This window comes from Modestobacter sp. I12A-02662 (genome assembly GCF_041028325.1).
Classification (GTDB): domain Bacteria; phylum Actinomycetota; class Actinomycetes; order Mycobacteriales; family Geodermatophilaceae; genus Modestobacter.
Genome location: NZ_JABGDE010000004.1, coordinates 1 through 57671, shown reverse-complemented (window position 1 = coordinate 57671; position 57671 = coordinate 1). Strand labels below are relative to the sequence as shown.

Genomic DNA, 57671 nt, shown 5'->3' with positions numbered 1-57671 from the left:
TGGCGGAACTCGTGGATCCGCGTGAAGGGGACGTCCTCGTCGGCGTAGTTCATCACCGAGGTGCCCTGGAAGTCCCCGATCGGCAGGACCTCGGTCTCGAAGTCCAGCGTCCGCCAGCCCAGCTCACCGGCGGAGTAGTCGAAGTACTTGTCGATCGGCCCGGTGAACACCGTCGGCACGTCCTGCGGGAGCTCGTCCCGGACGTCGAAGTAGTCGGTGGACAGCCGCACCTCGATGTTCGGGTGGTCGGCCATCCGGGACAGCCAGGCGGTGTACCCGTCGACCGGCAGGCCCTCGTAGGCGTCGTTGAAGTACCGGTTGTCGAACGTGTACCGCACGGGGAGGCGGGCGATGACCGCGGCGGGCAGGTCGGTCGGGTCGGTCTGCCACTGCTTCTTGGTGTACCCGCGGATGAACGCCTCGTAGAGCGGGCGGCCGATCAGCGAGATCGCCTTCTCCTCGAGGTTGGCCGCCGAGGAGGTGTCGATCTCGCCGGCCTGCTCGGCGACGAGCGCCCGCGCCTCGGTGGGGGAGAAGCTCTTGTCGAAGTACTGGCAGATCGTGGCCAGGTTGATCGGCAGCGAGTAGGTCTTGCCCGCGTAGATGCTGAAGACCCGGTGCTGGTAGTTCGTGAACTCGGTGAACTGGTTGACGTACTCCCAGACCCGCTGGTTCGAGGTGTGGAACAGGTGGGCGCCGTAGACGTGCACCTCGATGCCGGTCTCGGGCTCGGGCGCGGAGTACGCGTTGCCGCCGATGTGGTCCCGCCGGTCGATCACCAGGACCTTCTTGTCGAGCTGGGTGGCCACCCGCTCGGCGACGGTGAGTCCGAAGAACCCTGAGCCCACGATGACGATGTCGGGACGTGCGTCAGTCACGGAGCCCGACGTTACCCGGCGGCGGGGGGAAAGGCCGTCCGGAGGCGGGGGCGGGGGGCGTGTGCCGACCCGTTCCGTCACATCGGCACCACCGGCCACGGGGTCGGCGCGGCGCACGGGCGTCGGGTGCACGGTGCCCGGAGCGGTGTGCCAGTGTCGGCACGTGCCCGGCTCCCCGCAGACGACCCCTTTGCGCGTGGTCGCGGTGACCTACTCGCCGGGCGAGGCGCTCGACGGGTTCATCGAGTCCCTGGCCGAGGCGACGACGCTGCCGACCGACGTCGTCCTGGCCGACAACGGCTCCACCGACGGCGTGCCCGAGCGGACCGCGGCCGCCTGCTCGAACGTCCGGCTGCTGCGCACCGGCGGCAACGTCGGCTACGGCGCGGCGGTCAACGCCGGCCTCGCCGACCTGACCGACGGCTGGGCGCTGGTCGCCAACCCCGACGTCCGCTTCGAGCCCGGCTCCATCGACGAGCTGCTGGCCGCCACCGCGCGCTGGCCGCGGGCGGCGACGCTCGGCCCGGCGATCCGGACGCCGGAGGGCGAGCTCTACCCGTCCGCGCGGGACCTGCCCTCGCTGTCCACCGGCATCGGGCACGCGGCGTTCGGCTGGTTCTGGCCGGCCAACCCGTGGACGGCGCGCTACCGCCGGGAGCGGGAGGCGCCGCGGGAGCGCCCGGCCGGCTGGCTGTCCGGCTCCTGCCTGCTGGTCGACCTGGCCGCGTTCCACTCGGTCGGCGGCTTCGACCCGGGCTACTTCATGTACTTCGAGGACGTCGACCTGGCCGCGCGCCTGGGCCGGCGGGGATGGCTCAACGTCTACGTCCCCTCGGCGGTCGTCGTCCACGAGGGTGGTCACGCGACCCGCCGTCAGCCGCACCGGATGGCCCGGGTGCACCACACCAGCGCGCTGCGCTACCTCTCCGCCGAGCACCCCGGCTGGCGCAACGCGCCGCTGCGCGCCGGGCTCCGGGCCGGGCTCGGTGCCCGGATGCTGCTCTCGTACGTCAGCGGCCGGGTGGCCGCCGGGGCCCGCTTCCAGCGCGGCGCCGACGAACTGGACTGAGGAGGACGCGCGTGCGCCACGCGGTCGTCATGGCCGGCGGCTCGGGGACTCGGCTGTGGCCGCTGTCGCGGGCGAGCCGGCCCAAGCAGCTGCTCGACGTGGTCGCCGAGGAGGGCGGCGGGGCGCACAGCCTGCTCGCCGAGGCCTTCGCCCGGCTGCGCACGCTGCTGCCCGCGGACCAGATCTGGGTGTGCACCGCCGCCCGGTACGCCGACGCGGTGCGCGCCGCGCTGCCCGAGCTGCACCCGGACCGGCTGGTGCTCGAGCCGGTCCCGCGGGACACCGCGAACGCGGTCGGGCTCGCCGCCGCGCTCGTCGCGGACGTCGACCCGGACGCGGAGCTCGCCGTGGTGAGCGCCGACCACGTCATCCGGCCGGTCGACCGGTTCATCGCCGCGCTGGGCACCGCCTACGACGTGCTCGCCGTCCGCCCCCGCGCGCTGGTCACCCTGGGGGTCACGCCGACGTCCCCGGCGACCGGCTTCGGGTACGTGCAGAAGGGCGCGCCGACCGAGGTGCGCGGCGCGGCCGAGGCCGCCTCGTTCCGCGAGAAGCCGGACCTGGCGACCGCCGAGGCCTACCTCGCGTCGGGGAAGTACGTCTGGAACTCCGGGATGTTCGTGTGGCGGGCGCAGACCGTGCTCGACGCGCTCCGGGAGCACCTGCCGGAGTCCGCGGCGGGGCTGGCCCGGATCGTCGCCGCCCCGGCCGGTCCGGAGCGGGACGCCGTCCTGGCCGAGGTGTTCCCGACGCTGCCGAAGATCAGCGTCGACTACGCGGTGCTGGAGCCGGCGGCCACCGAGCCGGGCCGGGTCGCCGTCGTCGACCTGGACGTCGCGTGGCTGGACGTCGGCTCCTGGCCGGCGCTGGCAGACACGCTGGCCACCGACGCCGCGGGCAACGCCACCCGCGGGCTGACCGTGCTCGTGGACAGCGCCGGCAACGTGGTGCTCTCCGACGACCCCGAGCACCTGGTGGCGCTGGTGGGCGTGCGGGACAGCGTGGTGGTGCACACCGCCGACGTCACGATGGTCTGCCCGGTGGCCGACGCCGAGCGGGTCAAGCAGCTGCTCGCCGCGGTCGAGGAGGCGCACGGAGCCCGCTTCTCCTGAGCTGGGACGGGTGTGACGGGTGGGGCAGCAGTCACACCCCGTGTTCGTGACGTAACGGTCCGGCCGGGGTGTCGGTGTCCGGAGTGCGCCGGTTCGGGCATGGTTGAGCGTGCCGGGCGGTTGCAGTCGCCAGCGGCGGCGGTTCTGTCGCCTGCCGGGCGGTTGCCGGGGACGGTCGGCCCGCACCCATCGAGGAGGACCTGCAGATGAGCGCCCACGCACTCGAGGACGCCCGGCCGTGGACGGCGAGCGAGCTAGCATCGGTCGCGATGGACGGGATGACCGCGAGGCCTCCGCGGCCGGTCGAGGTCCCCAACCGGCCCGCTGAGTCCTGGGACGACACCGTCGTCATCGTGCGGGTGTACAACGAGGCGCCCGTCGTCGGCGGGGTCATCGCCGAGCTGGTCGCGGCCGGGCTGTCGGTCATCGCCGTCGACGACGCCAGCACCGACACCTCCGCCACCGAGATCGACAAGGCCGGAGCGTTCCGGGTGTCGCACCCGATCAACATGGGTGCCGGCGGGGCGCTGCAGACCGGCTTCGAGGCCGCGCTGCTGCTCACCGACGCGCGCTACATCGCCTGCTTCGACGCCGACGGCCAGCACCAGGTCCACGACCTGGTGGGCATGATCGCGAAGATCCGCGAGGGCTACGACGTCGTCATGGGCTCCCGCTTCCTGGAGGGCGACGGCCCGACCCAGATGAGCCCGCTGCGCCGGGTGATCCTCCGGACGGCGGCGAAGCTGCTCAACCGCGGCGGCGGGGTCAAGCTCACCGACGCGCACAACGGGCTGCGGATCGTGGCCCGGCACGTGGCCGCCGACGTCCAGCTCACCTACGCCGGCATGGCGTACGCCTCGCAGCTGGAGCAGCACCTGACCCGTCCGGAGTACCGGGTCGTGGAGCACCCCGTGCACATCCTGTACACCGAGTACTCGAAGTCCAAGGGCCAGCCGCTGCTCAACAGCATCAACATCCTCACCGAGGTGGCCGCCCACCGAGTGACCCACTGGGGCCGCAAGTGATCATCCAGCTCCTCCTCGTGCCGGCGCTGGTGCTGGCCGTCGTCCTCTCCCTGCGCTCGCGCTCGTCGCTGCGCGGGCAGGCCCGGCGGAAGATCCTCGCCGTGCTGACCATGGTGGCCGGCGTCCTGGCCGTGCTGTTCCCGGACGCGCTGCAGGCCCTCGCCGAGGCCGTGGGCGTCACCCGCGGCACCGACCTGCTGGTCTACGTGCTGGCCCTGGTGATCATCTACCTGGTCGGCAGCACCAGCGTCCGGTTCCGCGAGCAGGAGGCGCGCCTGGTCCAGCTCGCCCGCCAGGTCGCGCTGTCCGACGCGGCGCTCCGGCACGTGGAGGCGATGGCCGCGCGGTCACAGGAGACGGCGGACCAGGCTCCAGTACGCGGCCATGGTGCCGTTGAGGAACGCGCTCCCGCGCGGTAGCGGCAGCACGCTCTGCTCCAGGCGGGCGACGAGCATCCGGGACAGGAACCGGTCGTCGCGCCGCCGCGCCTGCTGGACCGCCCGGCGGTGGGCCAGCAGCCACCTCCGCTCCTGCAGCAGCCACCGGTAGCCGCGCACCTTCGCCGGCAGCCAGCCGCTGACCGCCGCCACCGCGCACGTCGCGAACTCGAAGGCGAGCAGCGCCGGCGCGAGCAGCAGCAGCGTCCGGGCCTCGTAGACGCTGAGCACCATCGCCAGCCGGTTCCGCTCGAGCAGGTAGAACTTGAGCTCGTTGCGGCCGAACTCGTAGTGGTGCAGCACGACGGCCGACGGCACGAACACGACGTCCCAGCCCTGCTGCCAGCAGCGCAGCGAGAGGTCGGCGTCCTCGCAGTAGGCGAAGAACGGCTCGGTGAAGCCGCCGAGGGCGTCCCACACCTGCCGCCGGACCAGGATCGCCGCGCCGGTGACGCTGGTGATCGGCGCCTCGACGGAGTGGTCCGCGGCCGGCTCGCCGAGGTGCCCGGCCCAGGACAGGCCCAGCACGTGCACCGGGTTCCCGGCCGAGTTGAGCAGCTCGGGCCGGTCGGCCAGCCGCAGGCTCGCCGAGGTGAGCCCCACCTCCGGCCGCGCGGCGACCTTGGCCAGCTCGCTCAGCGCGTCGGGCTCGACGAGGGCGTCGGAGTTGATGAAGGCCAGGAACTCCGACGTGCTGGCCGACGCCGCGAGGTTGCAGCCCCCGGTGAACCCGGTGTTCTCGCCCGGGGTCAGCACGGTCACGCCCGGCCGGTCGCGCAGCGGGTCCAGCGACGGGCTGGTGCACCCGTTGTCGACCAGCACGAGCCGCACGTCGACGCCGGTCGAGGCGAGGATCCGGTCGACCACCTCGTAGAGGTAGGGCTGGTCCCCGTAGGCGAGCACCACCGCGGTCACGTCCACGAGGAGTCCTTCCGGTCGGTGGGCGCCGGGTCGAGGACGACCGGCGCCGGGGTCAAGGGGTGTCGCAGGCGCAGCTGCACGGCCACGGCCAGGACGACGGCGGCGACCGCGCTGGCTGCCAGGAAGGCGTACCCGACGCGCAGCTCCAGCCGCAGCGGCAGCAGGAGGACGGCGAGGAACGTCGCGGCCCCGCACGCCCATCCCGCGACGGAGGAACGGTAACCGCGCACCGAGACCAGCGCCTGACCCACCACCGAGGCGACCATGTAGAGGCCGCTGGCCGCGGCGAGCGGCCAGAGGTCGCCGCGCACGGTGATGAACTCCGGCCCGTACACCAGGCGCACCAGCCAGGGGCCGATCGCGACGATCACGACCAGGCCGGCCAGGCCGAGCGCAGTGACGCCGGCGGTGACCAGCTCCAGCCGGCGGCGGAAGCCGGCCCGGTCGTCGACCGCGGCCAGCGCGGCCATGCCGGGCAGGAACGACGCCTGGATCGCGGCGAAGAGGAACAGCGGGATGCGAGCGAGCACGAGCACGCTGATGAACACGCCGGCGCGGGCCTGGTCGTCGGGGCCGGCGAGGACGTTGATGGCGACCGGCGCGGCGTTGACCACGAACTGGCTCGCCAGCGCGCCGGCGGTCAGCCAGCCGACCGCGTGCCCGATCTCGCCCCATGACGCGTGCGGGCCGGGGTGCACGGCCGGCCCGAGCCGGCCGGCGGTGACCGCGACGGCGACCAGGGGGGCGAGTCCGAGGAAGAGGCCGTACCAGCCGGCGGTGGCCACCCCGATCACCGTGAGGACGGCGGCGCTGCCGATGCGCAGCACGCCGTCGACGGCCAGCTGGCTGCCGTACCGGGAGAACGCCCCGCCGCCGGCGAACGCCCCGCGGGTGAGGTGCTGCGCGCACAGGCCGACGAGGCCGAGGAAGAGGGCCACGACCATGACCTGCTCGCCGTGGAAGACGCGGTCGGCCAGCGGGCCGCGGACGGCCAGCAGGACCACCCCGGCTCCGAGCACGATCCCGAGGGCGAGCAGCGCGGCGCGCAGGAACACCGGGCGCGCGCCGTCGCCGTGCGCCGCGCGGTGCGCGACCGAGCGGCCGACCTCCTGCTCCATGGGCTGGAAGAGCGCCGGTCCCAGCGCGTTGATGAGCACCCACAGCGTGCCGAGCGGCGCGAGCTCCGCGGGGCCCAGCGCGTGGCCGCAGACGGAGAGGAAGGCGAACGAGGCCAGGCCCAGGACGCCGAGCCCCGCGGCGACCGGACCGATCTGCCGGGCCACGGCGGGCAGTTCCCTCGGCAACGTGCTTCCCCCTCGATGCGCCAGCGGCGCTCACGAAGAGGGTAGGAGGCGCCCCGGTGCGCGCCGGACGTGGTCCTCGGTCGGCGGAGCTCGCCGACACGTCGACGTGAGCCGAGTGATCCGTGTTACTCCGGGGGTGGTTGTGGTGCGCCACGGGAAATCTGGCGCGTTCCCCGTTTAGAGCCGCGTCACTGGTCGGTGACTCGGCGTGTCCGTCTTGGGTGGTGGTGGTGTGCCAGCCGGGTGGGCTCGGTTTTGTGGAGACTTTCCGCCGATGCGTATGGCGGGGCCTTCTGGTGCACAACTTGCGCCCGGGATCGGTGGCGACACGGACACATGTGCCCAAGAAACGTCCTTGTCCCGGCTCCGTGAGCTGTTAACTTTCTGCCAGTCGCCCAACACGGGGCGCGGATCTATGGGGGTCCCATTCCATGAGCAACAAGCGCGCGCTGGCGGTCGGCTTCCTGACCGCCGGCCTCTCGGCCGGCATCCTCGCCACCGCCATCACCCCGGCTGCGGCGCAGGGCGCCCCGGTGGGCGGCTCGGGCAACGGCTACTACCTCGCCGGCGCCGGCAACACCAACGGCATGGCCGCCTACGCCTTCGCCTACGGCGAGGCCAACGACGAGGTCTACTTCGGCAACTTCGTCGACGCCACCCCGGGTGACGAGGCCCTCGTCCGCCGCGGCAACGGCTTCATCCTGCGTGGCTCCGAGGGCACCATGATCCTCTTCGGTGACAAGGGCGACACGGTGCTGGTCGGCAACTTCGACGCCGACCCCGAGGACGAGGTGGCCGTCCGTCGCGGCAACCACTACTTCGTGAAGAACGCGCTCGACAAGAGCGGCTACTCGGACTCCGACTTCTGGTACGGCGACCCGAACGACCAGGTCCTCGTCGGTGACTGGGACGGCGACGCCAACAACCTGGACACCCTGATGGTGCGTCGTGGCAACCACTACTTCGTCTCGAACGTGAACGCCAACGTCTACTCCGAGTACGACTTCCACTACGGCGAGGTCAACGACACCGTCCTGGCCGGCGACTGGGCCAAGGCCCCGGCCTACGTCAAGGACAACCCGGCGACCCCGGACGTCGACGAGTCCAAGCAGTACGCCGCCGCCGCCGACGACCCGGCCACCCGGAACGTCGACGAGTCCAAGGTCACCTTCGGTCTCGGCCTGAAGGTCAAGGACCTCGGCGTCAACTCCAACGGCGTGGACCAGCTGGCCATCAAGCGCGGCAACCAGTACTTCCTCTCCGAGGAGATCTCGGTCGCCAAGGTCGTCGCCCCGGCCGTCAAGCTGGACCCGATCTCGACCACCAGCTTCTACTACGGCAACCCCGGTGACACCGCGTTCGTCGCCAACTTCCCCTACACCTACGACGACAACCGCGCCGCCACCACCGGCGCCGGCACCTCCGCCACCATCACCGGCGACGGCATCGGCATCCGCCGCGTCATCGGCTGACCCTGACGGGAACGCCGCCGGGCCACCTCCTGAGGTGACCCCAGCACCGCACCACTGAACGACTGAGCCCCCGCCCGGACCCCAGGTCCGGGCGGGGGCTCAGTCGCGTATCCGGGCCCGGACGCCTTGCTGCGGCGGCCGGGTTGCCCTGGGTGCCCGTGCGGGGTCTGTCCCCAGGGCGGGCTCGATCGCACCGGCGCACCAGGCGGTGATGGCCGGCGAGGGGTCCATCGCACCCGGACTCCTCAGGTGTCCCTCTCGAGCGCCACGCACGTCATCCGAGCTCCCGGGCGAGCCGATCCGGGGGCGAGCCGTCCTTTCGGGAGTGCCGGTCACCCGTCGAGTCCCGGGGGTAGGGGCGGAGGGACCCGCTGGGCGCCCGGGCGGCACTGGAGGCCGCTATGGGCCGCTCCTGGGTTGTGCTGGAGACGAGCGGCGCCGCCTGGATCGGATCTCGTGGCAGCTGGCAGCGGCGGGCCCGGGGGCATGCCGCCATCGCCGCGCCGACCGGGCAGGCGGTCCCGGATGTAGCCGATCCGGGCCGCGGTGGACCCCGCCGGTGTGTCGACTCCACGTCCGCGCCCGGTCGGCCCCAGCGGCCACCGCCGACCGGTGGCCTTTCCCGTCGGGGCCGGCCTCCAGCTGGGTCGTGCGCCCGTCCGGCCGCCGCCCAGCTGGTGGGGAGCAGGCGCGTGATGTTCCCAGCCCGACGACTCGGGGCCGGGGTGATCAGTGCTGGACTCCGGCGGCAATCCGCGTCGCGGTGGGACGGATGTGACCACCGTTGTGGTTGGGGGGCGCGCCAGAAAAAGTGCGCGCCGGGTGTCGGCTGCCGACCGCATCGGCAGTCGGCGTCAGTGAAGGGCTGATTACTCGGCGTGTCCGGCTGGGGTGGTGGTGGTGTGCCAGCCGGACGAGGCCGGTTTTGTGGAGACTTTCCGCTGGAACAGGTGACGAGGGCTTTCGGTGCACAACTTGCGCCCGCGATCCGTGGCGACACGGACACATGTGCCTAAGGAACGTCCTTGCTCAGCGGTCGGTGACTGTTAACTTTCTGCCAGTCGCCCAACACGGGGCGCGGATCTATGGGGGTCCCATTCCATGAGCAACAAGCGCGCGCTGGCGGTCGGCTTCCTGACCGCCGGCCTCTCGGCCGGCATCCTCGCCACCGCCATCACCCCGGCTGCGGCGCAGGGCGCCCCGGTGGGCGGCTCGGGCAACGGCTACTACCTCGCCGGCGCCGGCAACACCAACGGCATGGCCGCCTACGCCTTCGCCTACGGCGAGGCCAACGACGAGGTCTACTTCGGCAACTTCGTCGACGCCACCCCGGGTGACGAGGCCCTCGTCCGCCGCGGCAACGGCTTCATCCTGCGTGGCTCCGAGGGCACCATGATCCTCTTCGGTGACAAGGGCGACACGGTGCTGGTCGGCAACTTCGACGCCGACCCCGAGGACGAGGTGGCCGTCCGTCGCGGCAACCACTACTTCGTGAAGAACGCGCTCGACAAGAGCGGCTACTCGGACTCCGACTTCTGGTACGGCGACCCGAACGACCAGGTCCTCGTCGGTGACTGGGACGGCGACGCCAACAACCTGGACACCCTGATGGTGCGTCGTGGCAACCACTACTTCGTCTCGAACGTGAACGCCAACGTCTACTCCGAGTACGACTTCCACTACGGCGAGGTCAACGACACCGTCCTGGCCGGCGACTGGGCCAAGGCCCCGGCCTACGTCAAGGACAACCCGGCGACCCCGGACGTCGACGAGTCCAAGCAGTACGCCGCCGCCGCCGACGACCCGGCCACCCGGAACGTCGACGAGTCCAAGGTCACCTTCGGTCTCGGCCTGAAGGTCAAGGACCTCGGCGTCAACTCCAACGGCGTGGACCAGCTGGCCATCAAGCGCGGCAACCAGTACTTCCTCTCCGAGGAGATCTCGGTCGCCAAGGTCGTCGCCCCGGCCGTCAAGCTGGACCCGATCTCGACCACCAGCTTCTACTACGGCAACCCCGGTGACACCGCGTTCGTCGCCAACTTCCCCTACACCTACGACGACAACCGCGCCGCCACCACCGGCGCCGGCACCTCCGCCACCATCACCGGCGACGGCATCGGCATCCGCCGCGTCATCGGCTGACCCTGACGGGAACGCCGCCGGGCCACCTCCTGAGGTGACCCCAGCACCGCACCACTGAACGACTGAGCCCCCGCCCGGACCCCAGGTCCGGGCGGGGGCTCAGTCGCGTATCCGGGCCCAGCACCGCCCTAGCGGACGACACGCGCGTCCACGAGCCGCCTCCGCGGGCCTCGTTACCCTCGACCGCGAGCGCTGCGGACGCGCATCGACGGGGGTGGGGGCAGGTCATGCGCGGTAGGGCCGCTGCGGTGCTCGGCGTCCTCGCGATCCTCTCCGCGTGCACCTCGCCGACGAGCTCCGGGCCGGCCGCCGAGCCCACCGGCACGGCCGCGGCGACCTCGCGACCGGAGCCCCCGGTGGTCGTCGTCTACGGCGACAGCTACGTCGGCCCGGGCCAGGGCTCGGATCTGCCGAGCGGCTGGCCGGCCCTGGTGGCGGACGACCTGGATCTCGAGCTGGTCAACCACGGCCACTCCGGGTCCGGGTACACCAACTGGGAGGTGGGCTGGTCCTACCCCTACACCGTCGCCACGGAGCCGCCGCCCGAGGACGCCGACGTCGTCGTCGTCTTCGGTGGCTTCAACGACGCCACCCTCGCCCCGGAGGCCGTCCGCCAGGACGCCGTCGCCACGTTCGCCCTCATCGAGGCGACTGCTCCGGAAGCGGAGCTCCTCGTCATCGGCCCGGAGTGGCCGAGGCAGGAGCCGACCGCGGCGCTCTACGCCCTGCGCGACGCCCTGGCCTCCGCCGCCGGCGGGGCGGGCGCCACGTTCGTCGACGCGAGCGGCTGGCTGATGGGGCGTCCGGAGCTCATCGCGTCGGACGGGCTGCACCTCAACGAGACCGGCCACGCCGTCTTCGCCGCGGAGATCACCCCGGCGCTCGCGGGGCTGCTCCCCGACCGCTGAGGAGGTCTCTCCGCAGTGGGGGAGGAAGAGAGCTCGTGCGGTGCGTTGGACACCCGGGCCCCGGCGATCGGAGGGGGCGCCACAACCGGGGCCCGGGTACCAGCGCGTCCCCACTCGGCGCGCCGAGCGGGACAGCACCCACAGTGTGCGATGGCGGCGACGGAGGCGGCCGGCCTTCGGTGACTGGGACGTGCTCACGTTATGCCCTCGGGAGGATCAACCGTCGGAGGCGGCGCGCGTCGCCAGCGAACGATTCCGACCCGGTCCCTGGGCCCCCGTCCGCCTCAGCCGACCGGTGTCCAGCTGGCGTCGGACTGCAGCCGCATCATCTGCGCGTCGTCCGGGATGCTGAAGCCGAAGGACCCTTCCACCGGCGTGAACGTGCCGTCGGCCTCCAGGCGGCGACCGTTCACGATCGTCCCCACGGCCAGCTGCACGTCGGCACCGGGCTCGGCGCCGAGCAGACCCTCGAGGATGCCGCGCAGCCGGAGCGTGCCGCTGCGGGCCAGCACGTTGCCGCGGACGACCGCCTCGATGTCGGCGTGCCCGTCCAGCCGGACCTCGATGGGGCCGTTGCAGGTGCCGATCAGGTCGAGCTGGCCGGTGACCACGGCACCACCGTGCAACGTGCCCTCGATCTCCACCGCGCCGTGGACCTCCAGCGGGCCCTGGACGTTGCCGGTCAGCTTCTCGAACATGCGCGCTCCCTCCGTCGGCCGACGAGCCTACGTCGGTTCCGGAACGGGCCGCTGACCCGACGGGCATGCCTCGGTCGGCCGACCGGGACGTGGGCCTAGCCTGCAACGCATGAGGGACTTCGACGTCGCAGCGGTCGTGTCGGGCGGGGCTTCGGGGCTGGGGGAGGCGACCACCCGGGCACTCGCGGCCCGCGGGGCCGCCGTCACGATCCTGGACCTGCAGGAGGACAAGGGGCGGGCGCTCGCCGAGGAGCTGGGCGGGCAGACCACCTTCGTCCGCACCGACGTCACCGACGAAGCCTCCGTGCAGGCCGCCGTCGACGAGGCGACCGGCAAGGACCGCCCGCTGCGGATCGCGATCAACTGCGCCGGCGTCGCCTGGGTGCAGCGCACCCTGGCCCGGGACGGCTCGCCGCACGAGCTCGCGCCGTTCACCCGCACGGTGATGATCAACCTGGTCGGCTCCTTCAACGTGCTCCGGCTGGCCTCGGCGGCGATGGCGCGCACCGAGCCGGGGGAGGACGGCGAGCGCGGCGTCGTCGTCAACACCGCCTCGGTCGCCGCCTACGACGGGCAGATCGGGCAGATCGCCTACGCCGCCTCCAAGGGCGGCATCGTGGGCATGACGCTGCCCGCCGCCCGCGACCTCGCGGCGGTGGGCGTGCGGGTCTGCACGATCGCCCCCGGCCTGATCGACACGCCGCTGCTGGCCGACCTGCCCGAGGAGGCCCGCACCAGCCTGGCCGCCAACATCCCGTTCCCGCGGCGCCTGGGCCGGCCGGAGGACTTCGCGCAGCTCGCGCTGGACATCGTCGAGCACGGCTACCTCAACGGCGAGGTCATCCGGATGGACGGTGCCCTGCGCATGGCCCCGAAGTGACCCTCGCGGCCCCGCCCCACGAGGGCACGCTCTCCGTCACCTGGCAGCCGGACTGGCCGCTGGACGTGCGGCGCGTGCTCTCCCGGGACCGGCGGGGCACCGGCGACCCGACGCTGCGCTACGCCGAGGACGGCGTCTGGCGCACGATGACCACCGCGGCCGGCCCGGCCACGGTCCGGCTGCGCACGGTGCCCGACGGCATCCGCATCGACGCCTGGGGGCCCGGCGCGGCCGCCGTCCTCCCGCTCGTGCCGGCGTGGCTCGGCGCCGAGGACGACCCGTCGGGCTTCCCCGCCGAGGCCCACCCTCTCGTCGCGCGGGTGCACCGCAGCACGCCCTGGCTGCGGCTGGGGCGCACCGGCCGGGTGTGGGACGCGCTGGTGCCCGCCGTCCTGGAGCAGAAGGTGACCGGCCTCGAGGCGCACCGGACCTACCGCGAGCTGCTGCGCCTGGCCGGCGACCCGGCGCCAGGCCCGGCGCCGGCCGGGATGCGCGTCGTCCCCTCGCCCGAGCGGGTGCTCGCGGTCACCGACTGGCAGTGGCACGCCTGCGGGCTGGACGGCGCCCGCCGCCGGGCGCTGCGCGCCGTGGCGTCGGTGGCCTCCCGGCTGGAGGCCGCCGCGCACGACGACTGCGCGGACCTGCGGCGGCGGCTGCAGTCGGTGCCCGGCATCGGGGTGTGGACGGCGGCGGAGGTCGCCCAGCGCGCCGTCGGCTGCCCGGACTCGGTCAGCGTGGGCGACTACCACCTGAAGAACCTGGTCGGCTGGTCGCTGGCCGGGCGCAAGACCGACGACGCCGGGATGCTCGAGCTGCTCGAGCCCTTCCGCGGTCACCGGCAGCGCGTCGTCCGGCTGCTCGAGGTCGGCGGGTCGATGCCGCCCAAGCGCGGCCCCCGGATGGCCCCCACGGACTACCGCCGCCACTGACCGTCCCCACGCGGCTTCCGTCACCCTGTCAAGCTCTCGTCGCAATCTGTGGATACCGCGCTTGACCTGGGGATTCATGCTGCGAAAACCGCTTGGACCGATACATTCGAACACACATTCGAACCGGTCGGGAGGTGCTCCGTGGGTGAGTTGCAGTCCGCCCTGGACGCGCTGGCGGGCGAGGACCTGTCAGGGCTGTCCGGCCCGCCGCTGCTGGCGGTGCTCGGTGAGGCGCTGCGCAACCGGAACCAGCTCGGTGCCTTCATCACCCGGGTGGTGCGCAAGTGTGAGACGACGGGGGCGGCGGAGGGCGACGGGCTGAAGACCATGCAGGCATGGCTGCGCAGGCACGGCCGGCTCTCGCCCGGCGCGGCCGGGCGGCTGGTGCGGTCGGGGCGGGCGCTGGAGCACCTGCCGGCGGTGGCGGAGGCGTTCGCCGCCGGGCAGGTGACCGCCGAGCAGGTCGCCGTGATCGCCCCGGCCGTGTCGGAGGAGGCGCTCGCCGCGGCCGCCGCGCAGGACGTCGACCTGGCCGAGGTGGACGCCGCGCTTGCGACCGTCGCGGCCACGCAGCCGTTCCAGCGGCTGGGTGAGGTGGTGCACCGCTATCTGGACGCCCTGGACCCCGACGGCCCGGAGCCCGACCCCACCGAGGGGCGGCGGCTGACCATCGCCAAGCACGCCGACGGCAGCATCACCGGCCGGTTCGACCTCGACGCCGTCGGCGGGGAGAAGGTGCAGGCCGCCCTGGAGTCGATCGTGCAGGCCTCCCGCCCGAAGGGCGATATGCGTACCCGGGTGCAGCAGCAGGCCGACGCCCTCGTGCAGCTGTGCGACAACGCCCTCGCGCAGGGGGATCTGCCGTTCCTGCGCACCGTCAAGCCGCACGTCGTGCTCACCATCGGCGTGGAAGACCTGGTAGACCCCAGCCGGAACCCCGGCGCGGCGGAGACCGGGTTCGGCGCCACCCTGTCCGCGGCCCGCGCCCGCTGGTTGGCGTGTGACGCCACGATCCGACGGATGGTCCTCGACGCCGACGGTCTGCCCCTGGACGTCGGCCGGGACAAACGGGTCGTTCCACCGCACATCCGCCGGGCCGTCGAGCGGCGCGACCAGCACTGCGTGTTCGCTGGCTGCGGAGCCCCCACCCACTGGTGCGACGTCCATCACCGGCTCGAATGGATCAACGGCGGCCGTACGTCGCTGGAGAACTCCGCGCTGCTGTGCGAACGGCACCACACCAAGGTCCACCACGGCTTCCGCGTTGAACGCGACGACACCGCACCACCGGGCCACCGATGGCGCACCTACCGCCCCGACGGCACCGAGATCCTCATCCACCCGCGCCTGTGAACGGCCCGGCGGGTCAGCCGGCATCGGCGTGTCCTGATCTGAGTCACTGCTCGACCCTGGTCGTGCCGGATGCCCTCGTCACCCGCCGCGAGCGCGGCCACGATGAGGGTGCTGCCGTCGCGTCGGAGCGGGGCGCTCTCGAGGAGGTGCTCCGCACCATGTCGGATCTGGACGAGCTGCGGGACCGCTACCACCGCTCGGTCGAGGCGGTCATCCAGGGGGACCCGGAGCCGCAACGGAAGCTCTGGTCACGCCGGGACGACGTCACGCTCGCGAACCCGTACGGCCCACCGGTGCGTGGGTGGGAGCGCGTGTGCGAGGTGGTGGCCCGCGCGGCCGCGACGCTGCGGGAGGGTGAGGGCCTGACCTTCGACCGCATCTCCGGGTACGAGACGGCCGATCTCGCCTACGACGTCGGGATCCAGCGCTTCCGGGTGAAGCTCGGCGGCGCCCACGACCTGGTGCCGATGGCCTTGCGGGTGACGACGGTCTTCCGACGCGAGGACGACGGCTGGAAGATCGTGCACCGCCATGCCGACACGGTCACAGAGGAGCGGCCGCCCGAACCGGTCGTGCCGTCAGGCGGCTGACGGCGCATCAGCCGGCGGGCACCGCCGGCATCGGCGCGGGGTTCCGCTGGTCGCGGAGCTGGCGTAGCAGGCCGGCCACCGCGGCCGCCGTGACGACGGCGAACGCGGCGATGAGCAGCCAGGCCGGCAGCGGTGGGCGCCAGCCCGGCTCACCCAGGAACCAGAAGCTGTCGATCCCGTGCACGTACCGGTTGAGGTTGCCGATGAACGCCACCACGTGCGCGAGCCCGGCCGCCACCACCAGCCCCCGGCAGACCCGCCGGCCGATCTCGTCGGGGAACCGGTCGGCCAGCACGTAGCCCGACAGCACCGTCAGCCCGGCGCTGAACGCCAGGATGTACCGCCCCTGCCAGGCGAAGGCGCTCTCCCGGTACGAGGACAGCTCCGACACCACGGGCACGACCACGCTGATCGCCACCACGGCGACGAGGGCGAGGCGCTCGCGGCGGGTGCCGACGGCGGCGGCGAGCACGGCCAGCACCGCCACCGCGCCGATCCAGAGGACATGCACCAGCCCCGGCGCGGCGTTGTCCAGCCAGCCGAACACGCCGACCATCTCCGCCAACTCGCCGTCGAGCTTGGAGACCGACACCAGCGCCGCGTCGGGCACCGGCATGTCCACCGGCCGCGACCACTGGCGCAGCGCGTCCCGGGCCAGCACCCAGACGGCGGTCATCGCCACCATCGCCCCCACGGCCAGCCCGCCGAGCAGCATCCAGCGGTCGCGCAGCAGGGCGACGAGGCGGCGGCCGGTCGCCCGGGAGAGCAGCACCACCCCCACGATCAGGCCAAGCCAGACCACCGACAGCGGGCGGATGAGCGCCAGCGCGGCCATCGCCGCCAGGCAGCGGAGCACCAGCCGGGGGGCCACCCGGGACGCGGCGTCGTCGGGTGCCCCGGCGGGGCCGGGCGGCGGGAACAGCGCCAGCGCCGACGCCCAGAGCGCGATGCCCGCGGCCAGCTCGGGGCCCTGCGGGTTCACCGCGGCGGTGAAGAACAGCACCATCGGCGTGCACGCGAGCACCAGCCCGGTCAGCGGCCACGGCGACCGCCGCTCGCTCACGGACAGGTACGCCGAGGCCAGCAGCGCCGCGCACACCAGCACGGTGAGGAACCGCATCAGGTAGATGGCGGTCGCCCCGTCGGTGACCAGCGTCGCCGACCCGGCGAACAGGTAGTAGGCCGGCGGGTAGCGCCCCGCGGTGGTCACCACCTCCGCCGTCCCCGGCTGGGCGACGAACAGCTCCGCGCACCCGGCCGGGACGGTGCCGTCGTAGATGAAGCAGGCCGCGGCCGTGCTGGCGTTGGCGTACGTGGCGGGCACGGTGACCGTCGTGTCGATCCCGGTGGTCGGCGCCCAGAGCTCCCCGCGCACCGCGGCCGCGGCGTACACGGCGTGCGCCGGCTCGTCCGGGACGCTGAACACCGGGCCGGCCAGCGCCCACAGCCCGCCGAGCAGGCTGAGCAGGGCGAACGCCGTCCACCAGCGCCGGCGCGGCGAGGACGGCCGCCCGGCGACGCCGGTCGCCCCGCCGGTCCGCGGCAGCGGCGCCGTGTGCGGCGACTGGTCGACCCGGCTCACCGGTCGGTTTCCGTCAGCCGGCGCTCCCGCGCCCGGACGAACAGCACCAGCGTGACCAGCGAGACCAGCGAACCGGCGAGGAACGCCGCGCCCACCCGCAGCTCCAGCTGCGAGGGCACCAGCAGGGCCAGCATGAACACCGCCGACCCGGCCGCCCAGCCGATCAGCGCGGCGGGGTAGGCGCGCAGCGCGATCAGGGTCTGCGCCATGACCTGGGCGACCATGTACAGCGCGGCCGCGACGGCCAGCGGCACCAGCTCGGTGCGGGTGGCGACGAACTCGTCGCCGTAGAGCAGCCGCAGCGCGAACGGCCCGATCGCCGCCATCACCAGGACGAACAGCCCGCCGACGGCGGAGACGAGCAGGACCACCTGGCGGAGCTGGCGGCCGAACCCGTGCCGGTCGCCCACCGCGGCGAGCCCGGCCAGCGAGGGCAGGAAGGCGGCCTGGACCGCGCCGAAGAAGAACAGCGGGATCCGGGTCAGCACCAGGGCGGAGATGAAGATGCCCGCGGCCTCCGCCTCGTCCGGGCGGGCGAGCAGCTGCGCGGCGATCGGGGCGGCGTTGATGATCAGCTGCGAGAGCAGCGCCGCGCCGGTGAGGACCAGCAGGTGCGGCGCGATGTCCCGCCAGGGCAGCGGCGGGCCCGGCTGCCCCAGCGTGCCGGGCCGGCCGGCGGTGAGCACGGCCGCGAGCAGCGGGGCGAGCACCAGGGCGAGCCCGAACGCGCCCACCTCCCGCGCCGCGACGAGCATCAGCACCAGCGGCACCACCACGCGGAGCGCGCCGTCCACGGCCAGTTGGGCGCCGTACCGGGAGAACCGCTCGTTCCCGCCGAACACGCCGCGCAGCACGTGCTCCGCGGCCAGCCCGACCAGCCCGAGGACCAGCAGCGGAACGAGCACCCCGGCGCCGTTGAACGCCTGGTCGGTGAGCGGCCCGGAGAACGCCAGCACCAGCCCGCCCACCACGACGGTCGCGCCGACGGCGTAGCCGACCGCCTTCAGCAGCACCGGCCGGCCGCCCTGCCCGAGCGCCCGGCGCGAGGCCGTGGCGCGGCTGAGCTCCTGCTCGATCGGCTGGAACAGCGCCAGCCCCGCGCCGTTGAACAGCACCCACAGCGTCGCGACGGGGGCGAAGGCGGTGGGCCCCAGCGCGCGCCCGGTCACGCTCAGGTAGGCGAAGGACCCCAGCCCCAGCACGACCAGCCCGAGCGCCACCGGCCCCAGCTGGCCGAGCAGCGGCACCGAGTGCCATCGGGCGGCCAGGCGGGAGGCGACGCCTGACGAGGCCGCTGGTTCGGTGGACATGACGTCCTCTCTCGAAGCGGCCGCGCGGCGGCCGGTCGGCCCACGGACCGGTCGGGGATCGGGTCGGGACGGCTGACCCACCGGGGGATCGACCCGGTGCTGCGCGGCGGTCCCGGAGACCAGGGAGAAGGCTAGCCCGCGACGCGGACCACCCCGCGCACGCGGTGGGTCCCCGCAGCACCCCCGGCCCACGCCCCCCACCGGACGCGCCGGGGACGTCCCGGGCGCCCCAGCGGCCACTCGCGCCCCGTGCGTCGGGGGGTGTCGGGAACGCCCTCCTATCGTCGAGGCGATGCCCGCCCCGAACCCCGTCGCCCGAGCGGACGACCTGCCCTCCCTCACCGGGGTCCGGGGCATCGCGGCCGGGGCGGTGTTCGTCGACCACCTCGCGTACCTGCTGGGCGCCACGCCGCTCGCCTCCGGCTGGTCGGCGGTGCGGGGGATCGGCATCGACGCCGTCCTGCTGTTCTTCGTCCTCAGCGGCTTCCTGCTCGCCCGGCCGGCCGCGCTGCGGGGCGGCACGCCGATGTTCCTGGTGCGCCGGGCCGCCCGGATCTACCCGGTGTACCTGCTGGCCCTCGCGCTGGGCGTCGTCGCCGTGCTGCTCCGGAACCCGGCCAGCCCGCTGCTGGACCCGGGCAGCCTGCTCGCCAACCTGCTGCTGGTGCAGAGCTGGGACCCCGCGGGCTCCGGGGTGAGCATCTCCCTGCCCGCCTGGTCGCTGAGCATCGAGGCGCTGTTCTACGGAGCGCTGCCGTTCACCCTGCGACCGGCGACCCGGCTGTTCCGCCGCAGCCCGGCGTGGTCGCTGGCCGCGCTCACCGCCCTGGCCGTCCTGGGCGGGGAGGCGCTGCGGCAGGACTGGGTCTGGGCGACCTTCCCGCCGGCCTACCTGCCGGTGTTCTACCTCGGGGTGCACGCGGCGGTGACGGGGTCGCCCGGCCTGCGGTCGGTCCCCGCCGCGGTCGCGCTGGCGCTCGCGTCGGCCGCCGGTTACCTCGCCTTCTCCAACCTCGCCGCCCCGGCGCTGGGCTTCCTGGTGCTCGTCTCGTCGCTGGCCGCCCGCGACCGGCGGGGCGACCCGGTGCTCGCCGGCCGGGGCTGGCAGCGGGCGGGGGTGTGGTCCTTCGCGTTCTTCCTGGTGCACATCCCGGTCCTGCAGGCGATGGGCGCGCTGCTGCCGGAGCGGCCGGGCACCGTCGTCGCCGGTCTCGGGTGGAGCGCCGTGGCGTTCGGGCTGTCCTGGGTGCTGGCCGCAGTCGTGTACCGGCTGGTGGAGGAGCCGGGGCGGCGGGCGGTGCTGCGTCGGACCGCGCCCCGGCGGGCCCCAGCGCCGGCGGCGGTCAGCGGGTGCGACGTGCCGCTGCCTGCCACGCCTCGTCGGTGATGATCCGGCCGACGGTGACCGCGGTCTCCGGGGTCGGGTGGACGCCGTCCTGGTCCGCTCCGGGCGCCCACTCCCCGTTCACGCTGACCGGGCCCCACGGGTCGGCGAACCGCCAGCCCTGCTGACTGGCCAGGGCGGCGAGCCGGGCGTTGAACGCCGTGCGGGCGGGGACCTGGGCGCGGATCGGGGGGATGGCGACCAGCAGCGTGTTCCGCGCGCCGATCGTCGCCGAGATCGCCCTCAGGTTCGCCTCGGTCACCTCCCAGGGGAGGTTGTTCACGTCGTTGGTCCCGCCCAGCAGGACGAGCACCTCCGACGGGGTGGGGACGACGTTGGCCCGCATGTCGCTGGTCGTCTTCGCCGAGACCGCCCAGCCGCCCGCGAGGACCAGCCGTTCCGCGGTCTCCCCGTTCAGCCACGACGAGGCGCCCGGGTTGTGGATGCCGGTCGCCTCCCCGCCCGGGATGCCCGAGGTGATCGAGTCGCCGACGGCGGCGTAGGTCCGCGCGCCGATCGGCTCGCCGGAGGCGCGGGCCGACTCGGTCAGCGGCGCGGACGGGCCGGCCGCCCGGCGGACCGCCAGGCCGTCGCCGAACACGACGCGCGTGCCGCCGGCGTCCTCGACGCGGCGGGGGAGCGTCGCGACGAAGGCCGTGTCCGACGGCTCGCCGTAGTAGAAGGCCTCCCGGGTGCGCAGGCCGAAGCCGCTGCGCCGGCCCTCCGCCGTCCACACCTCGTCGGACTGGAAGTACCGGTTGCCCCGCCGGACCATCAGCTGGGAGGCGTGGTCGCCGGACTCCGTGGCGGTCGCCCAGTCGCCGACCAGCACCGTGTCGCCGGGCTCGCCGAAGTAGAAGTCGTAATCCGCGAAGCCGGTGTTCGTGTCGTTCTTCACGAAGTAGTGGTTGCCCCGGCGGACCATGAGCGTGTCCGTGGTGACCGGGTGCTGCGCGTCGGCGCGGCTGCCGTCGCCGTCCCAGTTGCCCACGAGGACGTCGTCGCGGGGTTCGCCGTAGAAGAAGTCCGCGTCGGCGTACCCGGTGCTGATGTCGTTCTTGACGAAGTAGTGGTTGCCCCGCCGGACGGCGAGGGTGTCGGTCCCGTCGCCGTCCCAGTCCCCGACCAGCACGGTGTCGCCCGGGTCGCCGTAGACGAAGGGCCGCTGCTCGGCGCCCCGGATGATGAACGTGCTGCCCCGGCGGACCATCGCCTCGTCCCGGCCGTCGCTGCCGAAGGCGCCGCTCCCGTCGACGAAGTCGCCGAAGTACACGACGTCCCCGGGGTCGCCGTAGTAGTACGCCTCGACCGCCCAGCCGGTGGTGTTGCCGGCGCCGGCCAGGAAGTAGGCGGCTCCCGCGCCGCCGACCGGCTCGCCCTGGGCGGAGGCGGACGGCGTGGCGGCCAGGGTGAGGCCGAGGGTCAGGACGGTGACCACGGTGAGCCGGCGGCGTCTGCCCGGACCCGGTACGCGCACGTTCGTTCCCCCCGTCTCCCCGTGCCGGAAGCGCACGGGTGGTGCTGATGTGGTCGCCGTCCCACCCGGATGTTCGACCGGGCAGGACGGGATCTTGAGTCGGATTCAACCCGACGGCGCAGGTCACCGCCGAACCAGTCGTCACAGCAGCCCCCGCCGGCACGGGGCCGGGCGTGTCTGTCAGGGGCGTCCGGTCCTGGCTTCCTAACGTCGGTCCCCGTTCCCGCCCGAGCCGGCCGCACCGAGGAGCACCGTGATCCGCTCAGCCACCCGCTCGACCCTCGGCCTGGCCGGGGTCGCCGGTCTGGTCGGTCTCGGGCTGGCGCTGTCCCCGGCTCTCTCCCCGGCGACGCCGGCCTCCGCCGAGGAGACCTGCCGGACGTCGGACGACCGGACCTCGGTCACCTGCACCTGGTCGGCGACCGGCGCGGAGCAGGCGTTCGTCGTGCCCGACGGCGTCACCGTCCTGCAGGCCTCCGCCGTCGGCGGCACGGGCGGCCGGGCAGTGGGTGCCGCGTCGGCCGGGCGACCGGTCGTCGTCACCGGCCCGCTGGCCGTGGCGCCGGGACAGACGTTGTTCGTCCGCGTCGGCGGGGACGGCGGGGACGCGGTGCCCGCCGAGCCGACGCTCCCCGCAGCGGGTGGCGCGGGCGGCTTCAACGGCGGCGCCCCCGGTGGTGCCGCCGGACCGGACGGCGACGAGCTGCGCACCTCGGGAGCCGGTGGGGGCGGCGCCAGCGACGTCCGGACCGTCAGCGGCGACGCCGAGGGCTCCCTGGACTCCCGCGTGCTGGTGGCCGCGGGCAGCGGCGGGGCCTCCCTGTCCGACGGCGGCTGGGGCGACCCGACCGCCTGGGACACCGGCACGACCGCAACCGTCCTCCCCACGCCGGAGGGCGCCGACCAGACCACCGTCCCGGCGGGTGACGACCTCCCCGCCGGGACGCAGGACGTGCAGGACGCCGCAGCCCCCACCCCGCCGTGGGAGCAGTGGCGTGCCGAGGGCCGCTACGGGCAGGGCAGCGGCGGGGCCGACGCGGACGGCGGCGCCGGCCACGGCGGTGGCGGCGGCGGAGGCGGCCTCTTCGGCGGGGCCGGCGGTGCGTCCTGGGTGGCCGGCACCGGCGGCACGTCGCTGGTGCCGCCGGGTGGCACCGCGGACTGGACGACGGGCCCGGCCTCGGTGACCCTCACCTACGCGGTGCCGGCCGAGACCCCGGCCGACACCTCGGCTCCGGTCGAGGCCCCGTTCGCGGTACAGGCCCCGACCCCGGCGGAGATCCCGGCCGGAGCCCCGGCGGTGGTGCCGGTCGCCGGGCCGTCGCCGGCCGGCGAGCGGGTGGCCGTGCCCGCGGCGCAGAGCCCGCCGCCGACCGGGCAGGTGCCGAGCCGGGTGGCCGGCGCCCCGCTCACGGTGGACACCGCGGCCTCGGGCGGGCCGGTCGGCGCGCTGGACTCCGACGGTGCGGCGGTGCTCGCCGGCGTGCTGCTCGGCGGGATCAGCGTCGCCGTCGGCGTCGCGCTGGTGGTCGCCGTCCGGCGTCCGCGGAGCTGACGCGGGACCGCCGGCGGCTCAGAGGCCGTCGAGCAGCCCCAGCAGGTAGTCGCCGTACCCGCTCTTCGCCAGCGGCTCGGCGGCGTGGCGCAGGCCGTCGTCGTCCAGCCAGCCGTTGCGCCAGGCGACCTCCTCGATGCATCCGATCTTCAGGCCCTGCCGCTCCTCCACCACGGAGACGAACTCGGTGGCCTGGCGCAGCGAGGTGAAGGTCCCGGTGTCCAGCCAGGCGGTGCCGCGGTCCAGCGCGGTCACGGTGAGCCGGCCCTGGCGCAGGTAGTGGTCGTTCACCGCGGTGATCTCCAGCTCGCCGCGCGCGCTGGGGGTGATCCCGCGGGCGACGTCGACGATGTCGCGTCCGTAGAAGTACAGCCCGGGGACGGCGTAGGAGCTCTTGGGCTTCTCCGGCTTCTCCTCGATGGACAGCACCTGGCCGGACTCGTCGAACTCCACCACGCCGTACGCCCGCGGGTTGGCCACGTGGTAGGCGAAGATGTGCCCGCCGTCCGGCTCGGGCTGCTCGCTCAGCGCCGTCCCGAGGCCGGCGCCGTAGAAGATGTTGTCGCCGAGCACCAGCGCGGCGGCCTCGCCGTCCAGGAAGTCCGCGCCGATCAGGAAGGCCTGGGCCAGCCCCTCCGGCTTCGGCTGGACCGCGTACTCGATCCGCATGCCCAGCCGGCTGCCGTTCCCGAGCAGCCGGGCGAAGGCGTCCCGGTCCTCCGGGGTGGTGATCACCAGCACCTCGCGGATGCCGGAGAGCATCAGCGTGGAGAGCGGGTAGTAGATCATCGGCTTGTCGTACACCGGCATGAGCTGCTTGCTGACGCCGAGCGTGATGGGCCACAGGCGACTGCCGGTCCCACCGGCCAGGATGATCCCGCGCATGGGAGCCACCGTAGGCGAGGCCCCGGTGGCCGGCGGTGGCCCCGTGAGGAGGTCCCCCTACCGGGTGAACGGTGTTCGCCCCGGCGATTGGCTACGGTTTGCGGTCATGCGCATGCTCATCACCGGTGGAGCGGGGTTCATCGGCTCGCACTACGTCCGCACGCTGCTCTCCGGGGGGTATCCCGGGTACGAGGACGCCGAGGTCACGGTCTTCGACAAGCTGACCTACGCCGGCAACCTGGCGAACCTCGCCCCGGTCGCCGACGACCCCCGCTTCACCTTCGTGCGGGGTGACATCTGCCAGGCCGCCGACCTCGACGCGGCGCTGCCCGGGCACGACGTCGTGGTGCACTTCGCCGCCGAGTCGCACGTGGACCGGTCGATCTCCGGCGCCTCCGGGTTCGTGCTCACCAACGTGCTCGGGACCCAGCAGCTGCTCGAGGCGGCGGTCCGCCACCGGGTCGAGCGCGTCGTCCACGTCTCCACCGACGAGGTGTACGGCTCGATCGACGAGGGCTCGTGGACCGAGGACCACGTCCTGGAGCCGAACTCCCCGTACTCGGCGTCCAAGGCGGGCAGCGACCTCCTCGCCCGGGCGTACGCGCAGACCTACGGGTTGAACGTGTCGATCACCCGGTGCAGCAACAACTACGGGCCGTACCACTTCCCGGAGAAGGTCATCCCGCTGTTCGTGACCAACCTGCTCGACGGGGAGAAGGTGCCGCTGTACGGCGAGGGCGCCAACGTCCGCGACTGGCTGTTCGTCGACGACCACTGCCGCGGCATCCAGCTGGTGCTGGAGAAGGGCGGCCCGGCCGAGATCTACAACATCGGCGGTGGCCGGGAGCTGTCCAACCGGGAGCTCACCGAGATGCTGCTCGAGGCCACCGGCCGGGACTGGACCTACGTCGACCACATCGTCGACCCGCGCGGCGGTGGGCACGACCTGCGCTACTCGGTCGACTACTCCAAGACCGCCGCGCTGGGCTACACCCCGCGGATGTCCTTCGAGGAGGGCCTCGCGCTCACCGTCCAGTGGTACCGGGACAACCGGTCCTGGTGGGAGCCGCTGAAGGCCTCCGCCGGGACGGCGCTCGGATGAGCCAGGGCACCGCCTGGCTGGTCACCGGGGCCACCGGCCAGCTGGGCACCGAGCTCCAGCGGGTGCTGACGGGCCAGGACGTGACGGCGCTGGGCCGGGCCCGGCTCGACCTGACCGACGAGGCCCAGGTGCGCGGCGTGGTGTCCCGCTGGCGGGACGGCGCCGTCGCCCGGGGCGCCCGCCCGGTCCTGCTCAACGCCGCCGCCTACACCGCCGTCGACGCCGCCGAGACCGACGAGGGGACCGCGCTCCGGGTCAACGGACAGGCGCCGGGCTGGCTGGCGGAGGAGCTGGCCGGAACCGGCCGCCTGGTGCACGTCTCCACGGACTACGTCTTCGCCGGTGACGCCACCGCGCCCTACGCGGTCGACGACGACCCCGCGCCGCGCACCGCCTACGGCCGCACCAAGCTCGCCGGCGAGCGGGCGGTCGCCGCCGTCGGGGACGACGCGGTCGTCGTCCGCACCGCGTGGGTGTACGCCGCGCACGGCAGCAACTTCGTGCGCACCATGCTCCGGCTGGAGGCCGAGCGGGACGAGGTCTCCGTCGTCGACGACCAGACCGGCAGCCCCACCTCCGCCGCCGACCTCGCCGCCGGCCTGGTGGAGGCCGCGCAGGCGCCGGTGCGCGGGGTCGTGCACGGCACCAACGCCGGCAGCACCACCTGGTACGGGTTCGCCCGGCTGGTGTTCGAGCTGGCCGGCGCCGACCCCGAGCGGGTGCGCCCGACCACCACCGACGCCTTCCCCCGCCCGGCGCCGCGGCCGGCCTGGTCGGTGCTCGACCCGGCGAGCTGGGTGGCGGCCGGGCTCACCCCGCTGCCCGCCTGGCAGGAGTCGGTGCGCGCCTGCGTCGCGGCCTTGCGCGGCTGAGCCCCGCTCGCGGGCCTCAGCCGGCGCGCAGCTCGGCGTAGCGCGCGGAGCACTGCTCCATCGTCGGCAGGAGCCCCTGCTGGCGGGCCTCCTCGAGGGTGGGCGCGTCGCTGTCCTTGGCGGACAGCTCGAACTCGACGTCGGCGGGCCACGGCAGGTCCAGGGCCGGGTCGAGCGGGTGGATGCCGAACTCGCGCGCCGGCGCGTACGGCGACGACAGCAGGTAGGTGACCGAGCTCTGGTCCTCCAGCGCGATGAACGCGTGCCCGAGCCCCTCGGCGAGGTACATCGCCCGCGGCTGCTCGCTGTCGAGCACGACCGCGTCGTGCACGCCGAACGTCGGCGATCCGACCCGGATGTCGACGACGACGTCGAGGATGCTGCCGACCGGGCAGTAGACGTACTTGGCCTGGCCGGGCGGCACCTGCGCGAAGTGCACCCCGCGCAGCGCGCCGCGGGCCGAGGTGCTGTGGTTCGCCTGCGCCAGCGGCATCGCGAACCCCAGCGCCTCCGCGAGCGCGTCCGCCCGGTACCACTCGGTGAACCGGCCGCGGCTGTCGCCGTGCGGCACGAGGTCGAACACGTAGCTGTCGGGGACGGCGAGCTCGCGGATCTGCACGGTCCGACGCTAACGAGTCGCCGGGGACGGCCCCGCGCCGCCTCCGGCCCGGCCCGGGTCGCCGATCCACACCCGGCCGGCCAGCGAGCTGCCGCCGAGCGTGCCGGCCGGCTCCCACCGGGTCGCCCACCCCTCGGCCCGCAGCTGGACCAGTGCCGCGGCCACCACCGCGCCGAGGGCGAGCGCGGTGGTGGGGGTGATCGGGTCGGCGAGGTGCACGTCGACGACGGGGGAGTCGTCGTCCTCGCTGCCGTAGCGGAAGACCACCGGGAACTCCGGGAGCGCGGCCACCGCGGCCCGGAACGCCTCGGCGACCGCGGCCGGACCGCCGGGGCGGGCGGCGAGCACGGCCGGGACGGCCCGCCCGCCCACCACGTCGCGGCTGCCGAGCGGGAACAGGTCGCCGGCGCCGAGCCGCACGAGCGGCCGGGCGCCGAGGTCGGGGTCCGGGGGAGCCGGGGCGAGGCCGCGGACCACGGCCACCGGGACGCCGGCGAGCTTGCCCTTGACCAGGTCCGCCGCCGCGGCGACCTCGTCGACCACGGCGACCTGGGTGGTCTCCAGCACGTTGCCGTGGGCGTCCACCGCGCCCCGGTGGTCCACCAGGGCGGGGAGGCCGGCCGCGCCGATCGCCACGTCGGCGACGCCGTCGCGCCACGGGCGGCCGAAGGTGTCGCTGACCACCACCGCCACCGTCACGCCGAGCAGCTCCCGGAGTCGCCCGCGGAGCTGCCGGGCCGAGGCGTCGGCGTCGGCCGGCAGCAGGACCAGGGCGTCGGCGGCCACGTTGGAGGTGTCGATGCCGGCGGCGGCCACGACCCAGCCGTGGCGGGTCTCCACGATGCGCAGCGGCCCCCGCCGGGCCACGACGCGGACCGTCTCGGCGTCGACGGCCCGCAGCCGGGCGGCCTCCCGGTCGGTGCCCGGCGCGACGGGGACGAGGTTGCCCTCGGTCTTGGCCACCACCTTGGAGGTGACGACGACGACGTCGTCGTCGGCCAGCCAGGGGGCGGCGCCGGCGATCGCCGCCGCCAGGTCGTCCCCGGGGACGAACTCGGGCAGCCCCGGCACCGGGTGCACCGAGACGCCCGGCGGCGGCCCGGGCCTAGGCACGCGCAGCGTCCAGGGCCGCGCGGGCCAGCGCCGTGGTGGCCTCCGGGTCGGTCATCAGCAGGGGGACCGCCCGCACGTCGACGCCGGGGACGTCGGCCGCGTCGCCGGTGTGCACCAGCCACGCGTCGAGGAGCCCGCCGGCGGACCGGGCGCCGTAGTGCCGGCCGACGCCCTCCGCGCTGACCTCCACCCCGACGACGGGCAGGCAGCGGTCGGCCATCCCGCGCACCGCGGCCCCGCCGACGATGGGGGAGACGCCGACCACCCGGCTGCCGGCGGCGCGCACCGCGTCGCGGATGCCGGGCACGCCCAGCACGGTGCCGATGGAGACCACGGGGTTCGAGGGGGCCAGCAGCACCGCGTCGGCGGCGGCCAGCTCCTCCAGGACGCCGGGGGCGGGGCGGGCGTCGTCGACACCGACCTGGACGAAGCGGTGGGCGTCCAGCGCCGCGCGGTGGCGGATCCACCACTCCTGGAAGTGGATCGCCCGGGTCCGGCCGGTTGCCGGGTCGGTGACCACGACGTGGGTCCCCACCCGCTGGTCGCTCATCGGGAGCAGGCGGACCCCGGGCCGCCACCGGTCGGCGAGGGCCGCGGTCACCTCCGACAGCGGGTAGCCGGCGTCGAGCATCCGGGTCCGGACCAGATGGGTGGCCACATCGCGGTCGCCGAGCCCGAACCAGGTCGGCTCCGCCCCGTAGGCGGCCAGCTCCGCCCGGACGGTCCACGTCTCGTCCCGGCGACCCCAGCCGCGGTCCTCGTCGATGCCGTCACCGAGCGTGTACATGACGGAGTCCAGGTCGGGGCAGATCCGCAGCCCGTGCAGGGTGACGTCGTCCCCGGTGTTGATCACGGCCGTGATCCGGGCGCCGGGTGCGGCGGCCGTCACCCCACGGAGGAAGCGGGCGCCGCCGACGCCTCCGGCCAGGACGACGATGTGCACGAACCCATCCTGCACGTCGTCACTTGTGTACGGACAGCCCCGGGCACCGGTTGTTGACCTTGATGAAAGCGCTCGGCACCGTGGGCAGAAGGTGTTGGACGCAACGGCGTGTCGGGGTCTCCTGTGACCATTTCCGAACAAGTTGTGACTGGTGGGGCGGGTGGTGTGGGGCGTTACAGCACCCCAACTTGACCTCGACTCAACGACACGCGTGTAATTCCGACGTTGTCATCAGGCGACGGAGCTCGGGAACCGCCGGGGGACGAACGCCGGGGACGAGCCGGAGAGGACGCATCGTGATGACCGAGGTGTCGTGGTTGAGCGAGTACAGGTCGGCCGCCGCGGGGGCCGCGCCCCCCGGGCCGGGACGGGATGTCCTGGGCCTCCCAGGCGGGTTCGACGCCACCCTGCCGGGGCTGGACGACGAGCAGGGGTGGCAGGACCGCGCGCTGTGCGCCGAGACCGACCCCGAGGCGTTCTTCCCGGAGAAGGGCGGCTCCACCCGCGAGGCGAAGAAGATCTGCACCGGCTGCGAGGTGCGCGCCGAGTGCCTGGAGTACGCGCTGGCCAACGACGAGCGCTTCGGCATCTGGGGCGGGCTCTCCGAGCGGGAGCGCCGCCGGCTGCGCCGCCGCGCCTTCTGACCCCCTCCGCAGGACCGAGCCGGCGCGCGGGCCGAGCAGCTGCCGCACCGCCCCGGCTGACCGACTGACCACCGGGTCACCGCCCCGTTCCTCTCCCGGAGCGGAGACCAGCCTCCCGTCCCCGGGCGCGCGTGTGGTCGACTGGGTCACGTGCCCCTCCGGATCGCCGACGGCCGCGCTCGCGTGGTCCGGGAGATCCGGGCCGCCGCGCCGCTGATGTCCCGTCTCGCCGTTCCCCCCACCTCCCGCGGTCCGTGGCTGACCGCCGCGCTGAACGCGCAGCCCGCCCGGGTCCGCGCGCGGGCGGTGGTGGTCGAGCCGCACCTGCAGGGCCGCCCCGACGGGCTCGCCCTGCTGACCCTCCGCCGGCGCGGGCCGGCCACCGCGGTGGCCCTGCTCGGTGCCGGGCCCGGCCCGCTGCCCGAGGGGCGGCCGCAGTGCCGGCTCCACGCGCGGGACCCCGAGACCGCCGGGCGGCTCGCCGACGGCGTGCTCGACCTGCTGGCCGGCCTCCGCGGTCCGTGGACGCTCCGGCTGGCCGGTCTCCCGCTGGGCGACCCGACGCTCAGCTCGCTGGCCGCGTGCCTGCCCGACGCCGCCACCGGGACCACCCGCAGCCGTCGCCTGGTCGACGAGCTGGACTCGGTCGGCGAGGTCCACCGCAGCACCGACCCCGCCGCACTCGAGCGGGTCCTCCCGGCGCTGCTCGCCCGCGTCCCGGCCGACCAGCGCTCCTTCGTCCGCGCCGCGGCCCGGCTGCACGCGGCGATCGGCTGGCTCGAGGTCGCCGTCGTGCGCCGCGGGGACGACGTCACCGCCGTCCTGCTCACCCTGCTGGACCGCCGTCCGGACGGGACCGACCGCTGGCCCTGGTGGGGCTGGAGCGACGGCGGCGGGCTGCGCCGGGAGCTGGGCTCTCCGTGGGCGTCGCTGACCGCCTCCGCAGGGCTGGTGTCGCTGACCCGGCGGGGTGTCCACCGGGCCGGGGTCAGCCGGGGAACTGCAGCAGGTTGACCCCGCGGCCGGCGGCGGTCGGCGCGCTGTCCAGGCCGAGGCGGACGACGCCGGTGGCCGGCGCCTGCCCGTCCCGCTCCGCGCCCTCGGCGCTGACGGCCGCGGTCAGCCGGTAGGCCCGGCCGGTGTAGGCCGGCGCCGTCCCGTTGGGTCGGGTGTATGTCGGGAAGAGGCCGACCAGCTCGATCCGGCCGGCCTCCCGGGTGACCTGCAGGTCGGGGGTGGCCAGGTCGGCGTACTCGGTGATCGACCGCGCGCACCCCGCGGCGAGCGGGTCGGCCGGTGGCTCGTCGGTGAGGCAGTTGTACGTGGGGAACCGGACGTGGGCCAGGGCCTGCTCCCCGTCGGTGGAGAGGCTGACCGCCGGATAGGTGACCGTGAGCCCCACCGCCCGCTGCTCCAGCAGCACGCCGTCGAAGACCACGCTCGCCGCCACGCCGTCCCTCCCCAGCGGCACCGAGGCGAAGGCCAGGTCGCCGGCGGCGGTCGCGGTCGGCGGCGCGGCCGTCGTCGCCAGCGGCGCGTCCTGCTCCGGCGGGGCCGAGCCGGTCGGCGGACCGGGTGCGGCCGCCGGCGCCGGGGCAGCGGGCCGGTCGCGGCTGACCGCGACCGCCAGCGCCGCGGCGCTGAGCACGAGGGAGGTCGCCACCGCGACGCCGACGGCCCGCCGGCCGCCCGGTCCGGAGGCGGGACGGTGGCCGTTCGCCGACTCCGCCGGCCGCGGCGCGGGCACGGCGGCGGGGACCAGGACCGGGGGTGCCGGCGGGGCGGCGGGCGGCGACCCCGGCGGGTGCTCCAGGAAACCGGGCAGGTCGTCGTGCCGGAACGGGCCGCCGGCTCCCGGCTCCACCGCGGGCGGCTCGACCGCGGGCGGCTCCGCCGGAGGCGGGGGAGGGACGCCGGGCCCGCGCCGGCCGGGCCCCCGCCCGACGGCCGCCGCCGCGAGCCCGCAGACCAGGGCGAGCAGCAGCCCGCCGATCGTCCAGGGCACCGGGTCGGGACGGGTGTCGGCCCGGCCGGCCGACGCCTCGGCGCCCGGCTCGACGTCGACCAGGTCCTCCTCCGCACCGCGCTCCACCAGGGTGCCGACGACGGCGTCGGCCGCCGCGGCCGCCGTGCCGGGGTCGGGGAGCGTCACGCGCACGGTGATCGTGGCGCCGGCCGGGCTCCGTTCCACCGCCAGGCCCTCGGCCAGCCGGTCCACGGACACGTCGGCCAGGGCGGGCTCCCGCTCCCGCGCCGCGCGCACCGTGCCCGCGGACCCGGCCAGGGTGGTGTACCGGTCCGCCAGCAGCAGGGCGGCGTCCGCGCCGTCCGCCGCGCGGGGGGTGACGGTGAAGCTGGCGGCGGCCGTGGCGCCGCCGGGCCGCAGCGCCCAGACCAGGGCCACGACCGCGAGGACGAGCGCCGCGACCGCGGTCCCCACGACCCACGGCCGGCGTGCCCCTGGGCTGTCGATCGGTGCGCTCATCTCGCCACCCAATATGTCAGTGGCGCTCGAGGCGGGCCGTCGCCCCCAGGGCTAGGCGGGGTCGATCTCCTCCGGGTCCCGCCCGAGCAGCACCGCCACCTGGTCGACGACGACGTCGCGCACGAGGTCGGCGAGGTCCTCGCGGTCGGCGGCCCGGATCTCCAGGGGCCGCCGGTAGACCACGATCCGCGCCGGGTGGTCGTGGCCGTCCTCGCGGTGCGCGGGCAGGACGCGGGCCAGGGGCACGCTGCCGTCGTCCAGGACGTCGGAGTCCAGCACCACCTCGTCGGGGCTGCTGTGGTCCACCCACGGCACGTCCTCGACGGCGAACTCCACGCCGGCCAGCTCCCGCTCCCAGCGGCGCTCCAGGTCCTCGACCGCGTCGAGCACGAGGTCGTCGAACTGCTCGGCGCGGCTGCGGGACAGCGGCAGGGTCGGGGGCACCAGGCGCCCGCGCAGACCTCGGCCGTGGCGGTCGCGCCGGCTGCGCCGGGCACGGGGAGGGGGACGGTCCATCGCGCAGGCAGCCTACGTCTCCCGGCTCCCGCGGCGTCCGCCTGGCGCGTCCGGCGGGCCCGTTCGGTGCGCCTCCTCCCGGAGAGGGGGATTCGCCGTTAGTGTGCCCAGCGTGAGGAACCGGTGGTGAGGCAGTCACGTCGCTGCTCGCGCAGCGGCTGCGCGCAACCGGCTGCGGCGACCCTGACCTACGTGTACGCGGAGTCCACGGCCGTCGTCGGCCCGTTGGCGACCTACTCGGAGCCGCACAGCTACGACCTGTGCGAGTTCCACGCCCAGCGGCTGACCGTGCCGCGGGGCTGGGAGGTCGTTCGTCACGAGATCGAGGCCGAGGACACCGGGCCGACCGGTGACGACCTGCTGGCGCTGGCCGACGCGGTCCGCGAGGCCGCCCGCCCCGAGCCCCCGCGCGACCCCGCCGACGACGGCCGGGGCACGCGCCGCGGGCACCTGCGGGTGCTCCCCGACCTCACCTGACCCGGACGAGCGGCTCGGACCTGCTCGGCGCGCTGCGCTCCGGTTCCCGCCGCTAGGGTCGCGTGCGTGCCGGTCCCGGCACGGCGAGCGAGTGTGAGGGTGTGCAGTTGTCCGACCTGACGTCGATCATCAAGGCCTACGACGTCCGTGGGCTGGTCCCCGAGCAGTGGGACGAGTCCGTGGCGCGGGCCATCGGGGCGGCGTTCGCCGAGTTCGTGCACAGCGAGAGCGGCGCGACCGCGGTCGTCACCGCGCACGACATGCGCGACTCGTCGGTCCCGCTCTCCCGGGCGTTCGCCGAGGGGGTGCTCGCCCGCGGCCTGGACGTCGTCGAGGCCGGGCTCGGCTCCACGGACATGCTCTACTTCGCCGCCGGCTCCCTGGAGCTGCCCGGCGCCATGTTCACCGCCAGCCACAACCCGGCGCAGTACAACGGCATCAAGCTGTGCCGCGCCGGCGCCGCCCCCATCGGCCAGGACTCCGGGCTGGTGGAGATCCGCACCTGGGCCGAGCAGGAGATCGACGAGCCCGGCAGCGCCTTCGCCCGGCAGCCCGAGCGGGTGGGCACGGTGAGCAGCCGCGACCTGGTCGCCGAGTACGCCGCCTACCTCAAGCAGCTGGTCGACCTGTCCGGCATCCGACCGCTGAAGGTGGTCGTCGACGCGGGCAACGGCATGGGCGGCTTCACCGTCCCGGTCGTGCTCTCCGGGCTGCCGCTGGAGATCGTGCCGATGTACTTCGAGCTCGACGGCTCCTTCCCCAACCACGAGGCCAACCCGCTGGACCCGGCCAACCTGGTCGACCTGCAGGCCGCGGTGCGCGAGCACGCGGCCGACATCGGCCTGGCCTTCGACGGGGACGCCGACCGGTGCTTCATCATCGACGAGCGCGGCGAGCCGGTCAGCCCCTCGGCGATCACCGGGCTCGTCGCAGTCCGCGAGCTCGCCAAGGGCCACGGGACGACGATCATCCACAACCTGATCACGTCGCAGGCGGTCCCGGAGATCGTGCGCGAGCACGGCGGGCAGCCGGTGCGCACCCGGGTGGGGCACTCCTTCATCAAGGCGGAGATGGCCCGCACCGACGCGGTGTTCGGCGGGGAGCACTCGGCCCACTACTACTTCCGCGACTTCTGGCGCGCCGACACCGGCATGCTCGCGGCCATGCACGTGCTCGCGGCCCTGGGAGAGCAGTCCCGCCCGCTCTCGGACCTGACCGCCGCCTACGAGCGGTACGTCGCCTCCGGTGAGATCAACTCCACCGTCACCGACCAGGCCGGTCGGGTCGAGGCGGTGCGCAAGACCTACGGCGAGCGGGAGGGCGTGACCTTCGACGAGCTCGACGGGCTGACCGTGACCCTGCCCGACGGCGCCTGGTTCAACCTGCGGGCCAGCAACACCGAGCCGCTGCTCCGGCTCAACGTGGAGGCGCCGGACGCGGCCCGCGTCCAGGAGCTGCGCGACGAGGTGCTGGAGCTGGTGCGGGCGTGAGCGGGGACGAGACGCTGGGCATCGACCCGCAGCTGCTGGAGATCCTCGCCTGCCCGGACACCCACCACTCACCGCTGACCGTCGACGTCGAGGCCGGTGAGCTGGTCTGCCCGACCTGCTCGCGCGCCTTCCCCGTGCGTGACGGGATCCCGGTCCTGCTGCTGGACGAGGCGCGCCGGCGGCCGACGTGACGTCGCCGGAGCTCGCCGAGCAGGTCCTCAACGACCTGGAGCTGCTGCGGCAGCGGGACCCGCAGGAGCTGCTGCCCGCGGTCGCCGGAGCCGGGGCCCAGGTGCGGGAGACCGCGCGGCTGACCCAGGAGGCCGACCTGGCGCGGGTGACCGCCGGTGGCCGTCCGCGCGGGCTGGTCGTCGTCGCCCGCCGGGAGGGTGCGGTCGCCGCCGAGGTGCTGCGCGCGCTGCTGGGGCCCTCCAGCCCGGTCACCGTGGACGTCGTCCCGGGGCCGGCGCTGCCGGTCTGGCTGGGGCCGACGGACCTCGCCGTGGTGGCCACCCGCACCGGCGCCGGCCGGTACGCGGTCACCCCCGCCTACGAGGCCGCCCGCCGCGGGGTCGCGCTGGTCGGGGTCGGGGCGGACGACGCGCCGCTGCGGACGGTGTGCGCCAGCGCCCGCGCGCCCTACGTCGCGCTGCCCGGCTCCCGGGTGCGGCACGCGACGCTGTGGTCGCTGCTCACCCCGATGCTGCTGCTCGCCACCGACCTCGGCCTGCTCGCCGAGGGCGTCGCGGACACCGAGCTGATCGCCGCGGCGCTGGACGAGGTGGCCACCCAGTGCGGCCCGGCCCGCGAGTCGTTCGTGAACCCGGCCAAGACGCTGGCGCTGGAGCTGCTGGACGCGCTGCCGGTCATCGCCGCGGAGGGGCCGCTCGCCGGTGCCGCCGCCGGCCGGGTCGCCGACCAGCTGGCCACCCTGGCCGGCCTGCCGGTGGCCGGCTTCCGGCTGCCCGACCAGCGGGTCGCCGCCCGCACCGTCCTCGCCGGCCCGCTGGCCGCCTCCGACAGCGGGGACGACTTCTTCCGCGACCGGGTCGAGGACGCCGGCCGGCGGCTGCGGCTGCTCACCATCCGGGACGCCGACGGCGGCGGTCCCGACGGCGGCGAGCGCGAGCCCCGGTCGGCCGAGGAGGCCATGGCCGAGCTGCTGCGGATCGCCGCGGCGCACAACGTGCCGGTCAGCAGCCTCGCCGAGCAGACGGAGGCCCCTCAGGAGCCCCGCCTGGTCCGGCTCGCTCGCCAGCTGGCCGTCGCCGACTTCAGCGCCGTCTACCTGGCGCTGGCGCTGGACCACGAGCGGGCGCTGCGCCCGTGAGGGGCATCCCGCGGCCGGCCGCGGTCACCGGCGCGCCCCGCCGGGTGCCTGCCCCTCCCGGGTGACCCGACCGGCGCCGGTGCTGGAGCGCGGGTCCCGTGTGGCCGATCGAGGACGGGTGACCTCCGCACCGATAGCCTCGTCCGTGATGTGGCAGCTCGACAGTCCCGTGCGGCACTACCCCTGGGGCAGTCGCACGGTGATCCCCGACCTGCTCGGGCTGCCCTCCCCGGCGGACGAGCCGTACGCCGAGCTGTGGATGGGCGCCCACCCGGATGCCCCCTCCCGGCTGGCCGACGGCACCGGTCTCGACGTGGCGATCGCCGCCGACCCGGACCTCCTGCTGGGGCCGGTCGTGCACCAGCGGTTCGGGGCCCGGCTGCCCTTCCTGATGAAGGTCCTGGCCGCCGACCGGCCGCTGTCGCTGCAGGCGCACCCGACCACGGCGCAGGCCGAGGCGGGCTTCGCCGCGGAGGAGGCGGCCGGCATCCCGCGGGACGACCCGACGCGCACCTTCAAGGACGCGTGCCACAAGCCGGAGATCCTGGTCGCGATCACGCCGGTCGAGGCGCTGTGCGGGTTCCGCCCGGTCGAGGAGTCCCTGCACTGCCTGGCCAAGCTGCAGCTGCCGGAGCTGAAGCCGACGATCGCCGCGCTCGCCCGCGGTGGCCTGCGCGCCGCGATCCCGCAGCTGCTGGCCCTCTCCGCGCGGCGCCGCGACTCGCTGGTGACCGCGGTCGCGAACCGGGCCGCCGAGTTCGTCGCCGCGCACGACCCCGAGTTCATCAACACCTACCGGTGGGCGGCCACCCTGGCCGAGTCCTACCCCGGTGACCCCGGCGTCGTCATCTCCCTGATGTGCAACCACCTGAAGCTCGCCCCGGGCGAGGCCGTGTTCCTGCCCGCGGGCAACCTGCACGCGTACCTCAGCGGCGCCGGCGTGGAGGTCATGGCCAGCTCCGACAACGTGCTGCGCGGCGGCCTGACCACCAAGCACGTCGACCTGGCCGCGCTGATCGAGGTGCTGGACTTCAGCGACGGCAAGGTCCCGGTGCTGCACCCGGTGCTCGGCCCCGGCGGGCTGCGCTACCCGGTGCCGGTCGACGACTTCGACCTCACCCGGTGCCAGGTCGACGTCGCCCCGGGTGTGCTCACCACCGCCGGCCCGCAGGTGCTGCTGTGCACCGAGGGCACCGCGGTGCTGGCCGGCCCGGACGGGGAGCTGGTCCTGGAGCGGGGCAGCTCGGCGTTCGTGCCCGCCGGTTCGCCGGTGAGCGCGCGCGGCCCGGCCGTGCTGTACCGGGCGACCACCGGGCTCTGAAAAGGGCTCTCGGGGACGGCGTGCCGCGCGGTACCCTGGGAGACGGCTCGAGCCCCGCCGAAGCCTCGGCATGCTCGCTCTCCTTCGACACATCCCGACTGAGAGCGCTCGCCCCTGAGGCTGGGCGCGGACGTGGAGCGACATGACTGCCAGCACCGGCACGCGTGTACTGACCGACGGCGACTTCACGGTCGCCGACCTCTCCCTCGCCGGCTTCGGCCGCAAGGAGATCACCCTCGCCGAGCACGAGATGCCCGGCCTGATGGCGCTGCGCGAGGAGTACGGCGACGCGCAGCCGCTGGCCGGGGCCCGGATCGCCGGCTCCCTGCACATGACCATCCAGACCGCCGTCCTCATCGAGACGCTGGTCTCGCTCGGCGCCGACGTGCGCTGGGTGAGCTGCAACATCTTCTCCACCCAGGACCACGCCGCCGCGGCCATCGTCGTCGGCGGCGGCACCCCGGAGCAGCCCACCGGCGTCCCGGTCTTCGCCTGGAAGGGCGAGACGCTGGAGGAGTACTGGTGGTGCACCCAGCGGCTGTTCGAGTTCCGCGACGAGGCGGGCGAGGTCGTCGGCCCGAACATGGTGCTCGACGACGGCGGCGACGCGACCCTGCTCGTGCACCTGGGCACCCGCTTCGAGGCCGACGGCGTCGTCCCCGACACCACCGACGCCGACTCCGAGGAGTACGGCGTCATCCTCGACGTGCTGCGCGGCACGCTGGCCACCGACGGGCAGTACTGGACCCGGATCGGCCAGGGCATCAGGGGCGTCACCGAGGAGACGACCACCGGCGTCCTGCGGCTCTACGAGCTCGCCCGCGAGGGCCGGCTGCTGTTCCCGGCGATCAACGTGAACGACTCGGTCACCAAGAGCAAGTTCGACAACCTCTACGGCTGCCGGCACTCGCTCATCGACGGCCTCAACCGGGCCACCGACGTGATGATCGGCGGCAAGGTGGCCGTGGTCTGCGGCTACGGCGACGTCGGCAAGGGCTGCGCGGAGTCGCTGCGCGGCCAGGGCGCCCGGGTGATCGTCACCGAGATCGACCCGATCAACGCGCTGCAGGCCGCGATGCACGGCTACGAGGTGACCACCCTCGACGAGGTCATCGGCAAGGCCGACATCATCATCACCGCGACCGGCAACAAGGACATCATCACCGCCGAGCAGCTCGGGATGACCAAGCACCAGGCGATCATCGGCAACATCGGTCACTTCGACAACGAGATCGACATCGCCGGCCTGGCCCGCACCCCGGGCATCACGCGGACCACCATCAAGCCGCAGGTCGACGAGTGGCGGTTCGCCGACGGCCACACGATCATCGTGCTCTCCGAGGGCCGGCTGCTGAACCTGGGCAACGCCACCGGGCACCCCAGCTTCGTGATGAGCGCGTCGTTCTCCAACCAGACGCTCGCCCAGATCGAGCTGTGGTCCAACCGGGCCGCCTACGAGGGGCAGACCCCTGGCGTCACCGTGCTGCCGAAGAAGCTCGACGAGCACGTCGCCCGGCTCCACCTCGACGCCCTCGGCGTCAAGCTGACCGAGCTGTCCAAGGTGCAGGCCGACTACCTCGGCGTCCCCGTCGAGGGCCCGTACAAGAGCGACCACTACCGCTACTGACGAAGGACCCCCTTGCCCCCCGCCACTCGCAAGCTCGCGGCGGGACCCTGCAAGGGGGCCATCAGCTGGTGACGTCGCGAGCTCAGCAGCGTTCCGTTCCGCCCCGCTGGGTGAGTTCTCCCGGCGGGGCGGAGTCGGTGGTGGCGGGCGTCGCGCACAATGGCGCCGTGCCACCTTCCGCACCCACCACGGGCTCCAGCCGCGGCCGTGTCCTGGTCGTCGACGACGACGCCGCACTCGCCGAGATGCTCGGCATCGTGCTGCGGCGTGAGGGCTACGAACCGGCTTTCGTGTCCGACGGTGCCCGCGCGCTGACCACCTTCCAGCAGCTGCGACCGGACCTCGTCCTGCTGGACCTGATGCTGCCCGGCCGCAACGGGATCCAGATCTGCCAGGACATCCGGACGCAGTCGACGGTGCCGGTGATCATGCTGACCGCCAAGGGCGACACGATCGACGTCGTCCAGGGGCTGGAGGCCGGCGCCGACGACTACGTCACCAAGCCGTTCAAGCCCGTGGAGCTGGTCGCCCGCGTGCGGGCCCAGCTCCGCCGCGGGGAGAACGGCCAGGCCGAGACGCTGGCGATCGGCGACGTCCAGATCGACGTCCCCGCCCACCAGGTCACCCGGGACGGCACGTCGATCGCGCTGACCCCGCTGGAGTTCGACCTGCTGGTGGCGCTCGCCCGCAAGCCGCGCCAGGTGTTCACCCGGGAGCTGCTGCTCGAGCAGGTCTGGGGCTACCGGCACGCTGCCGACACCCGGCTGGTGAACGTGCACGTGCAGCGGCTGCGCGCCAAGGTCGAGCGCGACCCGGAGAAGCCCGAGATCGTGCTCACGGTCCGCGGCGTGGGGTACAAGGCCGGCCCGCCATGAGCGGGAGCTCGTCGGGCTGGTGAGCACCGTCAGCACGTCGTCCGGGAGCCCGGCGACCGGCGCACCGGTTCCCCCGGGCGCCGCGCCGCAACCTCCCGCCGAGCCCGGGCCCGGCCGCCGGTCGCGGACCACCCGGGTGCGGCGCCGCCTGCGCCGGGCCCGGCGCCGTGCCCTGGTGACCAGCGTGCGGTTCGCCCGCAGGGCACGGCACGTGTGGCGCTCCTCCCTGCAGCTGCGGGTCGGGGCGATCACGATGCTCGTCGCCGGCCTCCTGGTCGTGGTGGTCAGCCTGGTGCTGTTCCGGCAGATCAGCGACCAGCTGCTCGGCGCCAAGCGCCAGGCCGCCGTCGACCAGGCGCTGCGCGGGGTCCAGTACGCGCAGACGGAGGTCAGCGGCATCGCCACCGGGGACGCGGCGAGCATCCGCACCACGCTGTCCCGCACGGTCGCCGGGCTGCAGTCCCGCGGCGGCTCGGCCGGTGACTTCGACGTCGTGATGGTCTACCGGTCCGGGGACGACGAGCGCTCCGCGGTGAGCCGCTCGGAGGTCTACCCCGCGCTGCCCGGCGACCTGCGCGCGCAGGTGGCCGACGGCGCGCAGGCCTACCGCTACGCACCGGTCCCCGACGCCGCGGGTGAGGAGGTCCCGACGCTGCTCGTCGGCGCCCCCGTGCCGACCGACGCGCGCAGCGAGGAGAGCGTGGAGGTGTACTTCGCGTTCCCGCTGGTCCAGGAGCAGGAGAGCCTCGAGGGGATCCGGAGCACCGTCGTCGTCACCTGCGCCGTCCTGACGCTGTTCGTCGCCGGGATCGGCGTGCTGGTGACCCGGCTCGTGGTCGACCCGGTGCGCCGGGCCGCCGGCGGTGCCCAGCGGCTGGCCGGGGGGCACCTGGAGGAGCGCCTGGTCGTGCGCGGCGAGGACGACCTCGCTCGGCTGGCGTCCAGCTTCAACGCGATGGCCGACAGCCTGCAGAAGCAGATCACCCAGCTCGAGGCCCTGTCCCAGCTGCAGCAGCGGTTCACCTCCGACGTCTCGCACGAGCTCCGCACGCCGCTGACGACGGTGCAGATGGCCGCCGAGGTGCTGCACGAGGCCCGCGCGGACTTCGACCCGGCGGTGGCCCGGTCCGCGGAACTGCTGCGCGAGGAGCTGGACCGCTTCGAGGTGCTGCTGTCGGACCTGCTGGAGATCAGCCGCTACGACGCCGGCGCCGCGGTGCTGGACGCCGAGCCGCAGGAGCTGCGCGGCCTGGTCGACCGGGTGGTCGGCGGGATGACCGCGCTGGCCGCCCGGCACGGCTGCGAGCTGGTCGTCAGCGCGCCGGGCACCCCGGTGGTCGCCGAGGTCGACGGACGGCGGGTCGAGCGGGTGCTGCGCAACCTGGTCGGCAACGCCATCGAGCACGGCGCCGGCCAACCCGTGGAGATCACCCTGGCCGCCAACCGCACCGCCGCGGCGGTCACCGTCCGCGACCACGGCGTGGGCCTGGGCACCGCCGACGCGCAGCACGTCTTCGACCGCTTCTGGCGGGCCGACCCCTCGCGGGTGCGCACCGTGGGCGGCAGCGGACTGGGACTGTCGATCAGCCTGGAGGACGCCCGGCTGCACGGCGGCTGGCTGCAGGTGTGGGGCATGCCGGGCGCGGGCGCCCAGTTCCGCCTCACCCTGCCGCTGGAGGGGGGCGCGGACCTCACCAGCTCGCCCCTGCCGCTGCGCCCGGTGAACCTCCGACCGCCGGGGAGCGAGTCGTGACGGCGCGCCGCGGGCTGCCGGTGCTCGCGCTGCTGCTCGCCCTGGTCAGCGGCTGCAGCACCGTCCCGAGCAGCTCGGCGACGGTGCAGATCACCCAGGTCGCCGAGCTCCCCGGGAACGACGTCGGCATCGAGCCGCTGGGCCCGGAGCCGGGCGCCACCCCGGAGGAGGTGGTCCGCGGGTTCATCGACGCCAGCTCCAGCACCGCCCGCAACCACCCGGTCGCCCGCCAGTACCTGGACGGCGAGGACGCCGACTCCTGGTCGGACAGCGACGGGGTGACGATCATCAGCTCGGACTTCGCGCCGGTGCAGACCCGGTCCGGGACCGTCGAGGTGACCGCGGCGCTGGTCGGCACGGTCGACGAGCGCGGTGTCTTCACCGTCGCCGACGGGCAGGTCTACACGCACACGTTCACGCTGTCCCACGAGTCGGGCGAGTGGCGGATCACCGACCCGCCGGACGGGCTGCTCCTGCTCGAGCCCGACTTCGCCCGCACCTACGACCAGCTGGACGCCTACTTCCTCGACCCCACCGGGAGCCGCGTCGTCCCCGACCCGCGCTACCTGGTCTCCGGCCCGGCCCAGCCGAACGCGCTCGTGGAGCGGCTGATCAGCGGGCCGTCTGCGGCGCTCGCCGCCGGTGTGGTGAACCCGCTGTCCGGTGCCCGGCTGCGCAGCACGGTGAACGTGGCCGGGCAGCACGTGACCATCGACGTCTCCTTCCCGGCGGACGTCACCGACACCACGGTGCAGTCCGCCGCCGGGCAGCTGGTCTGGTCGATGCAGCAGCTGTCCCTGCGCCGGGTGACGGTGCTGCGCGACGGTCAGCCGCTGGGCATCGCCGGCACGCCGCTGGAGCAGAGCACCGACGACTGGGTCGCGCTGGACCCGGACTACGCGCCGGTGGACGCCGTCGGCCACTACGTGCTGGACGGCGCGCTGCGGCGCGCCACCGACGCCAGCCCGGCCCCGGGCCCCGCCGGCAGCGGGGCGTACGGGCTGGTCTCGGCCGGCGTCTCGGTCGACCCGCGCACCAGCGGGCTGGGGCTCATGGCCGGGGTGTCGACCACCGTCTCGCCGTCCGGGGCGCCGGCGACGCTCTACGCCGGCCCCTACGGCGGGGACCTGGCCCCGGTGCTGGCCGGCCGCAGCTTCACCACGCCGACCACCGCCGGCACCCGGGCGGAGGTGTGGACGGTGCGCGACGGCAGCGAGGTGGTGCGGCTGCCCGCGGGCGGCTCCCCGCAGACGGTCAACGTCACGACGCTGGCCGGCCTCGGCCGGGCCACGGTCTTCCAGCTCAGCCCGGACGGCGTGCGCGCCGCCCTGGTCATCGAGGGCCCGACCGGCGGCCGGCTGTTCGTGGGCACGGTCGCCCGGGACGAGGACGCGGTCACCGTGCGGGACCTGCGCTCGGTCGCGCCCAGCGTCGAGCAGGTCGTGGACGTCGCCTGGCGGAACTCCGGCCTCCTCATGGTGCTCGCCGGTGACCCCAGCGAGGAGCGCACCGTGCCGTACACGGTGGACGTCGACGGCTGGGACCTCAGCCCGGTGATCACCTCGGGCCTGCCCGGCCAGCCGACCGCGGTCGCCGCGGCACCGGGCCGGCAGCCGCTGGTCACCGCGGGCCGCACGCTGTGGGAGCTGGGCGGCGGCACCTGGGTGACGCTGGTCCGCGGAGCCGAGCCGGTGGCGGGGGAGGAGCCCTTCTACCCGCTCTGACCCGCGTCCGGGCCGCGTCGTCCCCCGTCGGCCGGCGGGTCCCCAGCCCCGGGGAGCCGGGTGCCGGGACACGGCCCGGCGGGCACGCTCGGCCGGTGGACCGGGCGCGCGCACACGCACCGGCGCTGCTCGGCACCGGCGGCCGGGCGCTGGCCGACCTGGTGCTGCCGCGCACCTGCGGGGGCTGCGGGCTGCCCGGGGCGGTGCTGTGCCCTCGCTGCCGGTCGTGGCTGGCGCACCCGCGGGTGGCCCAGCCGCGGCGGCACCCGCCCGGGTTCCCGCCCACGGTCGCTGCCGGCCCGTACGCCGGGCCGGTGCGGCCGGCGGTCCTCGCGTTCAAGGAGCGCGGTCGCGCCGAGCTCGCCGCCCCGCTCGGGACGGCGCTGGCCCTCGCGGTCGCCGCGGTGCTGAGCGCGCTCCCGCCGGACGGGGGCCGGCCCGTGCTGCTGGTCCCGGTGCCCAGCTCGGCCGCGGCGGTGCGGCAGCGGGGGCGCGACCACGTCCGGGAGCTGGCCGGGCGGGCGGCGGCGGAGCTGCGCGCGGCGGGGGTGCCGGCCCGGCTCGCGCCCCTGCTGCGGCGGGCCGCCGGGACCCGCGACTCCGCCGGGCTCACGGCGCACGAGCGCTCGGCCAACCTGGCCGGCCGGTTCGGCCCGCGACGCCGCGCGCGGTACCCGCCGGGTGGGCGGCTGGTGCTGGTCGACGACGTCGTGACCAGCGGGGCGACGCTGGTCGAGGCGGCCCGGGCGCTGCGTGCCCTGGTCGGCCCGGGAGCGCCCCCGGTGCTGGCCGCGGTGGTGGCCGCCACCCCGCGGCGGGGGCTCACGCCGGATCCCGGTCCCGCGGGGGCGACCTTCACGGTCCGCCGGTGAGAGCGCTCGCATCGCCGGGGAGATCGACTGTCGGGACGCCCGGAAGGCGTCTAGCGTCGGTTCGATCACAGCCCCGCTCAACCGGGAGGTCCCATGGAGATCGTGGTCCGTGGTCGCAACGTCGAGGTGCCCGAGCACTTCCGCCAGCACGTGGAGGACAAGGTCGGGCAGCTGGAACGTTTCGACGGCAAGTTGATCCGCATCGACGTGGAGTTGCTGCACGAGAAGAACCCCCGCCAGTCGGCCATGTGCCAGCGCGTGGAGATCACGCTGCGCGGCAAGGGCCCGGTCGCGCGCGCCGAGGCGAGTGCCCCGGACTTCTACGCGGCCCTGGAGCTCGCGGCCGACAAGGTCGAGAACCGCATGCGCCGCGCCAACGACCGCCGGCACGTCCACCACGGCCGGCGCACCCCACCGAGCGTCCGGCTGGAGGGCGCTGCCACCGAACTCCCCACCACCGAGCTGTCCAAGACCGAGCCCCCCGCCGAGCCCCCGGCGGGCGCGAGCACCCCACCAGCCGACCTGGACGCGGCCCTTCCCGGCGACGCGCCACTGGTCACCGACCTCGACGAGCACCTGCCCGGGCAGATCGTCCGCGAGAAGGTGCACCCCGCCACCCCGATGCACGTCGACCAGGCGCTGTACGAGATGGAGCTCGTCGGGCACGACTTCTTCCTGTTCCTGTGCGCCGACACCGGGCGGCCCTCGGTGGTCTACCGCCGGCACGCCTTCGACTACGGCCTGATCCGTCTCGACGCCCAGCTGCCCGTGGAACCGACCGAGGTCGCGCAGGACACCGTCATCGCCGACACCGGGTCCGGCGGGGGCACCGTCGGAGCCGCTGCCGAGCCGCGGCAGCCCGCCACCGTCTGAGGAAGGACCTGCCTGCCCCCCACCACTCGCACGCTTGCGGTGGGCCCCTGCAGGGAGGCCGACGGCGGGCCGGTTCCCCATCGGGAGCCGGCCCACCGTCTTCTACTGGCACGCGGCCGGCACCGCATCGGCGTCCCCCGGACGGAACGGACGCAGCACCAGTCGTGCGGTGCGCAGGACCTCGGTGGTGAGCGAAAGGCCCCGGCCCCCTCACCCCTCGCAAGCTCGGGGTGAGCCTCTGGCCGGGCCTTCAAACGTTGCCGAGCACGCGGTCCACCGAGATCTCGAGGACGACGCGGTGCGGGTTCGGCCGCGGCTGCCGGTAGCGCTGCGCGTACCGCGCCTCGGCGTCGGCGACCGAGGCGGCGTCGTCGCGGAGCACCGCCGTCCCCTCCAGCGTCGCCCACCGACGTCCGTCCACGGTGCAGACCGCCACCCGCGACCGCCCGTCGCGGACGTGCCGGGCCTTCACCGACGTGCCCGAGGTGATCACCCGGGCGGTGCCGGTGGCCGGGTCGAAGGTGACGCCGACGGGCACCACGTGGGGGCTCCCGTCGGCCCGCAGCGTGGTCAGCGTCGCCAGGTGGCGCTCGGTGAGGAGCGCGACGAGGCCGGGCGCGAACGCGGGTGGTGCAGGAGAGGACACGCTGGCAGACGGTACGGACCGGCCCGGCCGGGACGGGTCCGTCCGTCGCGCCGTGACCGCTTCCCGGACGCGCCGCCTACGCTGGGGGGCGTGGTGCTCTCCAGACTCCTGCGTGCCGGCGAGGGGAAGATCCTCCGCCGGCTGTCGAAGATCGCCGACGCGGTCGATGCCCTCGAGGTCGACATGGTCGACCTCACCGACGCCGAACTGCGCGCGAAGACCGACGAGTTCAAGGAGCGTTACGCCGAGGGCGAGTCCCTCGACGAGCTGCTGCCCGAGGCGTTCGCCGTGGTCCGGGAGGCGTCGACGCGGACCGTGGGCCAGCGGCACTACCGCGTGCAGGTCATGGGCGGCGCGGCGCTGCACCTGGGCAACATCGCCGAGATGAAGACCGGTGAGGGCAAGACCCTCACCGGTGTGCTGCCCGCCTACCTGAACGGGCTGTCCGGCGACGGCGTGCACGTGATCACGACCAACGACTACCTGGCCCAGCGCGACGCCGAGTGGACCGGCCGCGTGCACCGGTTCCTCGGGCTGACGGTCGGCACGATCGTCTCCGGCCAGCCGAACGACGTCCGCCGGCAGCAGTACGCCGCCGACATCACGTACGGCACGAACAACGAGTTCGGCTTCGACTACCTGCGCGACAACATGGCCTGGAGCAAGGCCGACCTGGTGCAGCGCGGGCACCCCTTCGCCATCGTCGACGAGGTCGACTCGATCCTCATCGACGAGGCGCGCACCCCGCTGATCATCAGCGGCCCGGCCGAGTCCAGCGCCCGGTGGTACTCCGAGTTCGCCCGGATCGCCCCGCTGATGAAGCGCGACCGGCACTACGAGGTCGAGGAGGCCAAGCGGACGGTCGCCATCACCGAGGAGGGCGTGGAGTTCGTCGAGGACCAGCTCGGCATCGACAACCTCTACGAGGCGGCCAACACCCCGCTGATCAGCTACCTGAACAACGCCCTCAAGGCCAAGGAGCTGTTCAAGCGCGACCAGCAGTACATCGTCAGCAACGGCGAGGTGCTCATCGTCGACGAGTTCACCGGCCGCGTGCTGGCCGGCCGCCGCTACAACGAGGGCATGCACCAGGCCATCGAGGCCAAGGAGAAGGTGCAGATCAAGGACGAGAACCAGACGCTCGCCACGATCACCCTGCAGAACTACTTCCGCCTGTACGCCAAGCTCTCCGGGATGACCGGCACGGCGCAGACCGAGGCCGCCGAGCTGCACCAGACCTACAAGCTGGGCGTCGTCCCGATCCCGACCAACCGGGACATGATCCGCGAGGACCGCGCCGACGTCATCTACAAGACGGAGGAGGCGAAGTTCACCGCGGTCGTCGACGACATCGCCGAGCGGCACGAGGCGGGCCAGCCGGTCCTGGTGGGCACCGCGAGCGTCGAGAAGTCCGAGCTGCTGTCCAAGTTCCTGGTGCGCAAGGGCATCAAGCACGAGGTCCTCAACGCGAAGAACCACGCCCGTGAGGCCGCGATCATCGCGATGGCCGGGCGGCTCGGCGGCGTCACGGTGGCCACCAACATGGCCGGCCGTGGCACGGACATCCAGCTCGGCGGGAACGCCGAGTTCATCGCCGAGGAGACCCTGCGCGCCCGCGGCCTGTCGCCGGTGGAGACGCCGGAGGAGTACGAGGCCGCCTGGAGCGACGCGCTGAGCGCGGCCAAGGACCAGGTCAAGGCAGAGCACGACCAGGTCACCGAGGCCGGCGGCCTGTACGTGCTGGGCACCGAGCGGCACGAGAGCCGGCGGATCGACAACCAGCTGCGCGGGCGGTCCGGCCGCCAGGGCGACCCGGGTGAGTCGCGGTTCTACCTGTCGCTGGGCGACGACCTGATGCGCCGGTTCAACGGCCCGATGCTCGAGTCGATGATGACGACGCTGCGCGTGCCCGACGACCAGCCGATCGAGTCCAAGATGGTCAGCCGCGCGATCCGCTCCGCGCAGACCCAGGTCGAGCAGCAGAACTTCGAGGTCCGCAAGGACGTCCTCAAGTACGACGAGGTGCTCAACCGGCAGCGCACCGTCATCTACGACGAGCGCCGCAAGGTGCTCGACGGCGCGGACCTGCACCTGCAGATCCGGACGATGGTCGACGACGTGGTCAGCGCCTACGTCGACGGCGCCACCGAGACCGGCTACGCCGAGGACTGGGACCTCGAGAAGCTGTGGACCGGGCTCAAGGCCCTGTACCCGGTGGGCCTGGACCTGCAGGACCTGCTCGACCGGGTCGCCGACGGCGACCAGGCCGCGCTCACCGCCGACGTCCTCAAGGCGGAGCTGCTCGGCGACGTGCACACCGCCTACGAGACCCGGGAGGAGACGCTCGGCGCGGAGGTCATGCGCGAGCTCGAGCGGCGGGTGCTGCTCAGCGTCCTGGACCGCAAGTGGCGCGAGCACCTCTACGAGATGGACTACCTGCGGGCCGGCATCCACCTGCGCGCCATGGCCAACCGTGACCCGGTCGTGGAGTACCAGCGCGAGGGCTACGACATGTTCAAGGCCATGCTCGACGGCATCAAGGAGGAGTCCGTCGGGTTCCTGTTCAACCTCGAGGTCAAGACCAAGGAGCAGCAGGAGGCCGAGGCCCGCCAGAAGCAGGCGCAGGCCGAGGCCGAGGCGCTGGCCCGCGCCCAGGCGGGCACCGAGCGGGTGCTGGCCCGGCAGGCCGAGCAGCGGGCGGCGGCGCAGGCCGCGGCCGCGCAGGCCGCGGCTGCGCAGGCCGCGGCGGACCAGGCTGCCGCAGCGGAGAGGGCCGTGCCCGACGGCGGGGTCCCGGCCGGCAGCGCGGCGGCCCCGGACGGCAACGGCTCGGCGCCGGCCCCGGCCGGCTCCGGTGCGCCGACGACGGGCTCCGCCCGGCGGACGGCGAGGCATGCGGCGCCGACCGCCGCCGCCCCGGAGGCGCCGGCGTCCTCGGGCACCGGCCCGGAGCTCGCGGTGAAGGGACTCGATGCGCCGAAGCAGCCGCAGCTGAGCTACAGCGCGCCGAGCCTGGACGCCTCGGCCAAGGACGACGGCCGGGCCAAGGCGGCCAAGACCGCGACCGTCACCGGCACCAAGGCCCCGGCCCGCAACGCCCCCTGCCCGTGCGGCAGCGGCAAGAAGTACAAGTACTGCCACGGCGTCACCAGCTGAGCCGACCGACCGACGGATCGACCGCGCCGGTGCCCCGGACCTCCGGGCACCGGTGCGGTCGTGTCCTGGGCCGACCGTTCGTGATCGGGGCGGCACCCACGGTGGCTCCCGCGGGCAACTGTGCGGAAAGTCACGTCGGCCCCTTGAACGCTCGAACGTCCTCTGGTTCCCTCTTGCGCAGCGAGTCTCACATAGCGCAACTCGATTGGGGACTGTCATGGGGACACCGCGTTCCGACCAACCTCCGCCCGACCGTCCGCTGAGCGGCCGACCGGCGGCCGAGGGGACCCACCCGGCGATCGCCGAGCCGCCACCGTGTGTCGCCGACCGGCACTGGGCGGTGGACCGCGTGCTGTTCGCCATCGCTGCGGCCATGGCGCTGGGCTTCGTCGCCTGGGGCTTCGCCAGCCCCACCGGCCTGGGCGCCGCGAGCGGCTCGATCCTCGGCTGGGTCACCGGCAACCTCGGCTGGATGTTCGTCCTGCTCGCGTCGGCGTTCGTGGTGTACGTGATCTGGCTGGCGGCGAGCAAGTACGGGCGGATCCCGCTGGGCCGCGACGACGAGCGGCCGGAGTTCCGCACGATCTCGTGGATCGCGATGATGTTCAGCGCCGGCATGGGCATCGGGCTCATGTTCTTCGGGGTCGCCGAGCCGCTCTCGCACTTCGTCTCCCCGCCGCCGCTCACGACCGAGGCCGAGTCGTCGCAGGCCATCCAGACGGCGATGGCGACCACGCTGTTCCACTGGACGCTGCACCCGTGGGCGATGTACGCCGTCGTGGGGCTGGCCATCGCCTACGGCACCTTCCGGCGGGGCCGTCGTCAGCTGATCAGCTCGGCCTTCGTCCCGCTGCTCGGCGAGCGGCGGGCGGCCGGCCCGGCCGGCCGGGTCATCGACGTGCTGGCCATCTTCGCCACGCTGTTCGGGTCGGCGGCCTCCCTCGGCCTGGGCGCGCTGCAGATCGGGAGCGGGGTGGAGATCCTCGGCTGGGCCGGCGACGTCGGGAGCGGCGTCCTCGTCGCGATCATCGCGGTGCTCACCGCGGCCTTCGTCGCCTCGGCCGTCTCCGGCATCGCCCGCGGGATCCAGTGGCTGTCCAACATCAACATGGTCCTGGCGCTCACCCTGGCGGTGTTCGTCTTCCTCGTCGGCCCGACCGTCTTCATCCTCAACCTGCTCCCGGACGCCCTCGGCAGCTACTTCTCCGACCTCGGCGAGATGGCCGCGCGCACGGAGGCCACCGGCGGCGACGCGATGGCCGCGTGGCTGAGCGGGTGGACCGTCTTCTACTGGGCCTGGTGGATCAGCTGGACGCCGTTCGTCGGGCTGTTCATCGCCCGGATCAGCCGCGGCCGGACCATCCGGCAGTTCGTCACCGGCGTGCTCCTGGTGCCCAGCCTGGTCAGCCTGCTGTGGTTCGCCGTCTTCGGCGGGGCGGGCATCGCCGCGCAGCGCGACGGCGTCGACGTCGCCGGGCAGGGGACGACGGAGGGGCAGCTGTTCGCCGTCCTCCAGCAGTACCCCCTGGCCACCGTCGCGACCGTGCTCGTGATGCTCCTCGTCGCGATCTTCTTCGTGTCCGGCGCGGACGCGGCCTCGATCGTGATGGGTTCGCTCTCGCAGCGCGGCACCCTGGAGCCCAGTCGCTCGGTCGTCGTCTTCTGGGGCGTCGTCATGGGCTCGGTCGCGGCGATCATGCTGCTGCTGGGCGAGGACGGCGCAGCCCTGACCGGGCTGCAGAACCTGACGATCATCGCGGCGCTGCCGTTCGCCCTGGTGATGGCCGCGATGGCGGTGAGCCTGGTCAAGGACCTCCGCCGCGACCCGATCGTCCTGCGGGGCAGCTACGCCGCGCTGGCGATCGAGAAGGCCGTCGTCGAGGGCATCAGCCGCCACGGCGACGAGTTCGTCATCGTCGTCGAGCGGACTCCCGGCCCGGCACCGGACAGCGGTGCCACCTCCCCGCCGAGCTCGGGGTCGGACAACGGGCAGCCGCTCAGCCAGGGCGGGAACTTCGTGTCCCCGGCGGGGGTCCCGCCGGTCCCCGTGCAGGGCCAGCAGCCCACGGCGGGGGCGATCGGCCGGCCGATGGACCCCCGCCCCTAGGGGGAACAGCCCAGCCGGTCAGGGGCCTCCCGGCGTCGGAACGCACTTCCGACGCCGGGAGGCCCCTTGCTGTGTGCGTGGCCGTGCTCTGACCGCGCTGATCGGCGGGACGACGCCTCACCGCGCAAGCGGCCGGAACGGTCCCCGGGATGGGCGCTCGGCGACCGTGCGGGTGCAGTCGAGGGAACGGGGGCACCGCCGCCGGTGCCGGTCTCAGGTCCCGGAGCTGGGAGTCCCCTTGCTGTCCGCGGCTCGGGCCGCGCTGATCGGCGGGACGACCGGTCGGCGCCGTCGCCGCACGCCGGCGAGTGCGCGGGAAGGCACCCATCCCATCGGCGGGACGACGCCTCACCGCGCAAACGGCCGGACCAGGTGGCACCGCCGCCGGAACGGCGACGACCTCAGGGGTCGGGCCAGGTGGCCCGACCCCTGAGGTCGTCGCGGTGCGGGCCGTGGTGGCCCGGTGGTCAGGACGGCGTCGGGACGGCGGAGCGGAGCTGCCGGCGCCAGCGCGTGAACAGGCGGGGCTGGTTCATCCCGAGCACGGCGACGGGGACGCCGTCGCGCTCGTAGACGACCAGGAAGCTGCGGTCTGCGCAGCTGCCCTCCACGACCCGCGCCACGTCGTCCTCGCGGCGGGAGCCCGCGAACTGGATGCGGGCGCCGTACTGGTCGGACCAGAAGTAGGGGACCGAGGTCGGCACCGCGCCCTCGGCGCCCAGCAGGGTGGCGACCGCGGTGGCCGGCTGCTCCAGGGCGTGGGTCCAGTGCTCGATGCGGACGTGCCGCTCCGCGGACACCGACCACGCCGCTGCGCAGTCGCCGACGGCGACCACACCGGGGATGGAGGTCACGCCGCGGGCGTCGGTCAGGACGCCGTTGCCCAGGGCCACGCCGGAGTCGGCCAACCACTCGATGTTCGGGATGGCGCCGATGCCCACCACCACCACGTCGGCCGGCAGGCGGGTGCCGTCGGTCAGTTCCACGGCCTCGACTCGACCGGTGCCGATCAGCCCGGCGACTCCCGTGCCGGTCAGCAGGCGGGTGCCGTGGTCGGCGTGCAGCTCGGCGCAGACCGCGCCCATCTCGGCCCCGAGGGGGCCGGCGAGCGGAACGGGCATGGCCTCGACGACGGTCACCTCGAGCCCGAGCGTGCGGGCAGTGGAGGCGACCTCCGCCCCGATGAAGCCGGCGCCGATCACGACGAGACGTCCGGCGGAGGCCAGGTCCTCCCGGAGGGCGACCGCGTCGTCCAGGGAGCGCAGCACGTGCACGCCACCGAGGCCGTCGCTGCCGGGAAGACGCCGGGCGCGCGCGCCCGTGGCGAGGACGACACCGTCGGCCCGGACCTCGCTGCCGTCGCTCAGCAGCACCGAGCGGCTGACCCGGTCGAGCGCGACGGCCGTGGTGCCCAGCCGCCAGTCGAGAGCGAGTCCCTCGTCGTCGGACGCGCCCAGGCTGATGTCGTCAAGCGAGGCCGTGCCGGCCAGGAACTCCTTGGACAGCGGCGGGCGGTCGTAGGGCGCGTGCGCCTCGTCGCCGATGAGCACGATGCGGCCGTCGAAGGACTGGTCCCGCAGGGCACGGGCGGCCGAGAGGCCCGCCAGCGAGGCGCCGACCACGGCGACCGTGGGGCTCATGCGGCACCGTCCGCGGTGGTCCCCGGCTGCACGTAGACCATGCCGTCCTCGACGACGACCCGGTGCGTACGGACCGGCGTCTTGGCCGGCGGGCCGGACACCTTCCCGGTGCGCAGGTCGAAGCACGAGGCGTGCAGGGGGCACTCCACGGCACAGCCGTCCAGCCAGCCGTCGGCCAACGAGGCGTCCTGGTGGGTGCACGTGTCGTCGATGGCGTAGAAGTCGCCGTCGACGTTGAAGACCGCGATGGGCTCCTCGGCCTCGATGCGGATCGCCTCGCCGGGCGGCAGGTCGGTCGTGGGGCAGACCGTGATCATGGGCACTCCTGGGCCATAGTTGTTGCGCCTAACGCAACGTCTCGCCTATGACGCAACAGCATGGTCGAGGGGGCTGGGCACGTCAAGAGAGTCGACCGCCCGTTCCGGCGCGCCACCTACGCTGAGGACATGAGTGGGCCCCAGGTCGGGAACGGAGAGCGCAGCTCGGTCGCTGCGGTCCAGTCCGTGGACCGTGCGTTGAGCGTGCTCGAGATCCTGGCGGCGCACGGCGAGGCCGGCGTCACGGAGGTGGCCGCCGAGCTGGGCGTGCACAAGTCCACGGCGTTCCGGCTGGTCGCCGTGCTCGAGAGCCGGGGCTTCGTCGAGCAGCTGGCCGACCGGGGCAAGTACCGGCTGGGCTTCGGGGTCGTGCGCCTGGCCGGCGCCGCCGCCGCGCAGCTGGACATCGCCCAGGAGGGGCGGCCGATCTGCGAGGGGCTGGCCGCCGACCTCGAGGAGACGGTGAACATCGCCATCCTGGACAGCGACCGTGCCGTGAACGTCAGCCAGGTCCGCGGGCCGGCGGCGCTCAGCACGCACAACTGGGTGGGTCAGGGCACCCCCCTGCACGCCACCTCGAGTGGCAAGGTGCTGCTCGCTCACGCTCCCGAGGCGATCCGCAAGGCGCTGCTGTCCCGGGAGATGCCGCGCTACACGCCCAGCACGATCACCGATCCGGAAGCCCTGCAGCAGCACCTCGACCACATCGTCGAGCAGGGCTGGGCCTCCACCGTCGAGGAGTACGAGGTCGGGCTCAGTGCCGTCGCCGCGCCGGTGCGCGACGCGGACGGGAGCGTGGCTGCTGCCCTCAGCGTCTCCGGGCCGTCCTTCCGGATGGACGCGGACGAGTTCCCGAAGATCGCCCGGCGGTTGCGGGCGGGCGCCGACGAGCTGAGTCGGCGGCTGGGCTTCTTCGGCTGATCCCTGCCGCCGGCGGAGTGCCGCCGGTGGTGGGTCCTGGCGCGGGTGGTCGCTCTGCGGGGCGCCCCTGCGCGCCCCGTGCCCTCCGGGTCACCGCGTCCGGGCGAGGGTGTGTGCTGCCGTGCCGGCCGGCGGTTCTGTCATGTCCATATGGCGGAGGTTGTTGCGCTCTGCGCGACCAGCTCTGTAATGTGCAACACATCGGTCGTCCGGATCTGTCTCGACGGAGGGCGATCGTGGCGTGCCGCAGACCCGCGCTGTCCGACTTCCGGCGTCCCCAGACCGCCCGACGGAACCCCGAGGTGCCGTATGACCACCACCGACCTGCCCGCGAGCCTCATCTCCACGCTGCCGGGCCAGTACTACACCGACCCCGCCATCTTCTCGCTGGAACAGAGCCACATCTTCGAGAGCATGTGGTTCTGCGCCGTGCGGTCGAGCGACCTGCCGACTCCCGGCTCTTTCAAGAAGATCCAGGTGGGGAGGGAGAGCGTCCTCGTCGTCCGCAGCCGGGACGGGCAGCTGCGGTCGTTCCTCAACATCTGCCGGCACCGCGGTGCGCAGATCTGCACGGAGGACTCGGGTCAGGTCAACCGGGCCTTCCAGTGTCCGTACCACGCGTGGACCTACGGCCTCGACGGCAAGCTCGTCGCGGCCCCGAACCTGACGAAGATGCCCGACATCGACCGGGTCGAGTACGGGCTCGTGCCGGTGGCGCTGCGCGAGTGGCTCGGCTACGCGTGGGTGTGCCTGGCGAAGGAGCCCCCGTCCTTCGAGGACGAGGTCATCGCGGACGTCGTCGAGCGCCTCGGGGACGTGGAGTCGATCGAGTCCTACGACATCGACTCGTTGTCGGTGGGGCGCCGCATCACCTACGACGTCAAGGCCAACTGGAAGCTCATCATCGAGAACTTCATGGAGTGCTACCACTGCGCGACGATCCACCCGGAGCTCACCGAGGTGCTGCCCGAGTTCGCCGACGGCTACGCGGCGCAGTACTTCGTCGGGCACGGCGCGGAGTTCGGGGACGACGTCAAGGGCTTCACCGTCGACGGCAGCGAGGGCTTCGACAAGCTCCCGGGTGTCGACGAGGACCACGACCGGCGCTACTACGCCATCACCGTCCGGCCGACCGTCTTCGTCAACCTGGTGCCGGACCACGTGATCTTCCACCGCATGTTCCCGGTCTCGGCCGATCGGACGATCGTGGAGTGCGACTGGCTGTACACGCACGAGGTGGTCGAGTCGGGCAAGGACGTGACCCGGTCGGTGGAGCTCTTCCACCGGGTCAACGAGCAGGACTTCGAGGCCTGCGAGCGGACGCAGCCGGCGATGTCCTCCCGCGCCTACGCCAACGGTGGCGTGCTCGTGCCCTCCGAGCACCACATCGGCGCCTTCCACGAGTGGCTGACCCAGCGCCTGGCGCGCTGATCCTCGAGCGCCGCCGTCGCGTGGGTCCGGGCCGGGAGGGCGTCGTCCTCCCGGCCCGGTCGCGTCGCCGGCCGGGCGGCGCCGTCCGTCAGACCGCGAGGTAGCCGTCGACGGTGCGGACGACGAGACCGCGGCGCTCGAGCCGTTCCAGGTGCAGGACGGCGGTCCGCCGTTCCACCGCGTCGGCGAACGGGAGCTGGGCGTGCGGCCGGTACACGAGCCGGTGGGCGACGACGTCCTCCAGCGTCCGTGGCTGCCGCAGCAGCTCCAGGAGCACGTCGTCCCGGCGGCGGATGACCGCGGTGAACCGGTCCAGGGCGGCGAGGAAGCCTTCGCGCCCCTCGACCACCCCCACGTGGTGCGAGGTGCCGTACCAGCGGGCGTCGACCTCGCGCAGGCGCGCGATCGACGTCTCGAAGTCCTCCAGGCTGCTGGACAGGTCGCCGTAGTACGGACCGAAGGACGTCAGGTCGACGTCCGCCAGGAACAGGAAGCCGTCGGGCTCCACGAGGAAGCCGCAGTGGCCGGCGGTGTGCCCCGGCAGGTGCAGGACGGTCACGGTCCGGTCCCCGAGGTCCAGGACGTCGCCGTCCGCGAACGTGCCGACGCCCTGGTGCCCGGTCAGGTGGAAGGTGTCGCGCAGCTGCCCCGCGAGGTCCCCCGCCTCGTCCGGTCCCATCCCGAAGCCGGCCAGCAGGACCTCGGGCGAGCGGACGGCGGGGACCTCGGCGGGGTGCACGAGGACCGGCAGGTCCGGGAACAGGTGCAGTCCCGCCAGGTGGTCCTCGTGGGCATGGCTGACCGCGATCAGGTCCACGGAGGCCGGCAGCCCGCCCCGGCGGTGCACCTCGAGCGAGGGGTCCACCAGCACCGTCCCCGTCGTCCCGCGGATCAGCAGGGAGTTCCCGCTGGGGTAGCGCCCTCGCTCCGCGGACCCGAGGAGGGTGACTCCGCCGTACCGGACGTCGAGGTCGGGCACGGCCCTAGCTCGGGCCTGTGTCGGACAGGCGGGCGAGCCACGCCTGCCGCCACGCCTCCGTGCGCGCCACCTCGTTGAACGTGAACAGGTGGAAGCCCTGCAGGCCGTGCCCGGGCTGACCGAGTGTGGGTGCGAGGCGCTCGACGAGCCGGTCAGGTCGGTAGCCGTGGGGCAGGAAGAAGCGCCAGAGCATGCCGTGCTGCTTCGACAGGAAGCGGGCCGACTGGCCGAGCCCGAGACCGGCCGAGATCCGCACCAGCTTCTGACGTGTGACCGCGCCGGGGAGCCCTACCCGGATCGGCAGGTCCACCCCCCGCTGCCTGACCTGCCGCGCCCAGGCGGCCGTGGTCGCGGGGTGGAAGCACAGCTGGGTGATCACGGAGGTCGCGTGCGGGGCCTTCCGCTCGAGGGCGCGCTCGATCAGCTCGGCGCTGATGTGCCCGTGCCCTTCGGGATGGCCGCCGATCCCCACGTGCCGGAAGTGGTGGCTGCCGGCCTCCAGCCCCTCGAGCAGGGACAGGGCGTCGGGGAACGTCCCGGCGGGTTCGGCGGCATCGCCCCCGATCACGAACACGCCGTCGACCCCGGCGTCGCGCAGGCGGGCCACGACGTCGGTCAGGTGGGCCTGGTCCCGGACGAGCCGCGCGGCCAGGTGCGGCGTGGCCGAGAACCCGTGCCCGGACAACCGCTCGGCCAGCTCGATGGTCGGCGCCAACCCCTTGGCCTCCGTCACGGTCACGGTGAGCGGCACGGTCCGGGGGACGTGCTCGACGACGGACTCCTCGGCGCCGCGGAGGGGCAGGACCTCGTAGCTCACGTCGCGCAGCGCCCGTTCCAGGGCGGCCCGGGACCGCTGCCGGGTCGGCCGACCGTCGACCGACCCGAGCGCTCCCGGTGCGGCCGGTGCGCGGGCCAGTGAGGGACCCTCAGCCGACATGACCCTCCTCCGCGGCGATGGTGGTGTCCTCGCCGTGCCCGGTCCTGACCACGGTGTCCCCGGGCAGCGTGAGCAGCCGGGCCCGGATGGAGCTGAGGATGGTCGGCTCGTCGCTGTAGGAGCGGCCGGTCGCGCCGGGGCCGCCGCAGAACAGCGTGTCCCCGGTGAACACCGTGCCGAGGTCCGGCGCGTGCAAGCAGGTGCTGCCCGGTGAGTGGCCGGGGGTGTGCAGCGCGTGCAGCGTGGTGCCGGCGACGGTCAACCGGGTGCTCTCCGTCAGGTCCTCGTCGGGGGCGTCGTCGGGGTGGACGACGTCCCACAGCATCCGGTCGGCAGGGTTGAACCAGATCGGTGCCCCGGTGGCCTCCCGGAGGTCGACCGCCGCGGTGATGTGGTCGTTGTGCCCGTGGGTCAGCACGATCGCGGTCACCCGGCGCCCGCCGATCGCCTCGACGATCGGGGCGGCGTCGTGGGGGGCGTCGATCACGAGGACCTCGGCGTCGTCGCCGACCAGCCAGACGTTGTTGTCGACGTCGAAGTCCTGCCCGTCGAGGCTGAAGACCCCGCTGACGACCGCCTTCTCGATGCGCGCGGTCACTTGTCCAGCACCACGACCGAGCGCAGGACCTCGCCCTGGCGCAGGTTGTCGAAGGCCTCCTCGACGTCGTCCAGGCCGATGGCCTCGGTGACGAAGTCCTCCAGGGGGAAGCGGCCCTGCAGGTAGAGGTCGACCAGCATCGGGAAGTCGCGGCTGGGCAGGCAGTCGCCGTACCAGGAGGACTTGATCGCCCCGCCCCGGCCGAAGACCTCCAGCAGCGGCAGGGTGATCTGCATGGACGGATTGGGGACGCCGACCAGCACGACCCGGCCGGCCAGGTCGCGGGCGTAGAAGGCCTGCTCGAACACCGCCGGGTGGCCCACCGCGTCGATCGCCACGTCCACCCCGAAGCCGTTGGTGTGACCCTTGATCGCCTCCACCGGGTCGGTCTC

Annotated in this window: 52 protein-coding genes (1 of these 52 running past the window's edge); 32 read left to right on the top strand and 20 right to left on the bottom strand. The window is 74.1% G+C overall.

The features are described 5' to 3' along the window. A protein-coding gene (glf, locus tag HL189_RS05405) for a UDP-galactopyranose mutase (RefSeq protein ID WP_369132683.1) crosses the window boundary here: on the bottom strand, window positions 1-878 show its 5' portion. 310 nt of this gene lie to the left of the window's left edge; the window shows 878 of its 1188 coding nt (coding positions 1-878); it begins with the start codon at window positions 876-878; its stop codon lies beyond the left edge, outside the window. A 196-nt stretch (window positions 879-1074) separates the two neighbouring features. On the opposite strand from glf, the gene HL189_RS05400 reads away from it, so the two are divergent. The 4 genes from HL189_RS05400 (at window position 1075) to HL189_RS05385 (ending at window position 4503) form a co-directional block, all read left to right on the top strand. Then, window positions 1075-1947: a glycosyltransferase family 2 protein gene (locus HL189_RS05400; protein WP_369132682.1), complete on the top strand. Its 873-nt coding sequence runs from the start codon at window positions 1075-1077 to the stop codon at window positions 1945-1947. 11 nt (window positions 1948-1958) lie between these two features. Then, window positions 1959-3059 (top strand): mannose-1-phosphate guanylyltransferase, encoded by a 1101-nt coding sequence (locus tag HL189_RS05395; protein ID WP_369132681.1) that lies wholly within the window; start codon window positions 1959-1961, stop codon window positions 3057-3059. Between the two features lie 206 nt (window positions 3060-3265). Further along, on the top strand, window positions 3266-4084 hold the full coding sequence (locus HL189_RS05390; protein WP_369132680.1) for a glycosyltransferase family 2 protein: 819 nt from the start codon (window positions 3266-3268) through the stop codon (window positions 4082-4084). Next, the gene (locus HL189_RS05385; RefSeq protein WP_369132679.1) at window positions 4081-4503 is read left to right on the top strand and encodes a DUF2304 family protein; all 423 of its coding nucleotides are present in this window, start codon (window positions 4081-4083) and stop codon (window positions 4501-4503) included. Before HL189_RS05390 ends, HL189_RS05385 begins: the two co-directional genes overlap by 4 nt. On the opposite strand, the gene HL189_RS05380 is transcribed toward HL189_RS05385, so the two are convergent. Beyond that, the gene (locus HL189_RS05380; RefSeq protein ID WP_369132678.1) at window positions 4432-5442 is read right to left on the bottom strand and encodes a glycosyltransferase family 2 protein; all 1011 of its coding nucleotides are present in this window, start codon (window positions 5440-5442) and stop codon (window positions 4432-4434) included. The genes HL189_RS05385 and HL189_RS05380 overlap by 72 nt on opposite strands. After that, entirely contained in the window at window positions 5433-6725 is a 1293-nt protein-coding gene (locus HL189_RS05375; RefSeq protein WP_369132677.1) for a lipopolysaccharide biosynthesis protein, read from the bottom strand. The genes HL189_RS05380 and HL189_RS05375 overlap by 10 nt, the downstream gene beginning before the upstream one ends. 452 nt (window positions 6726-7177) lie before the next feature. On the opposite strand from HL189_RS05375, the gene HL189_RS05370 reads away from it, so the two are divergent. The 3 genes from HL189_RS05370 to HL189_RS05360 all read left to right on the top strand — a co-directional run bounded on the left by HL189_RS05370 (window position 7178) and on the right by HL189_RS05360 (window position 11268). Continuing rightward, a complete protein-coding gene (locus HL189_RS05370; protein ID WP_369132676.1) occupies window positions 7178-8218 on the top strand; it encodes a hypothetical protein in 1041 nt (346 codons plus the stop codon). A gap of 1101 nt (window positions 8219-9319) precedes the next feature. Beyond that, a complete protein-coding gene (locus HL189_RS05365) occupies window positions 9320-10360 on the top strand; it encodes a hypothetical protein (RefSeq protein ID WP_369132676.1) in 1041 nt (346 codons plus the stop codon). Between the two features lie 227 nt (window positions 10361-10587). Further along, window positions 10588-11268, top strand: a complete 681-nt coding sequence (locus tag HL189_RS05360; RefSeq protein ID WP_369132675.1) for an SGNH/GDSL hydrolase family protein — start codon at window positions 10588-10590, stop codon at window positions 11266-11268. Window positions 11269-11552: 284 nt separating this feature from the next. Here HL189_RS05360 and HL189_RS05355 read toward each other — a convergent pair whose 3' ends face one another. After that, entirely contained in the window at window positions 11553-11966 is a 414-nt protein-coding gene (locus HL189_RS05355) for a hypothetical protein (protein ID WP_369132674.1), read from the bottom strand. A gap of 109 nt (window positions 11967-12075) precedes the next feature. On the opposite strand from HL189_RS05355, the gene HL189_RS05350 reads away from it, so the two are divergent. The 4 genes from HL189_RS05350 (at window position 12076) to HL189_RS05335 (ending at window position 15718) form a co-directional block, all read left to right on the top strand. After that, window positions 12076-12846 (top strand): SDR family NAD(P)-dependent oxidoreductase, encoded by a 771-nt coding sequence (locus HL189_RS05350; RefSeq protein WP_369132673.1) that lies wholly within the window; start codon window positions 12076-12078, stop codon window positions 12844-12846. Continuing rightward, the gene (locus tag HL189_RS05345; RefSeq protein WP_369132672.1) at window positions 12843-13775 is read left to right on the top strand and encodes a DNA-3-methyladenine glycosylase; all 933 of its coding nucleotides are present in this window, start codon (window positions 12843-12845) and stop codon (window positions 13773-13775) included. The genes HL189_RS05350 and HL189_RS05345 overlap by 4 nt, the downstream gene beginning before the upstream one ends. Window positions 13776-13916: 141 nt before the next feature. Further along, window positions 13917-15128 (top strand): DUF222 domain-containing protein, encoded by a 1212-nt coding sequence (locus HL189_RS05340; protein WP_369132671.1) that lies wholly within the window; start codon window positions 13917-13919, stop codon window positions 15126-15128. Window positions 15129-15286: 158 nt separating this feature from the next. After that, window positions 15287-15718: a nuclear transport factor 2 family protein gene (locus HL189_RS05335; protein ID WP_369132670.1), complete on the top strand. Its 432-nt coding sequence runs from the start codon at window positions 15287-15289 to the stop codon at window positions 15716-15718. Between the two features lie 7 nt (window positions 15719-15725). Here HL189_RS05335 and HL189_RS05330 read toward each other — a convergent pair whose 3' ends face one another. Together HL189_RS05330 and HL189_RS05325 are read right to left on the bottom strand one after the other, a co-directional pair. Continuing rightward, on the bottom strand, window positions 15726-17300 hold the full coding sequence (locus HL189_RS05330) for a DUF2142 domain-containing protein (RefSeq protein WP_369132669.1): 1575 nt from the start codon (window positions 17298-17300) through the stop codon (window positions 15726-15728). Further along, window positions 17297-18610 carry a lipopolysaccharide biosynthesis protein gene (locus HL189_RS05325; RefSeq protein WP_369132668.1) on the bottom strand — a complete coding sequence of 438 codons (1314 nt, stop codon included), beginning with the start codon at window positions 18608-18610 and terminating at the stop codon, window positions 17297-17299. Before HL189_RS05325 ends, HL189_RS05330 begins: the two co-directional genes overlap by 4 nt. Window positions 18611-18902: 292 nt before the next feature. On the opposite strand from HL189_RS05325, the gene HL189_RS05320 reads away from it, so the two are divergent. After that, window positions 18903-19997, top strand: a complete 1095-nt coding sequence (locus HL189_RS05320; RefSeq protein ID WP_369132667.1) for an acyltransferase family protein — start codon at window positions 18903-18905, stop codon at window positions 19995-19997. On the opposite strand, the gene HL189_RS05315 is transcribed toward HL189_RS05320, so the two are convergent. Beyond that, window positions 19954-21471 carry an SGNH/GDSL hydrolase family protein gene (locus tag HL189_RS05315; RefSeq protein WP_369132666.1) on the bottom strand — a complete coding sequence of 506 codons (1518 nt, stop codon included), beginning with the start codon at window positions 21469-21471 and terminating at the stop codon, window positions 19954-19956. The two genes, HL189_RS05320 and HL189_RS05315, sit on opposite strands and share 44 nt — an antisense overlap. A gap of 253 nt (window positions 21472-21724) precedes the next feature. On the opposite strand from HL189_RS05315, the gene HL189_RS05310 reads away from it, so the two are divergent. Next, window positions 21725-23026 carry a glycine-rich protein gene (locus HL189_RS05310; RefSeq protein ID WP_369132665.1) on the top strand — a complete coding sequence of 434 codons (1302 nt, stop codon included), beginning with the start codon at window positions 21725-21727 and terminating at the stop codon, window positions 23024-23026. Between the two features lie 18 nt (window positions 23027-23044). Here HL189_RS05310 and rfbA read toward each other — a convergent pair whose 3' ends face one another. Further along, the gene (gene rfbA, locus HL189_RS05305; protein WP_369132664.1) at window positions 23045-23911 is read right to left on the bottom strand and encodes a glucose-1-phosphate thymidylyltransferase RfbA; all 867 of its coding nucleotides are present in this window, start codon (window positions 23909-23911) and stop codon (window positions 23045-23047) included. Window positions 23912-24017: 106 nt separating this feature from the next. On the opposite strand from rfbA, the gene rfbB reads away from it, so the two are divergent. Continuing rightward, entirely contained in the window at window positions 24018-25013 is a 996-nt protein-coding gene (rfbB, locus tag HL189_RS05300; RefSeq protein ID WP_369132663.1) for a dTDP-glucose 4,6-dehydratase, read from the top strand. Continuing rightward, on the top strand, window positions 25010-25885 hold the full coding sequence (gene rfbD, locus HL189_RS05295; protein WP_369132662.1) for a dTDP-4-dehydrorhamnose reductase: 876 nt from the start codon (window positions 25010-25012) through the stop codon (window positions 25883-25885). Before rfbB ends, rfbD begins: the two co-directional genes overlap by 4 nt. Before the next feature lie 16 nt (window positions 25886-25901). Here the strand turns inward: rfbD and HL189_RS05290 are convergent, their stop codons facing one another. The 3 genes from HL189_RS05290 to cofD are packed head-to-tail and all read right to left on the bottom strand — an operon-like array spanning window position 25902 to window position 28560. After that, on the bottom strand, window positions 25902-26504 hold the full coding sequence (locus HL189_RS05290; protein WP_369132661.1) for a dTDP-4-dehydrorhamnose 3,5-epimerase family protein: 603 nt from the start codon (window positions 26502-26504) through the stop codon (window positions 25902-25904). Window positions 26505-26513: 9 nt separating this feature from the next. Then, window positions 26514-27617, bottom strand: a complete 1104-nt coding sequence (locus HL189_RS05285) for a coenzyme F420-0:L-glutamate ligase (RefSeq protein WP_369132660.1) — start codon at window positions 27615-27617, stop codon at window positions 26514-26516. Next, window positions 27610-28560 carry a 2-phospho-L-lactate transferase gene (cofD, locus tag HL189_RS05280; RefSeq protein WP_369132659.1) on the bottom strand — a complete coding sequence of 317 codons (951 nt, stop codon included), beginning with the start codon at window positions 28558-28560 and terminating at the stop codon, window positions 27610-27612. The genes HL189_RS05285 and cofD overlap by 8 nt, the downstream gene beginning before the upstream one ends. Window positions 28561-28937: 377 nt before the next feature. Here cofD and HL189_RS05275 point away from each other — a divergent pair, with 377 nt between their 5' ends. After that, entirely contained in the window at window positions 28938-29204 is a 267-nt protein-coding gene (locus tag HL189_RS05275) for a WhiB family transcriptional regulator (RefSeq protein WP_369133056.1), read from the top strand. A 150-nt stretch (window positions 29205-29354) separates the two neighbouring features. After that, window positions 29355-30218, top strand: coding sequence for a hypothetical protein (locus tag HL189_RS05270; RefSeq protein WP_369132658.1), 864 nt, complete (start codon window positions 29355-29357; stop codon window positions 30216-30218). On the opposite strand, the gene HL189_RS05265 is transcribed toward HL189_RS05270, so the two are convergent. Together HL189_RS05265 and HL189_RS05260 are read right to left on the bottom strand one after the other, a co-directional pair. Then, window positions 30193-31689 carry a hypothetical protein gene (locus HL189_RS05265; RefSeq protein ID WP_369132657.1) on the bottom strand — a complete coding sequence of 499 codons (1497 nt, stop codon included), beginning with the start codon at window positions 31687-31689 and terminating at the stop codon, window positions 30193-30195. The genes HL189_RS05270 and HL189_RS05265 overlap by 26 nt on opposite strands. A 51-nt stretch (window positions 31690-31740) precedes the next feature. Next, a complete protein-coding gene (locus tag HL189_RS05260) occupies window positions 31741-32205 on the bottom strand; it encodes a metallopeptidase family protein (RefSeq protein WP_369132656.1) in 465 nt (154 codons plus the stop codon). 126 nt (window positions 32206-32331) lie between these two features. Here HL189_RS05260 and HL189_RS05255 point away from each other — a divergent pair, with 126 nt between their 5' ends. The 11 genes from HL189_RS05255 to raiA all read left to right on the top strand — a co-directional run bounded on the left by HL189_RS05255 (window position 32332) and on the right by raiA (window position 44547). Beyond that, complete coding sequence (locus tag HL189_RS05255) at window positions 32332-32682, top strand: DUF3499 domain-containing protein (RefSeq protein WP_369132655.1); 351 nt, start codon at window positions 32332-32334, stop codon at window positions 32680-32682. Window positions 32683-32789: 107 nt separating this feature from the next. Beyond that, window positions 32790-34172: a phosphomannomutase/phosphoglucomutase gene (locus HL189_RS05250; protein WP_369132654.1), complete on the top strand. Its 1383-nt coding sequence runs from the start codon at window positions 32790-32792 to the stop codon at window positions 34170-34172. A gap of 20 nt (window positions 34173-34192) precedes the next feature. Continuing rightward, entirely contained in the window at window positions 34193-34363 is a 171-nt protein-coding gene (locus HL189_RS05245) for a Trm112 family protein (RefSeq protein WP_369133055.1), read from the top strand. Next, window positions 34360-35502, top strand: coding sequence for an SIS domain-containing protein (locus HL189_RS05240; RefSeq protein ID WP_369132653.1), 1143 nt, complete (start codon window positions 34360-34362; stop codon window positions 35500-35502). Before HL189_RS05245 ends, HL189_RS05240 begins: the two co-directional genes overlap by 4 nt. A gap of 148 nt (window positions 35503-35650) precedes the next feature. Beyond that, a complete protein-coding gene (gene manA / locus HL189_RS05235) occupies window positions 35651-36823 on the top strand; it encodes a mannose-6-phosphate isomerase, class I (protein ID WP_369132652.1) in 1173 nt (390 codons plus the stop codon). Window positions 36824-36965: 142 nt separating this feature from the next. Then, a complete protein-coding gene (gene ahcY / locus HL189_RS05230) occupies window positions 36966-38450 on the top strand; it encodes an adenosylhomocysteinase (protein WP_369132651.1) in 1485 nt (494 codons plus the stop codon). 167 nt (window positions 38451-38617) lie between these two features. After that, window positions 38618-39325 (top strand): MtrAB system response regulator MtrA, encoded by a 708-nt coding sequence (gene mtrA, locus HL189_RS05225; protein WP_369132650.1) that lies wholly within the window; start codon window positions 38618-38620, stop codon window positions 39323-39325. A 175-nt stretch (window positions 39326-39500) separates the two neighbouring features. Continuing rightward, a complete protein-coding gene (mtrB, locus tag HL189_RS05220) occupies window positions 39501-41078 on the top strand; it encodes an MtrAB system histidine kinase MtrB (protein WP_369132649.1) in 1578 nt (525 codons plus the stop codon). Continuing rightward, complete coding sequence (locus tag HL189_RS05215; protein ID WP_369132648.1) at window positions 41075-42802, top strand: LpqB family beta-propeller domain-containing protein; 1728 nt, start codon at window positions 41075-41077, stop codon at window positions 42800-42802. Before mtrB ends, HL189_RS05215 begins: the two co-directional genes overlap by 4 nt. Window positions 42803-42897: 95 nt before the next feature. Further along, the gene (locus HL189_RS05210; RefSeq protein WP_369132647.1) at window positions 42898-43674 is read left to right on the top strand and encodes a ComF family protein; all 777 of its coding nucleotides are present in this window, start codon (window positions 42898-42900) and stop codon (window positions 43672-43674) included. A 93-nt stretch (window positions 43675-43767) separates the two neighbouring features. Beyond that, the gene (raiA, locus tag HL189_RS05205; RefSeq protein ID WP_369132646.1) at window positions 43768-44547 is read left to right on the top strand and encodes a ribosome-associated translation inhibitor RaiA; all 780 of its coding nucleotides are present in this window, start codon (window positions 43768-43770) and stop codon (window positions 44545-44547) included. A 250-nt stretch (window positions 44548-44797) separates the two neighbouring features. Here raiA and HL189_RS05200 read toward each other — a convergent pair whose 3' ends face one another. Beyond that, a complete protein-coding gene (locus tag HL189_RS05200) occupies window positions 44798-45193 on the bottom strand; it encodes a PPOX class F420-dependent oxidoreductase (RefSeq protein WP_369132645.1) in 396 nt (131 codons plus the stop codon). A gap of 90 nt (window positions 45194-45283) precedes the next feature. Between HL189_RS05200 and secA the strand changes: the two genes are divergently transcribed. Next, entirely contained in the window at window positions 45284-48349 is a 3066-nt protein-coding gene (gene secA / locus HL189_RS05195) for a preprotein translocase subunit SecA (RefSeq protein ID WP_369132644.1), read from the top strand. Between the two features lie 340 nt (window positions 48350-48689). Further along, window positions 48690-50456, top strand: coding sequence for a BCCT family transporter (locus tag HL189_RS05190; protein WP_369132643.1), 1767 nt, complete (start codon window positions 48690-48692; stop codon window positions 50454-50456). A gap of 467 nt (window positions 50457-50923) precedes the next feature. On the opposite strand, the gene HL189_RS05185 is transcribed toward HL189_RS05190, so the two are convergent. Together HL189_RS05185 and HL189_RS05180 are read right to left on the bottom strand one after the other, a co-directional pair. After that, window positions 50924-52096 (bottom strand): NAD(P)/FAD-dependent oxidoreductase, encoded by a 1173-nt coding sequence (locus HL189_RS05185; protein WP_369132642.1) that lies wholly within the window; start codon window positions 52094-52096, stop codon window positions 50924-50926. After that, the gene (locus HL189_RS05180) at window positions 52093-52413 is read right to left on the bottom strand and encodes a bifunctional 3-phenylpropionate/cinnamic acid dioxygenase ferredoxin subunit (protein ID WP_369132641.1); all 321 of its coding nucleotides are present in this window, start codon (window positions 52411-52413) and stop codon (window positions 52093-52095) included. Before HL189_RS05180 ends, HL189_RS05185 begins: the two co-directional genes overlap by 4 nt. Window positions 52414-52542: 129 nt before the next feature. Between HL189_RS05180 and HL189_RS05175 the strand changes: the two genes are divergently transcribed. Next, the gene (locus tag HL189_RS05175) at window positions 52543-53334 is read left to right on the top strand and encodes an IclR family transcriptional regulator (RefSeq protein WP_369132640.1); all 792 of its coding nucleotides are present in this window, start codon (window positions 52543-52545) and stop codon (window positions 53332-53334) included. 309 nt (window positions 53335-53643) lie between these two features. Next, window positions 53644-54765 carry an aromatic ring-hydroxylating dioxygenase subunit alpha gene (locus HL189_RS05170; RefSeq protein ID WP_369132639.1) on the top strand — a complete coding sequence of 374 codons (1122 nt, stop codon included), beginning with the start codon at window positions 53644-53646 and terminating at the stop codon, window positions 54763-54765. Window positions 54766-54853: 88 nt separating this feature from the next. On the opposite strand, the gene HL189_RS05165 is transcribed toward HL189_RS05170, so the two are convergent. The 4 genes from HL189_RS05165 to HL189_RS05150 form a co-directional block, all read right to left on the bottom strand. After that, window positions 54854-55744 carry an MBL fold metallo-hydrolase gene (locus HL189_RS05165; protein ID WP_369132638.1) on the bottom strand — a complete coding sequence of 297 codons (891 nt, stop codon included), beginning with the start codon at window positions 55742-55744 and terminating at the stop codon, window positions 54854-54856. Between the two features lie 4 nt (window positions 55745-55748). Next, a complete protein-coding gene (locus HL189_RS05160) occupies window positions 55749-56681 on the bottom strand; it encodes a methylenetetrahydrofolate reductase (RefSeq protein ID WP_369132637.1) in 933 nt (310 codons plus the stop codon). Then, window positions 56671-57279 (bottom strand): MBL fold metallo-hydrolase, encoded by a 609-nt coding sequence (locus HL189_RS05155; protein WP_369132636.1) that lies wholly within the window; start codon window positions 57277-57279, stop codon window positions 56671-56673. Before HL189_RS05155 ends, HL189_RS05160 begins: the two co-directional genes overlap by 11 nt. Next, the coding region (locus HL189_RS05150; protein WP_369132635.1) for a zinc-binding dehydrogenase at window positions 57276-57671 on the bottom strand (396 nt) is incomplete at its 5' end. The genes HL189_RS05155 and HL189_RS05150, both read right to left, overlap by 4 nt.

Coding starts and splice junctions, on each gene's coding strand:
- HL189_RS05185 (WP_369132642.1), bottom strand. CDS start 52,096: ATGAGCCCCACGGTCGCCGTGGTCGGCGCCTCGCTGGCGGGCCTCTCG.
- HL189_RS05365 (WP_369132676.1), top strand. CDS start 9,320: ATGAGCAACAAGCGCGCGCTGGCGGTCGGCTTCCTGACCGCCGGCCTC.
- HL189_RS05350 (WP_369132673.1), top strand. CDS start 12,076: ATGAGGGACTTCGACGTCGCAGCGGTCGTGTCGGGCGGGGCTTCGGGG.
- HL189_RS05170 (WP_369132639.1), top strand. CDS start 53,644: ATGACCACCACCGACCTGCCCGCGAGCCTCATCTCCACGCTGCCGGGC.
- manA (WP_369132652.1), top strand. CDS start 35,651: ATGTGGCAGCTCGACAGTCCCGTGCGGCACTACCCCTGGGGCAGTCGC.
- HL189_RS05175 (WP_369132640.1), top strand. CDS start 52,543: ATGAGTGGGCCCCAGGTCGGGAACGGAGAGCGCAGCTCGGTCGCTGCG.
- rfbB (WP_369132663.1), top strand. CDS start 24,018: ATGCGCATGCTCATCACCGGTGGAGCGGGGTTCATCGGCTCGCACTAC.
- HL189_RS05320 (WP_369132667.1), top strand. CDS start 18,903: ATGCCCGCCCCGAACCCCGTCGCCCGAGCGGACGACCTGCCCTCCCTC.
- HL189_RS05370 (WP_369132676.1), top strand. CDS start 7,178: ATGAGCAACAAGCGCGCGCTGGCGGTCGGCTTCCTGACCGCCGGCCTC.
- HL189_RS05180 (WP_369132641.1), bottom strand. CDS start 52,413: ATGATCACGGTCTGCCCCACGACCGACCTGCCGCCCGGCGAGGCGATC.
- HL189_RS05325 (WP_369132668.1), bottom strand. CDS start 18,610: ATGTCCACCGAACCAGCGGCCTCGTCAGGCGTCGCCTCCCGCCTGGCC.
- raiA (WP_369132646.1), top strand. CDS start 43,768: ATGGAGATCGTGGTCCGTGGTCGCAACGTCGAGGTGCCCGAGCACTTC.
- HL189_RS05260 (WP_369132656.1), bottom strand. CDS start 32,205: ATGGACCGTCCCCCTCCCCGTGCCCGGCGCAGCCGGCGCGACCGCCAC.
- HL189_RS05360 (WP_369132675.1), top strand. CDS start 10,588: ATGCGCGGTAGGGCCGCTGCGGTGCTCGGCGTCCTCGCGATCCTCTCC.
- HL189_RS05160 (WP_369132637.1), bottom strand. CDS start 56,681: ATGTCGGCTGAGGGTCCCTCACTGGCCCGCGCACCGGCCGCACCGGGA.
- HL189_RS05390 (WP_369132680.1), top strand. CDS start 3,266: ATGAGCGCCCACGCACTCGAGGACGCCCGGCCGTGGACGGCGAGCGAG.
- rfbD (WP_369132662.1), top strand. CDS start 25,010: ATGAGCCAGGGCACCGCCTGGCTGGTCACCGGGGCCACCGGCCAGCTG.
- HL189_RS05335 (WP_369132670.1), top strand. CDS start 15,287: ATGTCGGATCTGGACGAGCTGCGGGACCGCTACCACCGCTCGGTCGAG.
- HL189_RS05265 (WP_369132657.1), bottom strand. CDS start 31,689: ATGAGCGCACCGATCGACAGCCCAGGGGCACGCCGGCCGTGGGTCGTG.
- HL189_RS05355 (WP_369132674.1), bottom strand. CDS start 11,966: ATGTTCGAGAAGCTGACCGGCAACGTCCAGGGCCCGCTGGAGGTCCAC.
- rfbA (WP_369132664.1), bottom strand. CDS start 23,911: ATGCGCGGGATCATCCTGGCCGGTGGGACCGGCAGTCGCCTGTGGCCC.
- ahcY (WP_369132651.1), top strand. CDS start 36,966: ATGACTGCCAGCACCGGCACGCGTGTACTGACCGACGGCGACTTCACG.